Origin of the sequence: Streptomyces tremellae, assembly GCF_039540215.1 — a bacterium.
Lineage (GTDB): Bacteria > Actinomycetota > Actinomycetes > Streptomycetales > Streptomycetaceae > Streptomyces > Streptomyces tremellae.
This window is the reverse complement of sequence record NZ_BAABEP010000030.1, coordinates 1-56,071: the sequence shown is the minus strand read 5'-3', so window position 1 is coordinate 56,071 and position 56,071 is coordinate 1. Positions and strand designations below refer to the sequence as shown.

The following is a 56,071-nucleotide window of genomic DNA, read 5'->3' as shown; positions in this document are numbered from 1 at the left end:
GTCGTCGCGCACCAGCGTTCTCACCACGTAGTCCTGCACGCTCATCCCCCGTCTTGCCGCATGGCGCCTGATCCGGTCGAGCAGCTCACCGTCGATCCGCAGGCTGAGCACAGTCGATCCCATGCCCGCAAGCGTCCGGTCCCGGTACGGACCTTCGGGTCACTTTCCGGAGCAGACTCACCCTTACGAGTGAAATATGTGTGCGATGCCACCGGAGAGGCGCCGCACGGCGGGAGTATTTAGCCTGAGTAATGAGTTACGCTAAATACATGCCTGCCCTGTCCCACGGCGCCGAGGACGACGCCGCTGTGAACTCCCTGCGCTCCGCCGTCATGCGGCTGGGGCGGCGGCTCAAGCACCAGCGGGTGGACGAGTCGCTGAGCCCCACCGAGATGTCGGTGCTGGGCACGCTGCGCCGGTGCGGCCACGCCACGCCGGGCGAGCTGGCACGCAAGGAGCACGTGCAGCCGCCGTCGATGACCAGAATCGTGGCATTGCTGGAAGCCAAGGGGCTTGTCAGGCTTGAGCCGCATCCCGATGACCGTCGGCAGAAGGTGGTCAGCCAGACCGAACGCGCCGAGGCGATGCTCGAAGAGAGCCGCCGCAAGCGGAACGTCTGGCTGGCCTCGCTCACCGAGGGCCTGGACGAGGACGAGTGGGCGAAGCTGCGCGCGGCCGCCCCCGTGCTGGAGAAGCTGGCCGACCTGTGACGCCCGCGGACGGGTCCGTGGGGGCGGATCGACCCGGAGCCGCGCCGCGACGAGGGCCGCCGCACGCGGCCCTGACACGTGTGCCACCGCGTGCCGACCGAAGGCGCCGCCGCTGACGGCGCCACCGCACGACCGCACCACGCCCGAGGAGGCGAACGCACTTTGAGTACGGGATTCGGAGCAGACTCCGCCCCCGCACCGCACTCCGCCCACGACACCGAGAACCCCGCACCCCCCGCGGGGCCCGCCCCGTCCTCCGCCGCAGGCGAGGCGTCCGGGTCAGCCCCCGCTCCGGGCGAGGAGCCCGGATCCGCCTCCCCGGGGCCGCGCGCCGGCCGCGACGGTACGGACGCCGACTCCGTATCCGCCGCCGCGCGGGAGCCCGCCGTACGGGACACGTCCGTACGGAATGCCGCCGTACGGGAGCCCGCCGTACAGGAGGCCGCAGAGCCCGCCGTACGGGAGCCCGCCGTACAGGAGGCCGCAGAGCCCGCCGTACGGGAGCCCGCGGGCGAGGCCCTCGCCGCCGCGGACCCCGCGCCCGAGGCCCCGAAGGCCCCCGGCGCCCCGCGCACGCCGGCCGACGACGGCGCGCAGGCGCTGCCGGACGCCGCGCCCGGCGGCGGCATGTTCTCTTCGCTCAAGATCCGCAACTACCGGCTGTTCGCGTCGGGCGCCGTCGTCTCCAACATCGGTACGTGGATGTCCCGCGTCACCCAGGACTGGCTGGTCCTCAGCCTGACGCACTCCTCGGCCGCGGTCGGCATCACGACGGCGCTCCAGTTCCTGCCGATGCTGCTGTTCGGCCTGTACGGCGGCGTGCTCGTCGACCGCTACCCGAAGCACCGGCTGCTGATCGCCACGCAGGGCTCGATGGGCCTGTGCGGGCTGGTGCTCGCGGCCCTGACCCTCTCCGGGCACGTGCAGGTGTGGCACGTGTACCTGATCGCCTTCCTGGTCGGCGTCGTCACGGTCGTCGACAACCCGACGCGCCAGTCGTTCGTCTCCGAGATGGTCGGCCCCCACCAGGTGCGCAACGCCGTCAGCCTCAACTCGGCGAACTTCCAGACCGCCCGCCTGGTCGGCCCGGCCGTCGCCGGTGTGCTGATCACCTCGGTCGGCAGCGGCTACGCGTTCCTCTTCAACGGCCTGTCGTTCCTCGCGCCGCTCACCGGGCTGCTGCTGATGCGCCCGTCCGAGCTGCACAAGAACAAGCTCGTCAAGCGCGGCAAGGGCCAGCTGCGCGAGGGCCTGCGCTATGTGAAGGGCCGGCCCGAGCTGATCGCGCCGATCGTGCTCGTCGGCTTCGTCGGCACGTTCGGCTTCAACTTCCCGATCTGGCTGACGGCGTTCGCGAACGACATCTTCCACGGCGGTGCCGGGATGTACTCGTTCTTCAACATCCTGATGGCGGCGGGCTCCCTGATCGGCGCGCTGCTCGCGGCGCGCAGGCGCTCCACGCGGCTGCGGCTGCTGATCTTCGCCGCCGCGATGTTCGGACTCCTTGAGGTCGTGGTGTCGTTCTCGCCGTACGTCTGGCTGTTCAGCCTGATCCTGGTGCCGATCGGCATGATGGGCATGACGAACAACATCAGCGCGAACACGACGGTGCAGATGGCGGCCGAGCCCGCGATGCGGGGCCGGGTGATGAGCCTGTACATGATGGTCTTCGTCGGCGGCACCCCGATCGGCGGGCCGCTGCTCGGCTGGGTCACCGACACCTTCGGTGCCCGGGCGGGCTTCGCCGCGGGCGGCGCCGTCACGCTGGTCGCGGCGCTGGTCGTCGGCTTCGTTCTGGTCAGGGTCGTGGGCGTACGGCCGAGGATGGGCGTGCGGGGCGGGCTCCCGTACGTGGAGCTGGTGCCGCGCGAGGGCGCGCGCCGGGAGGCCGAGCTGGCGTCCGTGGCCTGAGTCATGGCCTGAGCCGGGGCCTGGACGGTGCGAGGGGCGGGCGGCGCGCGGCGCGCCGCCCGCCCCTCGTGCTGTCCGCGGCGGCGGCCGGGTCCGTGTCCGGCGCGCGGGGGCGTGCTTGGGTGGGCGGGTGAGAGTGTTCGCCGCCGTGCTGCCGCCCGACGACGCCGTGCGTCACCTGGAGTCCGCGCTCGTGCCGCTGCGTGCCCTGCCCGACGCCGGCCGGCTGCGCTGGACGGGCCGCGAGACCTGGCACTTCACCCTGGCGTTCCTCGGCGAGGCCGGCGAGGAGCTGCTGCCGGATCGGCGCGCGGCTGGGCCGCGCGGCGCGGCGCGGCGAGCCGTTCGCGCTGCGGATCGCGGGCGGCGGGCACTTCGACGGGCGAACCCTGTGGGCGGGGGCCGAGGGCGACCTGCCCGCGCTGCGGCGCCTCGCCGAGCGGGTACGGGCGGCGGCCGGGCGCGCGGGCGCCCCGGCGGCCGAGCACCACGCGTACCGCCCGCACCTGACGCTCGCCAGGGTGCGCGGCCCGCACGCCGTGGACCTGTGTCCTTACACCGCGGCGCTCGCCCCGCTCGGCGGGCCCGCGTGGCGGGTGGCCGAGCTGTGCCTCGTCCGCAGCCACCTGCCGGACGGCCGCGTGCCGGGGGCAGGGCCGCGCTACGAGGCCCTCGCCCGGTGGCCGCTCGGCCGGGGCCGTTAATCTCGGGGGGTGGACCCGAAGACCCGGAACCGGATCATGGCCGGTGTGCTGCTGCTCCTCTTCGTGATCGTCGCGGTGACCGCGGCGACGCACTGAGCGGCCGGTCCGCGGCGGCGGCCCGTACCGCGCGGTCGCGCGGCCCAGGGGCCGGACGCCCGCCCCTCCGCCGTACGAGCGGGGCGGCTACCAGGCGAACGCCTCAGGCGACGGGCCGGGCCCCGGGAAGATCTCGTCGAGGCCCGTCAGGACCTCGTCGGAGAGTTCGAGGTCCACGGCGCGCAGCCCGGACTCCAGCTGCTCCATCGTGCGCGGGCCGACGATCGGGCCCGTGACTCCCGGCCGGGTCAGCAGCCAGGCGAGGGCCGCCTCGCCCGGCGCGATGCCGTGCTTGTCGAGCAGGTCCTCGTACCGCTGCACCTGGTCGCGCAGGGCGGGGGAGTCCTTCAGGCGGGCCACGGAACGCCCCTCGGCGTCGCCGCCGCGCTCGCGCTCCTTGCGGATCACGCCGCCGAGGAGGCCGCTCTGCAGCGGCGACCAGGGGATCACACCGAGGCCGTACTCCACGGCCGCCGGGATGACCTCCATCTCGGCGCGGCGCTCCGCGAGGTTGTACAGGCACTGCTCGCTGACGAGGCCGACCCGCCCGCGGTGCCACGCGGCCTCGTTGGCCTGCGCGATCTTGTATCCGGGGAAGTTGGAGGAGCCCGCGTAGAGGATCTTGCCCTGCTGGATCAGGACCTCGATCGCCTGCCAGATCTCCTCGATCGGCGTGTTCCGGTCGACGTGGTGGAACTGGTAGATGTCGATGTGGTCGGTCTGGAGCCGCTTGAGGCTCGCGTCGACGGCCCTGCGGATGTTGACCGCCGAGAGCTTGTGGTGGTTGGGCCACGGCGGGTTGTCCGCCGCCATGTTCCCGTTGACCTTGGTGGCGAGGACGACCTTGTCCCTGCGGCCGCCGCCCTGCGCGAACCAGGTGCCGATGATCTCCTCGGTGCGGCCCTTGTTCTCGCCCCACCCGTAGACATTGGCGGTGTCGAAGTAGTTGACGCCCGCGTCGAGCGCGGCGTCCATGAGGGTGTGGCTGTCGGCCTCGTTGGTGAGCGGGCCGAAGTTCATGGTGCCGAGGACGATGCGGCTGACTTCGAGTCCCGTGCGTCCGAGCTGCGTGTACTTCATGCGTCCCAGCCAACGCGTTCGAGCGGGCTCGAAGCAAGGGGGCGCAGGCCGACCGGAGCACGTGCGCGACGGGCCCCGCGCGGGGCGGCGGCTCACCCCGAGACGGGTGTGCCCGGGGCCGCGGCCGGAGCCTGGAGCGGCGCGCTCGCGGCCGGACTCGGGGCGGGCGCACCCGCGGCGGGAGCCGTCCGCGCGGTGGGGGCCGCCTCCGTGGCCGGGTGGTCAGAGCACGGGGAAGCACACGGGTGGTACGAGGCGCCCGCGCCCCGCAGCGCGTGCAGCGCCCGCGCGAAGGCGGTGGCGAGCTTGCGCGCACCCGAGGGCGCGGGGTGCGTGCCGTCGTACGTGTCGCGGTGGATGTCGTACGCGACGGGGGGTGCGGTCGGCGTCGGCGCGAGCACCAACGGCGAGTGAGGGTCCGTGAGTTCGGAAAGGGCAGCCGCGAGGCGCCCGTTGAACCGCCCGACCTCGGCGGCGAACAGGGCGTCCGTGTCGGCCCGTACGTTGGGCACGACGGGCAGGACCACGGCGCTCGTGCCCGGCCCGGCGGCGCGCGCCTCGGCGACGAACCGCCGTACGTTCGCCTCCGTCTGCGCGCTGTCCGTGTAGAAGCCCAGGTCGATCAGGCCGAGCGAGACGAGCAGCACATCGGGGGCGTGCTCGGCGACCGCGGGCCCTATCCGGGACGCCATGTGCAGCCAGCCCTCGCCCCACGCGGCGAGGTGCGCGCCCCCGGCCGTGGTGCCGTCGTGGTCCTCCCCGTACTGGTGGGACCAGGGCCCGACCACCTCGGCAGGACCGGGGCCAGCGCAGGCGGCGCACCCCGCCAGATGCCGGGTCAGCTCGTGCCGCCAGGTCACCTCCCCGGCGCGGCCTATGGTCATGGAGTCGCCGACGAACAGGAAGCGCATCAGGTCATCATCCCCGGCCCTTACCCGGCCCTTCCTGCCGGGATGGCAGGCTGGGGGGATGCGCTCCCGCCGCCCGTCGCCGCCGCCGTGGCCCCGCCGCGCCGCGGCGGCCGTGCTCGCCGTCCTGGCCGTGCTCGCCGCCGCGGTCGTGCCGGGCGCGGCACCCGCGCTCGCGGCAGGCCGGGCCGACCAGAGCTTCACGATCAAGGACCCGCGGATCACCGAGTCGAGCGGCCTCACCGCGAGCCGGCTGCACCCGGGCGTCTACTGGACGCACAACGACAGCGGCGACGGCCCGTACGTCTACGCCGTCGACTCCAGGACCGGCGAGACCGTCGCCCGGGTCACCCTGCGCGGCGTCGGCGCGCCGCGCGACGTGGAGGCGATCTCCCTCGGCCCCGACGGCGACCTGTACGTCGGCGACATCGGCGACAACCTCGGCGGCTCCTGGGACCACGTCTGGATCTACCGCTTCCCCGAGCCGAAGCACCTGGGCGACCAGGCCGTCGACGCCACGCAGTTCACCGTGAAGTACGCGGACGGCCCGCGCAACGCCGAGTCCCTGATGGTCGACCCCGTCACCGGCCGCGTCTACATCGCCTCCAAGAACGAGGACGGCGGCGGCCTGTACGAGGCTCCCGCCCGCCTCATCCCGACCGGCACCAACGTCTTCCACCGCGTCGCTTCCGTCCCGTGGGTCACGGACGGCGCGTTCTCCCCCGACGGCAGCCAACTGGTGCTGCGCTCCTACTTCGGCGCGTACGGCTATGCCTGGCACGACGGCCGCCCCGGCAAGCAGTTCCCGGTGAGCGCGCCCTTCCTCCCGCAGGCCGAGTCCGTCACCTACACCAGGGACGGCAGGGCCCTGATGTTCGGCTCGGAGGGCAGGGACAGCCGTGTCGTCCGCGTGGACCTCGGCAGCGCCGCTCCCGCGACCTCCCCGGCGCCGACCCCGGGAACCCCCTCCGCCTCCTCCCGCCCCTCCTCCGGGTCCTCCTCCAAGGACGGCAGGACCACAGCGGGCATCGCCGCCGTAGCCCTCCTGGTCCTCCTGCTCCTCGGCACCCGCAAGCGCTCACACCGCAAGCCCTGACGCCCGTCCCGGAGCCCGGTTCCCCTGCGGGCGGCGGGCGCGAGCGGCTGGCCGGCGGCCACCGCCTGGGCGTGTGGCCGGGGATGGGTCAGAGGTGGGCGTGCAGGAAGGCGTCGATCCTGGTGACGGCGGGGGTGACGAACTCGGGCAGGTCGTAGAAGTCGAAGTGTGTCCCGTCCTCGACCAGGAAGAGTTCCTTCGGCTCCTGCGCCGCGTCATAGGCGGCCCGGCTCTGCTGGAGGGTCTCGGCCCTGGTGCCGGCGACGAGCAGCAGGGGGGTGGGCGCGAGGAGCCCGATGGTGTCCAGGGCCGAGAATTGGGCCATCTTGTCGTAGGACCACAGCAGCATCTTGTTGTTCCAGGCGGGGTCCTGGTTGCGGTCGGTGAGGTAGAACTTCTTGCCGTTGTTGACCCACTCGCCGCCGTCGCCGTCCGGCATGAAGGGCACGTACTGGGCCTCCGCGCCCTGTGCGTACGCCTCGCGCGCAGCGGCGGCGGCGGCCATCGTCCCGCGCCAGTCTCCTGCGTAGCCGCCGGTGACGGTGGCGCGCAGGTCGGGCAGGCCGCTGACCGTGGCGACCGCCTTGATCCGGCGGTCGGCGACGGCGGCGTAGGGGACGTAGCCGCCTCCACCGCACACGCCGACCGCCGCGATCCGCTCCCGGTCCACTTCCTCGCGGCCCACGAGGAAGGTCACCGCGTTCTTGATGTCCTCGGTCTTCGTGTACGGGTCCTCGTCGAAGCGGGGCACTCCCTCGCTGTCGCCGTAGCTGGTGTGGTCGAACGCCAGCGCCGCATAGCCGAGTTCGGCGAGCCGGGTGCCGTAGGCCGCCGGTGACTGCTCCTTGGTGCCGGAGGCGGCCCCGACCACGACCACTCCCGGGACCGCCCCGGTGCGGTTCTCGGGGAGGTAGAGGTGTCCGACGAGACGGTTTCCGTGGCTGTCGAAGGAGATGTCGAGACGCATGGCTGCTGCCTTTCGGGGGAAGTTCTCTCGGGCTCGACACTGAGTATTCGACGGCAGTCCCGCTCTGACCAGGGGAAAGAGTTTTCCTGGGAAGGGTTCTTCCTAGGAAGAACGGTGGCCTTCCCGTCCTCCCCTTCGTGGGAGAGCATGGAGGGCATGAGCCCGCACGCACACCGCCCGGGGGAACTCGCCGCGTTCCTCAAGGCACACCGCAGCCGCCTCGACCCGGCTGAGGCCGGCCTGTCCACGCCAGGACAGACCCGTCGCGTCCCGGGGTTGCGCCGGGAGGAAGTCGCCCAGCTGGCTTCGATCAGCACCGACTACTACACCCGCCTCGAACAGGGCCGCCTCTCCGGCGCCTCCTCGGCCGTCCTGGAGGCCCTGGCCGACGCCCTGCGGCTGGGCGAGGACGAACGCGAATACCTCTTCCAGCTCGCGGGCAGAACCGGCCGCCGCCCCCGCAGACGGGCAGGGTCCGAACGAGTCAGTCCCCAGCTCCAGCAGCTGCTGGACAACCTGCGCGACAGCCCCGCACTCGTCCTCGGCCGCTACCTCGACGTCCTGGCCTGGAATTCGCCGGCCACCGCCGTCTTCCGGGACTTCGCCCAGGTGCCCCACCGCGAACGCAACTTCCTGCGCATGCTTTTCCTCGACCCCCGAGTCCGCGGACGCTACACCGACTGGGCGCCCCTCGCCCGGATCTGCGTCGGCTTCGTCCGCGTCGCCACCGATGGACACAGTGAACCCGGGATCTCCTCCCTCATCGGTGAACTGTCCCTCGTGGACTCCGACTTCCGTACCTGGTGGGCCGAACAGCACACCAGCTACGAGACCGCGGGCACCAAGCACCTCACACACCCCGCCACCGGCGACTACTCCCTCGACTGGCAGGTCCTGCGCACCCTCGACGGACAGCAAATGCTGATGGCCATGACCGCGCCGCCCGAGAGCAACAGCCTGGGCGTGCTGCGCCGACTCGCCCGCGTCTCCCTCGCCGACTCCGACGCCTGAGGGCTCCGGTCCCGGTGACCGCTCCGGGGCCAAGGGGGTCTGTGCAGGCGGATGTTGCGGATGGTGGTCGGCGGGGCATGAAGCGGGCATGACACTGAGCCGTCGATCGTTTGTTGCTTCTGTCGCCGCTGCTTCGGCCGCCGCCCTCGTGGGAGGGGGCGGGGTGGCGCGGGCCGCCGCGGCGGGTACCGGCAGTGCGGTGCCCGCCGACTGGATGGGCGCGTTGCCCGATGGGCTGTCGCTGCTGCGGATGACCATCCCCGGTACTCATGACTCCTGCTGCACGGACCCGGCCGACGGGACCGAGTGGTCGCACACGCAGAACTGGGGGATCTCCGAGCAACTCCAGCGCGGGGTACGGTTTCTGGACCTGCGGGCCAATGGGCTCGAAGGGCATCCGGACGACGCGTTCGGGATGTACCACTCCGGGTGGTACCAGGGCATCACCTTCGACGACGTGCTGACGCAGTGCGGCGACTTCCTGGGGCAGCACCAGGGCGAGACGGTCGTGGTGCGGCTGAAGAAGGAGAACGGCACCAACAACGACGTGGGCACGCGCTTCAAGGACATCCTCGACGTCTACCTGGACGACAAGGGGTGGCGGTCCACGTTCCTGCTCACCGACCGGGTGCCCTCGCTGGGCGAGGCCCGGGGGCGGATCGTGCTGATCGCGCAGTTCGACAACGACTGGCCGGTGCTCCAGTGGCCGGGCGGTGACAACGATTTCCTGTCCAACCAGTGGTTCTCGCTCCAGGACGTCTACCAGGGGCTGTCCAGTCCCTCCGACAAGACCGGGAAGGTCACGCAGCAGTTCGACAACGCCGCCGCCGACCAGGACTCGGCGCTGATGTACATCAACTTCACCAGCTACGCGGGCGGCGGCTGGCCCAAGGCGAACGCGGACGCGATCATGCCGGGCGTGCAGAGCTATCTCGCCGCCCACCTGTCGGACCGTACGCACCTCGGGATCGTGCCCATGGACTTCCCAGACTTCCACTCGGAGACGCTGAGCACCCTGATCGACTGGAACTGGCACTGAGCCGGTCCCCTCGGGTGCGCGTGCGGGGTGACGGCACGCCGAAGGCCCCCTCGCCCCCCCGGCGGGTGTGCGCGTCGCGGGAGGGGAGGGGGCCTTCGGGGCGGCCCGGGTGGGGCAGGGGTGCGTCAGAGGTGGTCGATGACGTAGTCGACGCACGCGGTGAGCGCCTCCACGTCGGCCGGGTCGACCGCGGGGAACATCGCCACGCGCAGCTGGTTGCGGCCCAGCTTGCGGTACGGCTCGGTGTCCACGATGCCGTTGGCGCGCAGCGCCTTCGCGACGGCGGCGGCGTCGATGTCGTCGGAGAAGTCGACCGTGCCGACGACCGCGGAGCGCTTCGCCGGGTCCGTGACGAAGGGCGTGGCGTGCTTGGACGCCTCGGCCCAGCCGTAGAGCGCGCGCGCCGAGGCGGCCGAGCGGCCGGTGGAGAAGTCCAGGCCGCCCTGCGAGTTGATCCACTTCAGCTGCTCGTTGAGCAGGAACAGCGTGGTCAGCGCGGGGGTGTTGTACGTCTGGTTCTTCAGCGAGTTGTCGATCGCCGTGGGCAGCGAGAAGAACTCCGGTACGTGGCGCCCGGATCCGTGGACGCGCGCGGCGCGCTCCAGGGCCGCGGGGGAGAAGACCCCGATCCACAGTCCGCCGTCGGACGCGAACGCCTTCTGCGGCGCGAAGTAGTAGACGTCGGTCTGCGCGATGTCGACCGGCAGGCCCGCGGCCGCGGAGGTCGCGTCGACCAGTACGAGCGCGCCGTCGTCCGCGCCCGCGACCCGGGCGATCGGCGCGGCGACACCGGTCGAGGTCTCGTTGTGCGTCAGCGCGTAGACGTCCACGCCCTGCTCGCCCTTGGGCTCCGGGTGCGAGCCGGGGTCCGCGGAGATGACGGTGGGCTCGGCGAGCCACGGCGCGAGCTTGGCCGCCTTGGCGAACTTCGAGGAGAACTCGCCGAAGCTCAGGTGCTGGGACTTGTTCTCGATCAGCCCGTGGGTCGCGATGTCCCAGAAGGCGGTGGAGCCGCCGTTGCCGAGGATGACCTCGTAACCGTCCGGCAGCGAGAACAGTTCCCGTACGCCGTCGCGCACCTCGCCGACGAGGTTCTTGACGGGGGCCTGGCGGTGGGACGTGCCCAGGAGGGACGTGCCGGTCGCGGCCAGCGCGTCGACCGCTTCCGTCCGTACCTTGGAGGGGCCCGAGCCGAACCGGCCGTCGGCGGGCTTGATGTCAGCGGGAATCTGGATATCGGCCACGGTCGGAGCGTAGCCCTTCGGGCAAATCCCGCGGAACCGCGTCCGTCCGGTGAGACACGGCGGGAGCGCCGGCGCGCGGGGACACGGCCGCGTTCCGGCGGTGTTCGCACGGGTGTGTGAGGGGGCGTGGCCGCGCAGTACCTTGGACTTCTTGTCCAGTCTGCTGTACTGCGCGTGGTGGGAGGCCCCCTTGACTTCTGGTTCGACGTCGTCGCCTGTGACGGCGGGGGCCGCGGTCCCCGCCGTCACCCCGGGGGAGCCCGGCGCCCCGGGGCCCGCGGGCGGCGGGCCGTCCTCGCGGTCGTTCGGCGCGCTCGGCCTGGTGCTCTCGGGGTGTGTGTCCGTGCAGTTCGGCGGGGCCGTCGCGGTCTCCTTGATGCCGCGCGCGGGCGTGCTCGGCATCGTCGCGCTGCGGCTGGTGCTCGCCGCGGTCGTGCTGCTCGTCGCCTGCCGCCCCGCGTTGCGCGGCCACTCGCGGGCCGACTGGGGCACGGTCCTCGTCTTCGGCGCGGTGATGGCCGCGATGAACAGCCTGTTCTACGAGGCGGTCGACCGCATCCCGCTCGGCGCGGGCGTCACCCTTGAGGTCCTCGGCCCGCTCTCGCTCTCCGTGATCGCGTCCCGCAGGCTCCTCAACGTGCTGTGGGCGGGGTGCGCCCTCGCGGGTGTCTTCCTGCTGAGCGGGCTGCTCGGCGGGGGAGCCGGCAGGCTCGACCCGGTCGGCATCGCCTTCGGGCTCGGCGCCGCCGTCCTGTGGGCCACGTACATCCTCTTCAGTGCGCGCACCGGCCGCCGCTTCCCGCAGGCGGACGGGCTCGCGCTCGCGATGGGGTTCGGCGCGGTCCTCGTCCTGCCGCTCGGCATCGCGGAGAGCGGCGCGAAACTGCTGGTGCCCTCGACGGTCGGCCTCGCGTTCGGGGTGGCCGTGCTGTCGTCCGCGCTGCCGTACACGTTCGAACTGCTCGCGCTGCGGCGGCTGCCCGCCGCGACGTTCTCCGTGCTGATGAGCCTGGAGCCGGCGATCGCCGCGACGGCGGGGTTCCTCATCCTCGGGCAGGCGGTCACGGTCCTCGACGCGGTCGCGATCGCGCTGGTCATCGGGGCGAGTATCGGCGCCGTACTGACCCAGTTCAGAACGCTGGGCCGCGGCTAGGGCCCGTCTGACACATACCGTCGGCCGCCGGAAGGTTGGGGCTGACGGCGTCCGGTGCGTGCTGTCGCACGGCGGAGGACCGGCCGTGTGGCGGACGTACCAGGCCGGCTCCGACAACGCGGCGAGAGCGCGTGCCGGGCGCCGTCAGCCAGACGGTAGGTGTCAGACACGGTCTAGCGGCCGGACGGCGACCGCCCGCGCCCCCGCGGGCGCGGCCCCGGCGGCCGGACGGCGACCGCTCCCCGCGCAGGACCGGGCGTCCCCGGAGGGCAGCTCTTTCCGTGCGTGGTCGGGGCGGCGCTTAGGGTGACCCCCGGAACGTCCGGCGGTCGCGCCGCCGGACGCGGGGACACGGCCGCCGAGTACGGCGCGCGGAGACGGAGAGGGGAAGCGGTTGACGCTGCTGCCCGGGGCCGCATCGGGGGACGCCGGAGCGCGGCAGGACGGCGGGCCGCCGGGGCGCGTGTACGGGCGCGGCGGCACCGCGCACCGCGCGGCCGGCACGCTCCTCGCGCCCTCCCGCGCCCCGTACCTCCCCCGCGACCTGCCGCGCGCCGCCGCCGCCCCGCGCCCCGCGCGGGCGCTGCTCGGCGCGCTGGTGTGCTACGCGGGCGTGCGCGCCCTCGGCCTTGTCGTCCTCGCGGCCCGGTCGGCGGGGGAAGGACACAGCGCGCACACGCTGCTCGCCGCCCGCTGGGACGCGCTCTGGTACACGCGGGTCGTCGAGCAGGGCTACGACTTCACCCTGGTCGCGCCCGACGGCAGGACCCTCTCCGACATGGCGTTCTTCCCGCTGTTCCCCTGGCTCGAAGGGGGCGTGGCGGAGGCCTTCGGGCTGAGCGGAGCGGACGCGGGGCTGGTGGTCACCGCGGTCGCCTCGGTCGCGGCGGCGGCCGGCATCCACGCCACGGCGCACCGGCTCGCGGGCGCGCGGCCCGCGTTCCTGTGCGTGGTGCTGTGGGCGGCGCTGCCGGTGGGGATCGTGCAGTCGATGGCGTACACCGAGTCGCTGTTCACGGCGCTCGCCGCCTGGGCGCTGTACGCGACGCTCCGCGAGCGGTGGCTGCTCGCCGGGGTGCTCGCGTCGCTCGCGGGGCTCACCCGCCCCACGGGCCTCGCCGTCGCGTGCGCGGTGCTTGCGGGCGCGGTCGTGGCGGCGCGCCGCCAGGGGGTGCGCGCGGATGCCCTGGCCGGGGTGGTGCTCGCGCCGCTCGGCGCCTGCGCGTACGTGCTGTGGGTCGGCGCCCGCACGGGCGGTGTGTTCGGCTACCTCGCCGTGCAGCGCGGCTGGGGCAACGGCTTCGACGGCGGCCTCGCCTTCGCCCGCTTCACCGCCGCGCTGCTGCGCGGCCCCGGTGTGTTCGCGGGTGTCGGCCTGCTGGCCGGCGTCGGGCTGCTGCTGTACGCGTACGGGCTGGGCTTCCGCGCCCGCTATCCGGCCGCCGTGCAGACGTACACGGGCGTCGTGCTGCTCGTCGCGCTGGGCTCGTCCGGGTACTTCGGCTCCAAGCCCCGTCTGCTGATGCCCGCGTTCACCGTCCTCCTGCCGCTCGCGGGCGCGCTGGCCCGCCGCTGGCGGACCGCCGCCGCGGTGTGCGCGGCGGCGGCCGTGGGATCCGCGGTGTACGGCGCGCTCTGGCTGAACGGTTCAGGACCGCCGTAGCCGCGGCGCCGTGGTGCGCGTGGTCAGCCGGTGACGTCCGCCCACAGCGAGCAGTGGTGTTCCGCTCCGGTGTCCACCGGGGCGACGCCGCAGGGCGCGAGGGCGGGCGCCCTGCCGTGCGGGGCGAGCGCGGCGCTCCACGGGGTGCCCGGCGCGGCGGGCCTCCCGGTGCGGGCGCAGGACGTCCAGGAGGCGACCATCCTTTCGGGGAGCTGCCGTTGGGCGGCGGTGTGCAGCACCGTGCGGCCGTCCCACGGGGAGGTGACGTCGAACGTGTGGTCGCCGGTGGCCAGGCGGCGTCCGTCGAGACCGACGACCAGGCGAGGCCCGCGGAGCCGCCGAACCGCGAGAGCGGACAGGCCCGTTGGATCTCGGCCGCGTGCGGTCCGAACGCGGTGCGCAGCAGCGCGGGGATACGTCTTCGCCGTGACGGCGTTGGGCGCGGCCTTCGTCGCGCCGCCGATGAAGGAGCGTGCCTCGTCGCGGGTGCCGCCCGAGACGACCGGCACCTTCGCGAAGTCCCCGGCGCGCACGGCCTCGGCGGGGTCCTTCGGCAGCAGGGGCGTGCCGTACGCGAGGTGGTCGGAGAACTCCTCGTTCAGCGGCACGAGTTCGGCGGCGGACAGCTTGCGCAGGCAGTCCACCGCGCGGTCGCCGGCGCAGCCCAGGCGCTTGGCCGCGGCGGCGCCGTCGGCCCGGTCGGCGGCGAGCGGGGTGTACGGGGTCCGCGCGGGCGCGGCGGGCCCGTGGAGGTCTCCGCCGCGCCTCGCCACGGCTACCCCGGCAGGCGGGCGCGACCCCGGGGACCAACCCGCCCGGGGGACGGCGGCGGGCGGTGCGGCGCGGACACGGCGCGTGCCGCGACCCCTGCGGGGCAGGGGCAGACAGGGCATACATTGTCCGTCTCCGTCCGGCCCCACGACACGAAGGAGATGACGCGCATGACGGGACAGTCGGCGGCGCAGGGTGCGGGCGAGGGGTCGGCGGGCTCGGGGGCCGGCCTCGTACGGTCGGCGCACGAGCGGGGGATCACGACGCTGACCCTCGACTCGCCCGAGAACCGCAACGCCCTCTCGGCGCGCCTCGTCGGCGAGTTGGCCGACGCGCTGGCCCGGTGCGCGCAGGACCCGCGGGTGCGGGCGGTCGTGCTGACGCACAGCGGCACGACGTTCAGCGCGGGCGCCGACCTCAAGAGACCCGCGAACCCGTACACGTTCGTCGCGCTGATGCGGCAGATCGTCGAGCTGCCCAAGCCGGTCGTCGCGCGGGTCGCGGGCCGTGTCAGGGCGGGCGGTATCGGACTCGTCGGCGCGTGCGACATGGCGGTCGCCGACCGCGCGTCGGACTTCGCCTTCACGGAGGTGCGGATCGGGGTGGCGCCCGCCGTGATCTCGCTGACGGTGCTGCCGCGCCTCGACCCGAGGGCCGCGTCGCGCTACTACCTGACGGGCGAGGAGTTCGACGCGTCGGCGGCCCAGGCGGCCGGGCTGCTCACGGCGGTCGCCGAGGACGTGGACGAGGTGCTCGGCGGCCTCCTCGACGGGCTGCGCAGGGCCTCGCCGCACGGCCTCGCGGAGGCGAAGAAGCTGCTGACGGCGGACGTGCTCGAAGCGTTCGACCGGCACGCGGAGGACCTGGTGCAGCGGTCGGCCTCGTACTTCATCCGCCCGGAGGCGCGGGAGGGTGTCGCGGCCTTCCTCGAACACCGCGACCCGGCCTGGGTCCGCTAGGGTCCTCCGTCTGGATCAGGGCGGATCCGGGAGCGGGGTCCGGTGGATCAGGGCGGATCCGGGAGCGGGGTCCGGTGCCTTGGGGTGCCTCCGGGGCGTATCCGCCGGGCCGTGTTCCCCGGCCGGATCCGCGTGGGGGGTGACCCGTGGCCGGGTCCGCCGGGCCGGGGTCCCCGGGCTGTGGCGCCGGCCCTGGTCCCCGCCGGGCGGGGCCTGCGGCAGGATGGGGCCGTGACCCCTGAGAGTCCCGACCCCGCCGCCATGCGCGAGCAGTACAGGTCCGCGCCGCTGCTGGAGTCCGACGTCGCCGCCACGCCCATGGACCAGTTCGCCCGGTGGTTCAAGGCCACCGCGGAGTACGGGCTGCCCGAGCCCAACGCCATGGTGGTCTCGACCGCGGACCCGCGCGGCAGGCCCTCGTCCCGCACGGTGCTGCTCAAGCACTACGACGACCGCGGCTTCGTCTTCTACACCAACTACGGGTCCCGCAAGGGCACGGAGATCGCCGCCAACCCGTATGTCTCGCTGCTCTTTCCCTGGCACAGGATCGCCCGGCAGGTGGTCGTCACCGGCACCGCGGCCCGCGTCGGCAGGGACGAGACCACCGCGTACTTCCGTACCCGCCCGCACGGTTCGCAGCTCGGTGCCTGGGCCAGCGAGCAGTCCGCGCCCCTCGCCTCGCGGGACGAACTGCTCAGGCGGTACGAGGAACTCGCCGCGCGCCACCCCGAGGGCGAACAGGTACCGGTCCCGCCGCAGTGGGGCGGCTTCCTGGTGACGCCGGAGACCGTCGAGTTCTGGCAGGGCCACGAGAACCGCCTCCACGACCGCCTCCGCTACACCCGCACGGGCGAGACCTGGCACCTCGAACGGCTCTGCCCGTAGCGGCCCCCGGGAGCAACGGCCCGCGCCGGGGAGCGGCTACCGGGATGGAACACCGAGGAAGTCGCCGATCTCGTGGCCGACGACGCAGGCACGATCGATGCCCAGCGCGTCGAGAAGGCGCCCGAGGAGGTCCGCCTGGGCGACGCCGCCCGGACCACCGCTGAGCACCTGGCCTTCCTCCTGGAGGGCGCCATGGCGCGGGCGGGCCTGGAAGGCGGCGGCCGGCTGCGGCGTGCCCGCGCCCCGGCCGCGGGGCTGCTCGACCAGTTGCGACCGCCGGAAACCGGAAACGCAGAAAAGCACGGAGACGCCCCTCCCCGCCACTCTCAACGTATAGCGCGGAGGGGGGCTTGCGGCAAGGGCCCCGGGGCGGCGCACAATCGGCGGCCGGCGCTACTGCCTGGGGAAACGGGGGAGGCGATGCACGTGGGTGCGGTCGTGGGTGAGCGGTACGTGGTGGGGCTGCGCGATGCCGGGGAAGGGCGGGCCGCGGTGCTCGGGGGGAAGGGGGCACAACTGGCCGCGCTGTCGCGGATCGGAGGGGCCCGTGTGCCGGACGGGTTCTGTGTGACGACCGACGCCTACCTGCGGGCCGTGGCCGGGGCACCGTCGCTGCGCGGGCTGCTCGACCGGCTGGCGCGGACGGACGCGGACGACAGGGAGGCGGTCCGTGCGCTGAGTGCCCGGATCCGCCGGGTCGTCGAGGGGATCGCCGTCCCCGACGACATCGCGGCGGCGGTCGCCGACGCGCTCGCCGGGCTCGGCGAGGGGGCGGCCTGCGCCGTGCGGTCGAGCGCGACCGCCGAGGACCTGCCGACGGCCTCGTTCGCCGGCCAGCAGGACACGTACCTCAACGTCGTGGGGGCGGCGGAGGTGCTGCGGCACACCGGGCGGTGCTGGGCCTCGCTGTTCACCGAGCGGGCCGTGGCCTACCGCGCGCACCACGGCATCGACCACCGCGCGGTCCTGATGGCCGTGGTCGTGCAGCGGATGGTCGAACCGCGGGCGTCCGGCGTCCTGTTCACGGCCGACCCCGTCACGGGCAACCGCAGGACCGCGGTCGTGGAGGCGGTCCACGGGCTCGGCGAGGCCCTGGTCTCCGGCCTTGTGGACCCGGACGTCCTCACGGTGCGCGGCGGCGAGGTCGTCGCGAGGACGGTCGCCGTCAAGGAGCGCGCCGTACGGGCCGTGCCGGGCGGCGGCACGCGGGAGGCGGCCGTCGACGCGGAGTCGCGGGGGCGGCCCGCGCTGACGGACGCGGAGGCCGTGCGGCTCGTGGCCCTCGGGCGGCGGATCGAGGCACGCTTCGGGTGTCCGCAGGACATCGAGTGGTGCCTGGCCGACGACGGCTTCCGGATCGTCCAGAGCCGGCCGGTCACGACGCTGTTCCCCGTTCCCGGGGCGGCGGACGGCGGGAAGCGCGTGTACGTCTCCGTGGGCCACGCGCAGATGATGACCGACGCGATGAAGCCGCTCGGGCTCTCCCTGTGGCAGCTGACCGCCATGGTGCCGATGCACGCGGCGGGCGGGCGGCTGTTCGTGGACGTCACCGCGCGCCTCGCCTCACCCGCGGGCCGCGCCGGGCTCCTTGAGGCGATGGGCAGGGGCGACCCGCTGGTCAGGGACGCGCTGGAGACCGTACTCGACCGCGAGGGGTTCCTGCCGCCGCTCCCGGAGGCGGCGCAGGGCCGCGCGTCGGCTTCGGATGCGCCGGTTCCGGACACGCCGGTTCCGGACGCGGCGGTTCCGGATGCGCCGGCTCGGGACGCGGCGGGCACGGACGCGCCGGGCACGGAGCTGTCGGCCCCGGACGCCCCGGACGCCCCGGACGCCCCGGACGCGGCGGACACGGACGCGCCCGATCCGGCCGTCGTCGCCGAGCTGGTCGGGCGGAGCGAGGCGTCCCTCGCCGCGCTGGAGCGGGAGATCGGGGCGGTCTCGGGGCCCGCGCTCTTCGACTTCCTGCTCGGGGCGTTCGAGGAGCACAGGCGGCTGGTCGGCGACCCGCTCTCCCACCGGGCGCTCATGGCGGGCATGGACGCCACGTGGTGGCTGAACGAGCGGCTCCACGAGTGGCTCGGCGAGAGGAACGCGGCCGACACGCTCACGCTCTCCGCGCCCGGCAACGTCACCTCCGAGATGGGGCTCGCGCTGCTCGACGTCGCGGACGCGGTCCGCCCGCACCCGGAGGTGGTGGCGTATCTGGAGCGCGCGGGGGACGACGGCTTCCTCGACGGGCTCGCGGAGCTGCCCGGCGGGGCCGGGGCGCGTGCCGCCTTCGAGGCGTACCTCGACCGGTACGGCATGCGCTGCGCGGGCGAGATCGACATCACCAGGCCCAGGTGGCGCGAGCGCCCCGCGGCGCTCGTGCCCGCGCTCCTCGACAACGTCAGGAACTTCGGTCCCGGCGAGGCGGCGCGGCGCTTCGAGGAGGGCCGGCGGAGGGCGCGGCAGAAGGAGGAGGACGTGCTCGCGCGCCTGCGGGCCCTGCCGGACGGGGAGCGCAGGGCGGCCAGGACCCGGCGGATGATCGACCGGGTGCGGAGCTTCACCGGCTACCGCGAGTACCCGAAGTACGCCATCGTCAGCCGCTCCTTCGTCTACAAGCGTGCCCTGCTCGCGGAGGCCGGGCGCCTCGTCGGGGCGGGGGTGCTCCGCGAGGCGGAGGACGCCTTCCACCTCACGTTCCAGGAGTTCCGCGACGCCGTGCGCACGCGGCGGGTGGACGGCGCACTGCTCGCGCGGCGCAAGGAGGAGTTCCGCGCCTGGCAGGCGCTCACCCCGCCCCGGGTGCTCACCTCGGACGGTGACGCCCTCCTCGGCGCGTACCGGCGCGACGACGTGCCGGCGGGCGCGCTGGCGGGCGTGCCGGTCTCGGCGGGGACCGTCGAGGGCAGGGCGCGCGTCGTCACGGATCCGGCGCGTGCGGAGCTGGCGGCGGGCGACATCCTGGTCACGGTCTTCACCGACCCGAGCTGGTCGCCGCTGTTCGTGGGGGTCGCCGGCCTGGTGACGGAGGTGGGCGGCCGGATGACCCACGGCGCGGTGATCGCGAGGGAGTACGGCCTGCCCGCCGTCGTGGGCGTGGCGGGCGCGACCCGGCTGATCCGCGACGGGCAGCGCGTCCGCGTCCACGGGACGGACGGGTACGTGGAGGTGCTGTCCTCCTGAACGGCCGTGGCCGACCCGGGCACCTCGGACCCCGGCGGGCACGGGTCGCGGCGGCCGCGGGCCGCGGAACGCAGAAACCCGCGGGCTCGGGTTCCTCCGGAGAGGAAGCCGGCCGGACGTACCGGCGAGCCCGCGGGTCGGTGACTGCTTGGGATTGGCCGGCGGAGCCGGCACCGCACGGAGTGCGACGAGCGGGCCGCTAGCCCGCAGTCACCTCACGCGTCCGGTTGTCATACATCTGCCGAACCACCTCCCTTCTCGTGTAAGGACACGGTAGGAAATCCCGCACGGCCGAGACAAGCGAATTCGGGGGAATTTCACGCCGGGCCGCCGGGATCGGTGGGGCCGCCGGAGCCGCGCCCCTCGCGGGACGGCCCGGCCGTGGCCTGGTCAGCGCGGTCCGGGCGCGGGGCGCGATACGATTTTCCCGAACCAGGTGTGTGTCACGTCACGTTCAGTGGAATGATCGCAGTGATCGGACGTGTGCGGGACAGGCGCAGACGTCCCGCATGGGGGTGGCCAGGATGAGTGCTTCCCGGAGTGAGACCACCGATGCCGCGGGCCCCGGCGAGCCCGGCTCGGACCTGCTCGCGGCCCTGCTCGACGGCATGGACGCGGCCCTGTGCGCCTTCGACGCGGGCGGGGTGATCACCCACTGGAACCGCGAGGCCGAGCGGATACTCGGCTGGAGCGCCGCCGAGGCCGTGGGGCGGCACGGGTTCGCGGGCTGGGCAGCTCGCTCGGCCGACGCCGACGACGTGCTGGCCCGGCTGATGGCGACCATGGACGGCGAGGGCCGCCAGGTGCACGAGTTCGCGCTGCTGCGCAAGGACGGCGGCCGGGTGCTCGTGCGTACGCAGTCGGCGGGCGTGCGCGGCGCGGACGGCAAGCCCGCGGGGGTGTACTGCGCGTTCAGCGAGGTGCACGCGCAGATCGACCTGGAGCGCTCCATCGCGCTGAGCGAGGCGCTGTTCACGGAGGCGTCCTGGGGGGTCGTCCTGGTCGACGTGGATCTGCGGCCCACCGTGGTCAATGGGCACGCGGCCCGCGCGCTCGGCTCAGGCCGTACGACGGTGCTCGGGAGGCCGCTCGGCGAGCTGGTCGTGCAGGGCGTGGAGGAGCTGGAGGGCGCCCTGCACCACGTGCTCGCGGAGGGCGCGCCGACCGGGCTCGCCGACCTGTGGGTCACGGTCCGCACCCCGGAGGGCGAGCGGCGCCGCTGCTGGCGCAGCGGGTTCCTGCGGCTGGCTTCGCCGCTGGCCGAGGAGCCCGTGCCGCTCGGTGTGGGCTGGCTGTTCACGGATGTCACGGACACCAAGCTGGCGGCGCTCGAAGCGGACAGGCTGCGGTTCCGCTCCAACCAGCTGCACCGGGCGGCCCGCGCGGCGGCCGAGTGCGAGGACCCGATGGAGGCGGCCACCACCTATCTGGACTTCGCGCTCGCGGGCTTCGCCGACCACGCGCTGATCGACCTGGTGGCCGAGCCCGCGGCGCGGTCCGGCGCCCAGGCGCAGGACCCGGCGGGCCCGGACGCCCCGGTGCGGCTGGTGCGCGAGGCGGCGACGCCGAGCGGGGCGTCGGGTCCGGTGGCGCGGGCCTCGGGCGGCGGCATCCCGGTGCGCTACCTCGCCGGCCATCCGGCGCTGCGCGCCATGGAGCGCGCGGGCTCGGTCAGGTCGAGCGCGCCGGCGGCCGGGCAGGCGGCGCAGGACGGTGCCGTACGGGAGTCCCAGGCGCGGCACCCGTCGTCGGCGGCCCACCAGGGCGCGCAGGAGGGCCGGCCGCAGACGGCCGCGCCGACGTGGGCCACGGCCCGGCAGTGGCCGTCTGACAGTGCCCACGCGCTGTGCACGGTGCTGCGCAGCAGGGGCAGGTCGCTCGGCGTGGTGACGTTCCTGCGCACCGGCAGCAGGTCCGCGTTCGAGCGCTCGGACGCGCTGTACGCGGAGGACGTGACGGCCATGATCGCCGCCGCGCTCGACCTTGCGGGGGCGCTGCGCACGCCGCGCTGAGCCGCCGGGCGCTGTCCCGCGCGGCCCCTGCCCGGCGCGGGACGAGGGGGCAGCGCGTCGGCAGGCGAAGGCTCAGTGCCAGAAGATGCGGGCCGCGTTCTCCTCGATGACGCGGGCGTTCCACTCGGTGCCGCCGTCGACGTTGCCCGAGCGCAGCAGCGGCGGCTCGACGCCGCGGTCGGCGAGCGCGGTCGCCGCCGTCGCCATGACCGCCTGCATGAGGGCGCTGGTGACCACGGTGGACGCGGGAGCGAAGGGCGCGGCGACGCCCTCGGCGGTCAACTCGGCGTCGCCCACGGCGATCTTGTTGTCGAGGACGATGTCGCAGTGGTCCTTGAGGAAGGTGCCGGACGCGTTGCGCGGGGTGGTCTCGGCCGCGTAGGCGACGGAGGTCACGCCGATCACGGTCAGGCCGAGGCCACGGGCGTGCCCGGCCATCTCCACCGGCAGGGTGTTGCGGCCGGAGAGCGAGATGACGAAGAGGAGGTCGCCCGCGGCGGCGGGGGAGGCGTCGAGGACGGTGGCGGCGAGCCCCTCGACGCGTTCGAGCGCCGAGCCGAGCGTGGCGGGGCGCACGTCCACGCCGGTCAGGCCGGGCACGGTCAGCACGTTCATCACGGCGAGCCCGCCCGCCCGGTAGACGGTGTCCTGCGCGGGCAGCGAGGAGTGGCCCGCGCCGAAGGCGAAGAGGCGCCCGCCCGCGGCGACGGTGTCGGCGATCGCGCGCCCCGCGGCGGCGACGGCCGCGGCCTCCTCGTCGCGTACGCGCTCCAGCAGGGCGACGGCGGCGGTGAGATAGCGGTCTGCGGGGCTGCGGTCGTCCATGGGGCCCTCTCGGGGGTCGGCGCGGCGTGACGTGTCGCGGATCACCTTCGGGCGGTCCGCTCGCGGTGTCAACACGGGCCGGGCAGCACCGTGTTCACGGCGCGCCGCGGCCTGTCGCGGCGACGCCGGCGCCGCGGGCCGCGGGCCGCGCGCCGCGCGGGTCAGGGCGCGGTGGTGGAGACGGCGGCGATCTGGAGGTCGCCGCCGCAGACGCGGATGCCGGCGGTGGCGGTGGAGGTGAGCGCGGCGGTGTTGTCGGGCGGGTAGACCTTGATCTTCGCGGCCTTCGCGTCGCACGTGCCGTCGGTGACGCCGGAGTCGGGGGTCTTGACCTGGGCGTGCAGCACCTGGCCCGGCTTGAGGGTGATGGCCTGGTCCGTGCCGTCCTGGGAGTGGGTGGCGGGCTTGCCGATCTGGTGGCCCCGCGCGTCGAGCAGGGAGAAGCCGGGGAAGCCCGCTGTGCGGCAGGTCGCCTTGTTGCCGGTGAGCTGGAGGTCGTAGTAGCGGGAGTTCATCTCCTGGCCCTTGGCGACGAGCTTGACTCCGGTGAAGTCGCTGGTCGTGCAGTCGGAGCGGACCTCGCCGCCGCCGCTCGCGCTGTCCTTGGTGGTCAGCCCCGCGCCGCCGTCCTTGCCGCCGGTGGAGACGCCGCCCGCGGTGCCGCTTCCGGAGGCCCCGCTGTCCGAAGTGCCGCCGCCCGACGAGCCGTTGCCCGTGGTCCCGGTCTGCGCGGGCGCCGCGGGGGTGTCGGAGACGGGGCTCGCGGACGCGGTCTTACCGCTGCCGCCTCCGCAGGCCGTGAGCGAGAGCACCCCCGCGACGGCGGCGGCGAGCAGTGCGGTGCTGGTCCGGGTCTTCTTCGTCATGGTCATGCGTCTCGCCCCTCGTCGGTGGTTCATGCGGCTGTTTCCGCGACTTCTTGGTGTGATGCGCGGGGGACCGAGAAGGTTCACAGGTGGCCGCGCGAGGGGCGCCGCGCGAGGGGGCGCGGGGCCGCTGCGCCAGGACCGCTCGGTGGGGGCCGGGGCGGCGGGCGTTGGAGCGGTTCGGGAACCGCCGGGCCGCCACCACCCGCCATGGCAAGGGGCGTTGTGTTCCACCGCCACCGCCACCGCCACCGCTACCGCCACCGCTACCGCCACCGCTGCGGCGATCCCCTGACACCTCCGGCCGTGATCCGGCCGACGGCGCACCTCAGAGGTCGATGACGATCCTGCCCTGCACGTGCTGCCCCGCCTGGAGTTCGACCGCGCGGCGGATGTGCTCGACAGGGAAGCTCTCCGCGACTCGCCCGGGACATGGCCGTGGTGATCGAGACCGACCCCGACCTGCTCGGGCCGCTGTCCGCCGAGTACTCCGCGCGCTTCGCCGCGCTCGTCACCGGCGCGCTGACGGCGGCGGCCCCCGCGCGCCGCGCCGCCGTCGCCGCCGACATGGCCCGCACCCTGCTGAGCACCGCCGTCGGCATCAAGCAACAGGCCGACACCCGCGAGGAGTTCCGCACCCGCCTGGCCACCGCCATCACCCTCCTGCCGCCGGCCCTGGAGCGCGGCGCCTGAGCACGCCTCACCCCGGGCCGTGCGTCGTACGCCGCCCAGGTGAAGGCGGTGTCCCCGCCGTACTCGGCGAGGTGGGACGCGATGGCCGCGCCGATGCCCGCGGTCCGGCCGCCGCCGGAGGCGAGGGCCAGGGGGCAGCGGGGGAGCGGCGCGTCGGAGTGGGTCACGCCACGGGACGGTGGGGGTGCGGGGCGGGGGCCCGGCAACAGGGTTCCGGCGCAAGAGCGTAAGACCGTAAGGGGGGGATCGCGGCTCCCGGGGACGGAGAGGCCCATTTTTTTGTCGGCCGGGTCGTCCTAGCGTCCCTTTGTACGGGTGCGAAGGCGGGAGGAACCCGTCGTCACCCGGCACTTCGGAAAGGGATTGCCATGACCGCCATCACCGATGCCACCGATATCACCGGTGTCAAGGACAAGGCCGTGCTCGTCACCGGCGGTACGAAGGGGATCGGCCGTTCGGTCGCGCTCGCGTTCGCCGCTGCGGGCGCCTCGGTCGCCGTCTCGTACGCCGCGGACGAGGCCGCCGCCGCTCGACTCGGCGCGGAACTCGGCGCCTTCGGGGCCCGGCACCTCACTGTGCGCAGCGACTCGGCGCGGCCCGAGCGGATACGGGAGCTGTTCGCGCGGGTGAAGGCGGAGTTCGGCCGGATCGACGTGGTCGTCGCCAACGCCGGGATCGAGCTGATCGACACCCCGATGACCGAGGTGTCGGACGCGGACGTGGACCGGCTGCTCGACCTCAATGTCCGCGGCACGTTCTACACCCTGCGGGAGGCGGCGAGAGCGCTGGAGGACGACGGCCGGATCCTCGTCACGGGCTCGACCATCGCGCTGAACGCCCCGGCGGGCGCGTCGCTCTACGCCGCCACCAAGGGCGCCCTCAAGCCGATGGTGCAGGCGCTCGCCCGCGAGCTGGGCCCCCGGCGCATCACCGCGAACCTGATCAGTCCCGGTGTCGTGGAGGGCGCGGGGGTCATCCGCGACCTGCCGCGGGAGCGCATCGACGAGTTCGCCGCGCTCAACCCCCTCGGCCGCCAGGCGCGCCCCGACGACATCGGCCCGGTCGCGGTGTTCCTCGCGTCCCGGGGCGCCGCCTTCGTCAACGGGCAGGCGATCGCCGTCGACGGCGGGTCCTTCATGTGAGGCGCGCGGCCCGGCCCGGTCGCGCACTGCTGTCGGAGGCGTCACCGGGCAGCCGGCCCCGGGAGCCCGGTCCGTGGCCCCCTCGGCGCCGCGTGGCCGGGACGTGACGGCACTCCTGCGGGATCGGCGGGCCGGACGGCATCGTGGTCGGCGTGGTGGTGTTCCGGCCGGCCAGGAGGTTCAGGGCGTCGGCGCCGCGGCTGCCGGGGGCGGCGGCACAGACGATGAGGTACGGGCCGTCGTCGGCCCGGCCTGTTCCGGGGTGATCCGGGCGCGGCGGGTGGTCGGGAAGGCGCGGATCTCGCTGCGTCGGCCCAAGCTTCGACAGTGCGTCCGGCCACCACGGCGGACCTGGCTGTGGGGGCCCTCGTCAGGGTCCCCCTGACGGCCCTGGACGCGCCGTGGGCGGTGTTGGCCGGGCCGCGGGCGACATGAGGGTGCCCGCCCGGTACGCACCGTCCACCCCGCCCTGGAACTGGGCGTCACCCTCATCGACACCGCCGAGGTCTACGGCCCCTACACCAACGAGGAGCTCGTGGGCCGCGCGCTGAGGGGCCGCGGGGACCAGGTGGTGCTGGCCACCAAGTTCGGCCTGATCTCGTACTCCGGCCGCGAGAGCGGGCCGGACAGCAGCCCGGCGAGCGTACGCGCCGCCGTCGAGGGCTCCCTCAAGCGCCTGGGCACCGACCGCATCGACCTGTACTACCAGCACCGCGTCGACCCGGACACGCCCATCGAGGAGACCGTCGGCGCCCTGGCCGAGCTGGTCGCCGAGGGCAAGATCCGGCACATCGGCCTGTCCGAGGCCGGCCCCGAGACCATCCGCCGCGCCCACGCCGTGCACCCCGTCACCGCCGTGCAGTCCGAGTATGCGCTGTTCACCCGCGACCCCGAGGCCCGCGTCCTGCCGGTGCTGCGCGAGCTGAACATCGGCTTCGTGCCCTTCTCCCCGCTCGGCCGAAACTTCCTGACCGGCTCTCCCCGCTCGGCCGAGACTTCCTGACCGGCGCGATCCGTTCCACCGACCAGTTCGACCCCGGCGACTTCCGTGCCGACAACCCCCGCTTCGCCGGTGAGAACTTCGCGCACAACCTGAACCTCGCCGACCAGGTCGCCGCCGTCGCCGACGAGATCGGCGCCACCCCTGGACAGGTCGCCCTGGCCTGGCTGCTGGCGCAGGGCGAGGACATCGCGCCCATCCCCGGCACCCGCCGCGTCGCCCGGGTCGAGGAGAACACCGCTGCCGACGCCGTACGGCTCACCGACGAGCAACTCGCCCGGCTCAGTGCCCTGCCCCCGGCCGCCGGAGACACCCACAACCCCGCGCAGATGAAGCTGATGGAGCGCTGATGGCCGGGACCGTCCCTCGCGTCGCACCCGGCCCCGTCGCGGAGGAGCACCCTGTGCGGCACCTGATCCTGAACAACGGGGCGGCCACGCCCGCCGTGGGCTTCGGCGTCTTCCAGACACCCCCCGACGCCGCCGAGCGGGCCGTGGCCTGCGCGCTGGAGACCGGTTACCGGCTGCTCGACACCGCCGCCCACGGCAAGACCCCCGCCCAGATCGTGATCCGCCGGCACCTCCGGCAAGGCCGCTCAGCCATCCCCACGTCCGTGCGCCCGCAGTGCATCGCCGACACCTTCGACGTCTCCGACTTCCAGCTCACTCCCGCCGAACTCGAAGCGCTCGACCACCCCGACACCGGCACCCGCGGCGGCCCGGAACCCGGCGCCGTCACCCTGGAGGCCTTCGGCCGGGACATTCCCGAGGCCTGACAGCGGCGCGCGAGGACGCGGCGTCCCCCGCAGCCCGCGCCCCGGCGTGTCAGCCGCCGAGCGCGTACTCCGCCCACACCGTCTTGCCCGGCGCGTCCTGGCGCGGGTGCCAGCCCCACGCCCCGGCGAGGCACTCCACGATCAGCAGCCCCCGCCCCGACTCGGCGAGCGGGTCGGGGACCCGGTCCTCGGGCGCGGCGGGCACGCGTTCCGCGCGGGTGTCGGTGACCTCGATGCGTACGGTGTCGCCGGTCAGCCGCAGCAGGACGTGGAAGTCCCGGCCCAGCACGCGCCCGTGGCGCACCGCGTTGGCCGCGAGCTCCGCGACGATGGCGACGGCGGTGTCGTTCGCCGCGGAGTCGTACGGCAGGTCCCACGCGTTCAGCCGGTGCGCGGTCAGTCTGCGCGCCAGGCGTGCGCCCCGGGGCGTGGAGCTGAACCGCATGGCGAACTCGCGCGCCGTTTGCGACTCCTTGCGCTGTGTGGATTGTTTCGTCACGCTGACCAGCGTTCCGTCCGTGGCGTAGCGTGACCAGTGGTGATCGACGGACACAGTAGCTTTGTAGGAGCGTCCGCGGTACCGGTACGCAGCATGCCGAGGGAGCGAGGTGGGTTGCCGTGGAGACGGCAGAAGAGGACTTCACACCGGCCGACAACGAGGGCGGGGGCGGGGGCGGTTCGGGGGAGGGCGGCGGTGTGGTCGCCGCGTTCGGGAAGCAGTTGAAGCTGTTACGGCAGCGGGCGGGCCTGGAGCGCGAGGCGTTCGGCAGGCTCGTCGGCTACTCGCCCTCCAGCATCGCGTCCTTCGAGCAGGGCCGCCGCATTCCGTCGCCGCGGGCCATCGAGAAGGCCGACCGCGTGCTCGACGCGGGCGGCGTGCTCATCGCCCTCAAGGACGAGGTCGCTCGCGCTCAGTATCCGCCGTTCTTCCAGGACATGGCCCGCCTTGAGGCCAAGGCCGCCCACCTGTGTGAGTACTCGACTCTCATCGTGCCCGGCCTCGTACAGACACCGGAGTACGCGCTCGCCGTCTTCCAGCAGCAACGGCCCTTGCTGACCGAGGAAGTGATCGAGGAGCGGCTGGCTGGCCGCCTGGTGCGCCAGGAGATCCACTCCCGCCGCCCTGAGCCGCTGCTCAGCTTCATCCTGGAGGAGTCCGTCGTGCGCAGGCCGGTCGGCGGACGGGAGGTCCTGCGCGGGCAGTTGGAGCAGCTCCTGCTTTTCGGACACAAGCGCAACGTGGACATCCAGGTGATGCCGATCGACCGGGAGGACCATGCCGCGCTCGAAGGTCCGTTCACTACGATCGAGACGGTAAAGGGCCAGCGGTTCGCCTACACCGAAGTGCAAGGGTCCAGCCGCTTGTTCAGCGAGTACGTAAAGATTCAGGAGCTCAGCGCGTGCTATGGCATCCTGCGGTCACAGGCTCTCACCCCGCGTGAGTCGTTGGCGTTCCTCGAAAGACTTCTGGGAGAGACATGACCGAGCTGGCTTGGTTCAAGAGCAGCTACAGCGGCGGTTCCGGCGGCCAGTGCGTCGAGATCGCGTGGTCCAAGAGCAGTTACAGCGGCGGGTCCGGAGGCGAATGCGTCGAGGTGGCCGCATGCGACACCACCATCGGCGTGCACGTCCGTGACTCCAAGCGCACGAGCGGACCGGTGCTGACCGTCGCGCCCGGCGCGTGGGCGGACTTCGTCACGCTCGTACGCGGCTGACGGCGTCGCCGGGGGCCGTCGCACGGCGGCCCTCGGCGTCGAGCGCCCACAGGCGCGCGTACAGACCGCCCCCGGTGAGAAGCCGGCTGTGCGTGCCGGCCTCCGCGACGCGGCCCTTGTCGAGGACGAGGACCTGGTCGGCGTCGCGGGCGAGCAGCAGGTCGTGGGTGATGACCAGGGTCGTGCGGCCCGCCATCAGGCGGCGCAGCGGGGCGACGACGCGGTGGGCGGTGAGTGCGTCGAGGCCCGTGGTGGGCTCGTCGAGCACGAGGACGGGCGCGTCCCGCAGGATCGCGCGTGCGATGGCGATGCGCTGGAGCTGGCCGCCCGACAGGCGCGTGGTGTGCGGCGCGATGACCGTGTCGTAGCCCTCGGGCAGCGCCGAGACGAAGTCGTGGGCGTCCGCGGCCCGCGCGGCGGCGGCGACCTCCTCGTCCGTCGCGCCCGGCCGTCCGCACGCGATGTTCTCCCGCACGGTGTCGTGCAGGACCAGGGGCCGCTGCGACAGCAGCGCGACGTTCTCCCGCAGGTGGGCGAGCGGCAGCGCCGACAGGGGCGTGCCGTCGAGGCGCACCGCGCCCGCGTCGGGGTCGTAGAAGCGGGGCAGGAGCGCGGCCAGGGTGGACTTGCCCGCGCCGCTGGGACCCGTGATGACGACCAGTTCACCGGGGCGCGCCCCGAAGGAGACGCCGGACAGCGCGGGGGTCGGCGTGCCGGGGTAGGTGAAGGTGACGTTCTGCACATCAAGGCGGCCGTGCGCGCGGCGGGGCGCCGGGCCCGCGCAGGACGGGCCCGCGGGGTCGGTGACCGCGGGCGGGGCGTCGAGGACGTCGAGCAGGCGGTCGGCGCCCGCGGTGGCCGCGGACACCGTGAGGCCGAGCTGGCCCAGGGAGCGCACGGGCGGGTAGAGGTAACCGATGAAGGCGGCGAAGGAGAGCAGCTGACCCAGCGACATCCTGTCCGCTGAGATCTCCCAGGCGCCGAGGCCGATGACGGCCAGCACGCACAGGGTCTCGATGACCTCCACGAGCTGCTCGTACGCCTCGTTCATCCTGGCGCCGCCCACGGAGGCGCGCATCCAGGCGCGTGCCTCGCGGCGCAGGCGCTTCTCCTCGGCGCGCTGCCTGTTGTACGCCTGGGTGAGCGCGACATTCCCGAGCGCCTCCTCCACGACCGAGGTGATCGCGCCGTCCGCGACCCGCTCCTGGCGCGACACGGCGCGCAGCCGCCCGGAGAAGCGCCGGGCCGCCACCCAGAACAGCGGCGCGAGGAGAAAGGTCGCGAGCGCGAGATCCCACCGGAGCCAGAGCGCGGCAATTCCGTAGAACAGCACGCCGAATACCGCGGCGACGGCCTGGACCACGCCCGTCACCGCCATGTGCTCAATGGCCTCGACATCTCCTGTGAGACGTTCCACCAGATCGCCGTGGCGGTGCCGCTGGAAGAAATGCGGCGGCTGTTTCAGTACATGAGAGAAAACTCTCTCCCGCAAGCGCATCACAAACCGTTCCGCGAGCCACGCGGCGGTCGTGTTTCCGGCATAGCCGACGACGGCGCCGAGCACCGCCGCCGCGAGCCAGGCCGCGGCAGGACCCCAGAAGGCGCCGACGGATCCGGCGGCGAGCGCCGTGTCGGTGAGCCGTCCGAACAGCAGGATGCCCGCCGTCCCGGCCAGCGCCGCCAGCATCGCGCAGCCGCACACCAGGACGAGCAGCCCCCGGTCGCCCCTGGTCAGCGGCCAGAAGCGGCGGAAGGCCGCCGCCGGGGAGACCCGGGACGCCGTCCCTTCCCCGGGTGCTTCCTCCCGTGGGGCCGGGGGCGGGGTGCCCGCGCGGGGCGGCCTGGACGACAGGGCGCGCAACTGCACGGTCGGCTGGTCGTCCCGGGGATACGCGTTCGCCACGGCCCTCTCCTCACTCCCTCGGCGGGCGCAGCCGCCCGCCCCCGTACAGCGCCGGAGGCGGACCCGCGCTGAATTCGCGCGTGCCCGCCTCCGGATTCCGTGTCCTGCCGCGGGCCCTTACTTGCCGATCGGGCGGGGCCGCTTGGTGGGCTGCTTCGGCTTCTTGCCGAACGGCGGCTTCGGCTCGTGCTTGCCGGGCTTCCCGGGCTTGTTGTGCTTTCCGGGGAGAATGCTGCCGATGACGCTCATGCGAACTCCTTGCTCGTTCCTGTGTTTCTCGTCGTGTCGCTGCCGGCTTCGACACCAGGAACGCTACGGCATGAGCGGGCCGGAAAAAGCGAATAGCGGTGAGAGTTCGATTAATCGAGAATCATCGACAATTAATCGTGTGCGCGGAACCGTCTCGGGGCGGGAATACGTGATCGCACCGGGCGTGAATGGTGAAGGATTTGGGGGAGAACCGGGTGCGCCGTCACCGTCGGGTGGCCAGTGCCGCCCCGGATCGCGTGGCCGCCCAGGTGGCGAGGAGCCCGAGCCGGTCCTCGGACGCGGTGCCGGGCTCGGCCGTGTAGACGATCAGTTCGTGCACGGCCCGGTCCGACAGGGGGAGGTCGAGGGACTGGAAGGTCAGTTCCAGACGGCCGACGTCGGGGTGCTGGAGCCGTTTGACACCGGCGTGGCGCATCAGGACGTCGTGCGCGGCCCATTGGCCGCGGAACTCCGGGCTGCCGGCGGACAGTTCGCCGACGAGTTCGCGCAGTGCCCGGTCGCGGGGTTCGCGCCCGCCCTCGGCGCGCAGCAGGGCGGCGGTGGAGGCGCCGGCGGCGTCCCAGTCGACGAAGAATTCGCGTGCGCCGAGGTCGAGAAAGATATAGCGGGCGATATTGGGACGGCCGCGCTCGTCGACGGTGGCGCTGTCGAACATCGGGGCAAGCAGGGCGCGGGCCAGGGGGTTGCAGGCGACGATGTCCGTGCGGCCGTTGCGTACGAACGCCGAGGACGTCGTCATGGAGTCGAGCAGCCACTGGACCCGGGACGGGACCTCGACCTCCTCGCGGCGCGACGGCAGGCGCCTCGCGCGCCGCGACGACCGGGCCAGGTCGAACAGATAGGCGCGTTCGTCGTCATCCAGTCGCAGGGCACGGGCGACCGCGTCGAGGACGTCTTCGGACACGCCGCCGATGTGCCCCTTCTCCAGCCGCGTGTACCACTCCGTGCTCACGCCGGCGAGGACGGCGACCTCCTCGCGCCGCAGCCCCGCGACCCGGCGACGGGCGCCGGTCGGCAGTCCTACCTGCGCCGGGGTGATTCTGGCGCGTCGGCCGACGAGGAAGTCCCGGATCTCGCCGCGGCGGTTTCCGGGCTGTTGGTCCATGTCGCCGATGGTAGCCACCGGTCACGGCGCGAGGGGGGTCGAGGTTGTGCCCCCCACAGGCGCGACCTTCTCCGGTGCCGGCGGTCGAGGTCTCCTGGGGGCCGGGTGTTCCGACACGAACCCGGTAACAGGCGACGGAGGCAGGACATGACAAGCAGGGCAGTGACGGTGCCGGCGGTGGCGTTGGGCACATGGGCCTGGGGAGACAGCGGCGAGGCGGGCGACGGCTATTTCGGCAGCCGGCTGAGCGAGGCCGGCCTGCGGGAGGTGGTCGAGAAGGCGCAGTCGAACGGCTTCACCCTGTGGGACACCGCCGTCGTGTACGGCATGGGCCGCTCGGAGTCCGTCCTCGCGCGGGCGCTGGAGGGCTATGACCGCGGCGCGTACCAGCTGTCGACGAAATTCACCCCGCAGATCGCGGGCGACGGCGACGACCCGGTCGCGGACATGCTGGAGCAGAGCCTCGCCCGCTTGGAAACGGACTATGTGGATCTCTTCTGGATCCACAACCCCGCCGACGTGGCACGGTGGACGCCGCCACTGATCCCGCTGCTCAAGAGCGGCAGGATCAGGCATGTCGGCGTCTCGAACCACACCATGGAGGAGATCGCCCTCGCCGACCGGATCCTCGGCGAGGCCGGCTTCCGCGTGGAGGCGGTCCAGAACCACTACAGCCTCCTGTACCGGAGCTCCGAGCGCGCCGGCATCCTCGACCACTGCCGCGAGCACGACGTGCGGTTCTTCTCCTACATGGTCCTTGAGCAAGGAGCGCTGACCGGCAGGTACAGCCCGGCACGTCCGTTGCCGGAGGGCAGCACCAGGGCGGCCGTGTACAACGGCCTCCTGCCCCGGCTGCAGGCGCTGACGGACCGGATGGAGGCGATCGGCGAGGACCGGGGCGCGTCCGCCGCCGATGTCGCCACGGCCTGGGCCATCGCCAAGGGGACCACCCCGATCATCGGCGTCACGAAGGCGGGTCACGTCGACGGGCTGGTCCGAGCCCGCGGCATCGAGCTCGCCGACGAGGAGACGGCGGAACTGGAGGCGCTCGCGGATGCCGCCGACGTCGACACGCGGGGCTCGTGGGAGCACGAGATGTAGCAGTCGTCGGCCCGCAGCGCGGCGCGGACGCCGCCGTCGTACCGGGCATCGCGGAGGGGCGTCGTACGTTGACGCGTACGGCGGCCCTCCGCGTGCGTACGGCCGCGTACAGAGCACACCCCCCTGCGACAGGAGCCCGCGATGGATCTGCAGCTGACCGGACGACGTGCCCTCGTGACCGGCGGGAGCCGGGGCATCGGGTTCGCGGTCGGGCGGGCGCTGGCCCGCGAGGGCGCGGCGGTGGCGCTCGTGGCGCGGGACGCGGCCGTGGTGAAGGAGCGGGCCGCGGCCCTCGCGGAGGAGACCGGGGCCACGGTCGTCGGGATCGCGGCGGACACCGGCGACGACGCCTCCGTCGCCGCGATGGCGGACGAGGCGGCGCGGCTGCTCGGCGGCGTGGACATCCTGGTGAACAACGCGGCCAAGGCGAGCCCCGGCGCCTTCCCCGAGGACGCTCTTGAGGAGCAGATCAACGTCAAGGTGCGCGGCTACCTGCGCACCGTGCGGGCTCTCGCGCCCGGGATGGCGGAGCGCGGCTGGGGCCGCGTCGTCAACATCGCGGGGCTCGCGGCGCGCAGCAGCGGTTCCGTGGTGGGCTCCGTGCGTAACGCCGCCGTAGCGGCGATGAGCAAGAATCTGGCCGATGAACTCGGTCCGCAGGGGGTGAACGTCACGGTGGTGCATCCTGGTATGACCCGCACCGAGACGCAGATCGGCGTGATCGCCACGCGGGCCGCCGACCGGGGGGTCCCCGTCGAACAGGTGGAACGGGAGCTCGCGGCGTCCGTCTCCATCGGCAGGATCGTGGAACCCGACGAGGTGGCGGCCGTCGTCGCGTTCCTGGCGAGCCCGCTCAGCGTCGCGCTCAACGGCGACCCGATCGTCCCCTCCGGGGGCGCAAGGGGAGCCATCCACTACTGAAAGGGCGGCGCGCCGCGGTCCGCGCGCCGCGGGTTCCGCCGTGATCGTCCGCGGGCCGCGCGTTCGCCCAGTCGTCATGGGGCGGACGGGCGGGGCACGGTTGTCGGCGGGATGCGTCAGAATTGAAGCCAGGGCCGCAACGAATCCACAAGGGGCACGTATGTCCGGACTGATCGACACCACGGAGATGTATCTCCGCACCATCCTTGAGCTGGAGGAGGAAGGTGTGGTCCCCATGCGCGCCCGGATCGCCGAGCGTCTCGACCAGAGCGGCCCCACGGTCTCCCAGACCGTGGCGCGCATGGAGCGCGACGGCCTGCTCACGGTCGCGGGCGACCGGCACCTCGACCTGACGGACGAGGGCCGCATGCTCGCCACCCGCGTCATGCGCAAGCACCGCCTCGCGGAGTGCCTGCTCGTGGACGTGATCGGCCTGGAGTGGGAGCAGGTCCACGCGGAGGCGTGCCGCTGGGAGCACGTGATGAGCGAGGCGGTGGAGAAGCGGGTGCTCGATCTGCTGCGCCACCCCACGGAGTCGCCGTACGGGAACCCGATCCCGGGCCTCGCCGAGCTGGGCGAGGCCGGAGAGGCCGCCGACCCGTTCCTCGACGCGGGGCTCGTGAGCCTCGCCGACCTGGACGCGGGCGTGGACGGCAAGACGGTCGTCGTGCGGCGGATCGGCGAGCCCATCCAGACCGACGCGCAGCTGATGTACACGCTGCGGCGGGCGGGCGTGCAGCCGGGCTCGGTCGTCAGCGTGACGGAGTCGCCCGCCGGCGTCCTCGTCGGCAGCAGCGGTGAGGCGGCGGAGCTGGGCTCCGAGGTCGCGTCGCACGTGTTCGTCGCGAAGCGCTGAGACCCGCGCGGCGGCCCCCGGCATGGAGGGGGCCCCGGTGCCGAGCGGCACCGGGGCCCTTCCCTCCCCTGCACCGACCCGGAGCCCCGAGCTCCCAGGGTCGGCCCTTCGGACCGTCATCCCCGAGCGGTCCGCCCTCCCGGTGGAAGATCTCCCCAGGGGCCGGGCGGCCAATCATGGAAGATGGTCACTCGAATGAGCGATGTTGGGCTTCGGTGGCCCGTGTTCGAATCGCAGTTCGATAAGATCTCGCCAGATGCAACACGGGTTCGACGGCATGGAGACCGGCGCGGGGGGCGCGGACGGTCCGGGACGGAATCCTCCGTCCGCCGCAACCGTTCGAACGGTTCACCAAGCAGCACCGCATCCGTTCACGAGCAGCACGGAATCTGACGCGACCACTCAGAACCGAAGGGGGGCCAGGACACATGCAGGAGCACTACGCGAAGCACGGTGTGCGACGCACCGATGTGATCGGCGCCGATGGGATACGCCTCGCGACCTGGGAGTACGGGCGCGGGGGCGGGCCCGAGGGCCTGGCGCCCCCGGCGGGCGCCGCCACCGAGCCCGGGGTGCTGCTGCTCCACGGGCTGATGGGCCGCGCGTCCCACTGGGCCGGGACGGCGCAGTGGCTGGCGGAGCGGCACCGGGTCGTCGCCTACGACCAGCGGGGGCACGGGGAGAGCGAGCGGCCCGCGGACGGCCTGCTGACCCGCGAGGCGTATGTCGCCGACGCGGAGGCGGTCATAGAGGCGCTGGGGCTCGCGCCGGTCACGCTGGTCGGCCACGCCATGGGCGCGCTCACCGCCTGGCAGCTGGCCGCGCGCAGGCCCGACCTGGTGCGGGCGCTGGTGATCTTCGACATGCGGGCGTCGGCGCTGGGCGGGGCGTCGCAGCTCGCGTGGGAGGAGTGGTTCCGCACCTGGCCGGTCCCGTTCCCCTCGCTCGCCGCGGCGCGCCGCTGGTTCGCCGAGGAGGACCCGTGGCTCGCGGGTGCCCGCAGACCCGCCCGCGGCGACTTCCACGCCGACATGATGACCCTGCGCGAGGACGGCTGGCGCCCGGTCTTCTCCCGCTCCCAGATGCTGCGGACCCGCGAGACCTGGGTCTACGACGCGCACTGGGACGAGCTTGCGCAGGTCGAGTGCCCGACGCTGGTGGTGCGCGGCGTCGACGGCGAGCTGGGCCGCGCCGAGGCCATGGAGATGGTCCGGGTGCTGCCGCGCGGGGAGTACGCCGAGATACCGGACGCGGGACACCTGGTCCACTACGCCGACCCGGCGGCCTGGCGCACCGCCACCGAACCGTTCCTGAACGGGGTGCTCGCGGCGGGGGCGTAGGGCGGCGGAGGCGCCGGGGCGCGCGAGAGGGGGGCACATGCCCGTGGGCGCTCGTACGCGCTCGTACCGCTCGTACGCGGTTGTTCACGGAGGGCGCCCCGTGCGCGGCGCCTGCGGGGTGGGTACCCGGCGGCGCACCCCTGCGCGGCCGGAGGCGCCGGGCTCGTGCGCGGGCGTGCCCGTGAACCCGGCGGCTCGCGTGACGGTGCGCGGGGACGTTTCGTAGGCGGCGCGACCGTGCGGGGCGGGCGCGGGCGCGCGCGGCCCCCGGCACGCGGGCCGGGGGCCGCGCGGGCTCAGCCCTTGCTGACCGCGGTGAGGATCTCCGGCAGGCGGTCAAGCAGCGGGCGGGACGCGGCGCGGACGCCGAGCCAGGCGACCACGGCGCCGTAGACCGCGCCCACCGGCAGGACCAGCCAGGTCGCGCCGGTGTGGCCGGCGACGTGCAGCCAGATCGTCAGGCCCAGGATCGGAGAGGCCAGCAGCGGCGACGCCACCAGACCGCCCAGGACCGACCACATCGCCAGGCTCGTCTGGCCCGGCGCGACGTTCTTCCTGGTCTCCTGCGGGATCGAGTACGGCAGCAGCGCAGACGCCGTCGCGCCCAGTGCCACCAGCGCGCCGAGCAGCGCCCAGGACAGGCCCACCACCTCGGGCAGCGCCCGCCAGTCGTGCGTGAGCGCGGCCATGAGGAAGCTGACGACCAGCGAGTACGGCAGCGTCACGAGCAGCAGCGCGAGCGCGCGCGCCCGCAGCTCCAGATACGCGTCACGCTTCGACGCGATCGTCATCGCGACCATCCAGAACGCCGACGTGTCCTGGCCGAACTGGTTGAACATCTGCGTGCCGAGCACACCCGCCGCGAAGCAGCCGAAGTAGACCGTGCTCGCGCCCTGCACCGCGTTGAACACGGGCACGATCAGGCCCACCACCAGAGCGGACACCCACGCCGTCTTGGTCTTGGGGTCCCGTACGGCATAGCGCAGCGTGCGCAGCATCACCGTGCCCGTACGGCCCTCGGGCAGCAGCGAGGTTCCGCCCCCGCGGCGGCCCCGGCGCTTCGGCGCCGCTGCGGCGATCGTCGAGCTGTCCGGAGACGTCATCAGCCGCACCATCGTGCGCTGCCACACCACGAGGACCGCGGCGAGCAGCGCGAGCGCCAGGGCGAGCTGCCCCGCCATCCGCCCGTACGCGCCCTCGCTCGCCGACGCCACCGCGCCCAGCGCGGAAGCGGGCGGGATCCACCGCACCACCGAGGCCGTCGGGTCCAGGGACGACAGGCCCGAGGACGACTGGCCGATGCGCTGCACCCAGAAGTTGACCAGCTGGATGCCGACCGCGATCAGCAGACCGCTCAGCACCGCGAGGTCGCGGCCCCTGCGGGAGGTCAGCAGGCGGGTGTTGGCCGCGGCCACGGCCCGCGCGAGGCCCACGCAGGTCAGCAGCGTCACCACCACCGCGAACACGGCGACGACCACGGCCACGGCGCCGTGCGCCGTCGCGATCGCCGCGCCCACCAGCAGGCACAGCGAGAACAGCGGGCCCAGGCCCACCAGCGACGCCACGAGCAGCGCGCCCGTCAGGGGACGCGGACGCAGCGGCAGCATCGCCAGGCGCGTCGTGTCGAGGGTCTCGTCGCCGCTCGGGAAGAACAGCGGCATCACCGTCCACCCCAGTGCCAGCAGCAGCACCACCAGCACCACGGGCGCCACCGCGTCGTCCACGGCGCGCAGCACCGCGAGGCCCAGCAGGACACCCGCCGACAGCAGCACCACGATCACCAGCGACGTCACCCAGACCGCCGTCCTGCTGGACGACTGGCGCAGGCCGTTTCGGAGCAGGGACAGCTTCAGCCGGATGACGACGGGCGTCAGCCCGCCCGCCGCCGCCGTCACTTCGCACCCCCGCCGAGCCAGTCGAGGGAGCCGCCGGCCGCGCGGGCCTGCGCGCCGACCAGTTCGAGGAACGCGCTCTGGAGGGACGCCGCGTCACCCCGTACCTCGGCGAGCGTGCCCTGCGCGCGGATGCGGCCGGCGGCCATCACCGCGACCCAGTCGCACAGCGACTCCACCAGCTCCATCACATGGCTGGAGAAGACCACGGTCGCGCCCGAGCCCGTGTAGCGGACCAGCACATCGCGGATGGTCTGCGCGGAGACCGGGTCGACGCCCTCGAACGGCTCGTCCAGGAACAGGACTTCGGGATTGTGCAGCAGCGCGGCGGCCAGGCCGATCTTCTTCCGCATGCCCGTCGAGTAGTCCACCACCAGCTTGTCCCGCGAGCCCGCCAGGTCCAGCACGTCGAGCAGCTGGTCCGCGCGCTTGTCGACCTCCGCGCCCGGCAGGCCGCGCAGCCTGCCCGTGTACGCGAGCAGCTCGCGCCCCGAGAGCCGCTCGAACAGCCGCAGGCCCTCGGGCAGCACCCCGATCCTGGCTTTGACCTCGGCCGGATCGCGCCACACGTCGCGCCCCGCGACGGTGACCCGCCCCTGGTCGGGCCTGAGCAGCCCCGTGATCATGGAGAGCGTCGTCGTCTTGCCCGCGCCGTTCGGCCCGACGAGCCCGATGAACTGCCCCGCGGGCAGCGCGAGATCGATCCCGGCGACCGCGACCTGCTCCCCGAACCGCTTCCACAACCCCCCGACCCGGACGGCCACCTCCCGCGTGCCCTCTCGCGCCCCTCGCGCCCCCGCGTCCGCCCGCGCCGCCGCGTCCGCACCCGGTGCGCCACCCGCACCGGCCCGCGCCCCCGCGTCCGCCTCCGCCCCCGTGCCGTCGTGCCCCTGCCATGCCTGGTCCGGCATCTGCTGCACCTGCTCCCCGTATCTCTGTCTCCCCCATGGACGGCCCAGCGTAGGGGCACCCCGGCGGGCGGTCATCAGCCCGGAATAGGAGGGCGGCCCCCGCCTGCCGGCTCCCCGGCCGGGGCGGCTTCGGACGGCGCGGTGGCGGTGAGGTCTGTCAGGAAGATGGGTATTCACTATGTATTTAGCTGAAATATCCATCAGAGTAGGGTCGTTACGCGGCAACGCCCTCATCGTTACGGATGCGTGAAGAGTGCATGGGCCTTGCTCCGGCCCCCCAGGTCATTGACCCTCTGCCGCGGGGAGCAGCCGTGCGGGTGAGCGGACTGCGTCACGCCTACGGACGGCGGGAAGTGCTCAGCGGCATCGATCTGGACCTCGGAAGGGGCGTGCTGGCCGGCGTCGTCGGTGAGAACGGAGCCGGCAAGAGCACTCTGCTGAAGATCCTCTCCGGTGAGGTGCGCCCCGACAGCGGTACGGTGCACCACCGCGGGGCGTTCGGCTACTGCCCGCAGGAGGTCGTGCTCAACGACGCGCTCACGGTCCGGCAGCATCTGGAGTTCTTCCAGGCCGCCTTCGGCCTGGCCGACCTGCACCATGCCGAGGAGATCATGGATGTCCTGCGGTTCTCGGAGTATCACGGCGCGCGGGCCGGGGTGCTCAGCGGCGGCACCCGGCAGAAGCTGAACCTGACCCTGGCGCTCATGCACGACCCGCAGGTGCTGCTGCTCGACGAGCCCTACCAGGGGTTCGACTGGGACACCTACCAGCGCTTCTGGGACCTGGCCGGCCGGCTGCGGGACACCGGGAGGTCCGTGCTGCTCGTCTCCCACCTGGCCTACGACGCCGAGCGGCTCGACCAGTTGTGGCGTCTGGAGCACGGTGTCCTGCGGGCCGAGCCTGCGGCGGCGGCATGAGACGCCACGCGGACCTGCTCCTCACGGCCGTCCGCTACGACCTGACCGAGCATGCCCGCAACCGGTTCGCCACGGTGCTGGTGCTCTTCTACGTCCCCACCTGGATCACCCTGGCCCATCTGGCCGTCCCCCGACGATCTGTTCCCTTCGAACTCAAGGCCACCGGCGAGTCGCTGAGCACGGCAGGCAACGAACTCACCGGGATCAGCGGGGCCATCAACGCCGTCACGCTGATCACCGGGTTCATGATGTTCGCCGCCACTTTCGCCGGGGGCAGCTTCGACCGGCGTCTGGTCCTGGCGGGCTACCCGCGCACCCACCTCGTACTGGCCAAGACCACCTCACTGGCCCTGGCCTCCGCGCTCGTCTCCGCCTACGCGACGGCCTTCATCTGTCTGTTCTCGTCCCCGCGACAGCCTCTCCTGCTCGCCGCGGCCCTGTGCTGCGCCGGTCTGACCTACGGGGCCCTGGGCGTCGTCTTCGGCTCCCTGCTGCGCCGCGAAGTAGAGGGCATGTTCGCCATCGTCATGACCAGCGTGGTGGACAACGCCCTGCAGAACCCCATTCTCAGCTCCGGTGCCGACAGCCCGGTCATGCGGTTCCTGCCGTCCTACGGCGCTCTCCAGGCAGGTGCCGCCGCCGGCTTCTCCACCACCTCGGTGCCCGACTGCCTGGGCATCGAACTGCTGTGGTTCACCGCCGCGGCCCTCCTCGCCCTCTTCGTCTTCCACCACCGCACGCGCAGCAGGCTCTCCCGCGCGGTCCGCCGGCCGTCAGGACGCGGTCGTGCACGAGGTGCCGTCCCGCAGCCGGGCGGCACTGCGCGGAAGGCGCGGCGGATCACGAGCCGGTTGCGGCATCCGGTGCGTTCCCGCGTCTACCGGAAGGCGGGCATCACCGATCCCGACATCGTGGCCGGATACGAGACGTGCCGTCGGCTGGTGCACGCGTCCGGAGGCTTGGAGGCCTCCTTCCCGCAGCTCCTCCCGGCGCGTCTGCGACCCATGCTGTGGGCGGTCCATGCATACGCCCGCACCGTCGACGACCTGTCCGACGCGAAGGGCGCGCACCGGGACGCGCGAGCCGCGCGCGTGCGGGCGTTCGGCGAAGCGCTGGAGGCCGAGCTGCGCAGCGGCCACAGCGACGACCCGCTGCGCGCTGCTGTCGTGCACGCGGTGTGGGCTTGGGATCTGCCGGCGGAGAAGGTGTCCGCGGCCAACGCCCTCCACCGCCTGGAGGCCCAGGAGCACCACCGTTTCGCAACGTGGGAGGACTGGCACACCTACGGGGACACTCCTGCCTTCGCCTTCGGCCTCAAGCGGCTGATCGCACTGCTCGCGGGTCCCGGCCTCGCGGTCACCCCGTCCGACGCCGAGGCGCTGCGCTCCTGGAACCGCGCCTTCAACCTGCTCGCCTGCCTTCGCGACCTGCGCGAGGACGCGGAGAACGGCCTGGTCAAGCTGCCCGAGACCGTCCTCGACCGGTACGGGGTGACGTGCGGAGACCTGCGAACGGGGCAGGCAGGCGACCATGTCACCGCGATGGTCCGTGAGCTGACAGAACAGGTACGGCGGTGGCTCGACCAGGCCGGGCGTGTGGGGGCTCAGCACCCCCCGCTGGCTGAGGCATTCCAGACCCTCATCGCTCTGCAGCGCCTGGAACTGCGGCGGATGGAGGCCGGCCCGCGAGCACTTCCGCGTCACCGCCACCCGGTCACCACCCTCCGGTTCCGCGGCAGGCTTCTGTACGGCCGGCTGCGCGTCGCCCGAGCCTGGCGGCGCTGCCTCTGCGCCGGCCCGGCCACGCCGCCCACCGCCCTGCCCGGCCAACGACCGGAGCCCGGGGCGGAGGCTCCCACCAGCGGCGGACGCCTGCTCCCGCCGGTGCCCCACCGCGGTGGCGCCCGCCCGCCCTCGCCGGCCGGCCACAGCATGCCCCGGCACGTCGCCGTCATCATGGACGGCAACGGCCGATGGGCGACCGCCCGCGATCAGTCTCGCGGCGACGGGCACCACGCCGGCCGGCAGGCGGTGCGCGACGCCGTCTACGGCGCCCTTGAGATCGGCCTCGCGAACCTGAGCCTGTACGCCCTGTCCACTGAGAACTGGGTGCGCCCGGCGTCCGAGATCGAGACGATTCTGCGCATCGTCCGCGACGCCACTGACCTGGACACCGAGGAGATCTGGCAGCGCGATGTCCGACTGCTCTGGTCGGGACGGCCCGACGGCTTGTCGGCGGACTTTTCGGACAGCATCCGGCGAACCGTCGAAGCCACCCGCGGCCGTACCGGACTGACGGTCAACCTCTGTTTCAACTACGGGGGGCGCAGCGAGATCACCCAGGCCGCGCAGGCCCTCGCGCGCCAGGCCGTCCGGGGCGACCTCCACCCCGACCAGATCACCCAGCGGCACGTCGCCCGGCATCTCCACCAGCCCGACCTGCCCGACGTGGACCTGCTCATCCGCACGGCCGGCGAACAGCGCATCTCCAACTTCCTGCCCTGGCAGTCCACCTACGCCGAACTGATCTTCCTTCCCACCCTCTGGCCCGACTTCGACCGCACCCATCTGTGGCAGGCCATCGAGACCTACACCCGCCGCGAGCGCCGTTTCGGGGCCACCGGCCCGCGGGGCGCTCAAGTGCCGGGAGCCGGACGAACGTCGGGAAGCGACAGACTCGGCGAACCAGCGGAGGGGTGAGACCCGGCCGCCGGCAGGCCGGCGTGTCGTGCACGGTACGAACAACGCGCCCGGGGCGCCCGGCCCCGGCGGCCGGGCGGGGAGACGTGGACGTGGCCTCAGCGCCGCGCGGGCTCCTGGCCGCAGGCGTAGGCGAGGGGGCTCGCGACCTCCTCCGCGTCGGGCAGCCAGCGGTTGGTCCTGGTGGGGCGGCGCACCCACTGGACGGCGCCCGCGCCGCCCACGCGGGTCGGCGGGGCGGGGACCCAGCCGTTCTCGCCGTGCGCGGCGAGGCCGAGCGTGGCGGGCGACCAGCCGAGGGCGCGCACCAGCCCCGGCGCCTTCGCCGCGCCGCCCGGCAGGACGAAGAAGAACACCCTGCGGCCGGGCGTGCACGCCACCGGCCCGAGCGGGACCCCCATCCGCTCCATGCGGGCCAGCGCGAGGAAGCCGGCCGACTCCGGTACGTCGAGCACGTCGAACGAGCGGCCCGTGGGCAGCAGGACCGACGCCTTCGGGCGGCGCGTCCACAGCCTGCGCGCCCCGCCGCCGCTGCTCGTCGCCTCCGCGGCCCAGTCCTCGCGCGCCGGATGTGCGCCCGGCGCGCGGCAGCCGGACGCGCCGCAGGAACACCACTCCGTGCCCACCCCGGGCTCCAGCCAGGTCCCGGGGAACACCTCCCAGTGTCGTTCCTCCGCATACATCACCGCGCATTCCAGGGGCAGTTGGGCGCGCTGTCGGGGGATCCTGGCGGCGTCTTCGACACCGATGCTCTCTTCCACGCACAGCACAACTCCCGGTGCCACCGCGGGTTACGGCGTGCGCCCCGGCTCGCGAAAAGGCGAAAACCGGCATGTGGGGCGCACCGGTGCACTTCCGGGGGCGCGCGCGGACCGGGGCCCCGGAAGCGGGTAGCCCTCTTCGGGGCCTCTCGCCCGGCCCCGCCCGGCCGGGGGCTTCCGGCCGGGCCCCGCGCAGGACGGCGGCACGGGACGCCGCACGGCGGACCGGTCGACGCAGCATGGCAGGCGCCACCCGCGACACACCCGGTGAACGGCACGAACGTCATCAATAACGCTGAACTTTCGCATTCGAGGCACATCAGCAGGGCAGTGTGACGGAAATGATCACTGCGACCACAGGGGGTTTCCATTGGCAGCCAGACCTCTCGTCGCCCGCCAGCCGAACGAACGGCTCCAGGCGCTCATCCAGGAGGCCGCGTGTTCCAACGCGGGCCTCGCCCGGCGGGTCAACATGGTCGGCCACGAGCGCGGTCTCGACCTGCGGTACGACAAGACCTCCGTGGCGCGCTGGCTGCGCGGCCAGCAGCCGCGCGGTCGGGCCCCCGGCATCATCGCCGAGGCGCTCGGCCGCAAGCTGGGCCGTACGGTCACGATCGACGAGATCGGCATGGCCAACGGCAAGCACCTCGCGTCCGGCGTGGGCCTCCAGTTCGCGCCGACCGTCGTCGGAGCGATCGAGCAGGTCTGCGAGCTGTGGCGCAGCGACGTCGGCCGCCGCGACTTCCTGACCGGCTCGTCCGTGGCGTCCTCCGCGCTCGTGGAGCCCAGCAGGGACTGGCTGATCACCGGCGCCGACACGGCGATCGAGCGGTCGGCGGGCGCCCGCGTCGGCGGCGGCGACGTGGACGCGGTCGAGGCCATGACCACCGCGCTCACCGGGCTCGACCACCGGTTCGGCAGCGGGCACGTGCGGCCTGTCGTCGTCCACTACCTCAACAGCGTCGTGTCCGGACTACTGGCCGGCTCGTACAAGGAGGCCATCGGGCGACGGCTGTTCGCGGCCGTCGCGCGGCTGACCGAACTCGCCGGGTACATGGCCGTGGACACCGGGCAGCCGGCTCTCGCGCAGCGCTACTACATCCAGGCGTTGCGGCTCGCGCAGGCGGCGGGGGACCGCGGCTACGGCGGCTATGTGCTCGCCGCCTCGATGAGCCACCTCGCCGCGCAGCTCGGAAACCCGCGTGAGATCGCCCAGTTGGCGCGGGCGGCGCAGGAGGGCACGCGGGGGCAGGTGCCGGAGCGCGCCCTCGCGATGTTCTACGCGGCGGAGGCGAGGGGCCACGCCCTCATGGGCGACTCGCACGCGTGCCAGGAGGTCGCGAACAAGGCGCAGACCGCCCTCGACCGGGCCGGGGGACCCGAGGACGACCCGGACTGGATCGCCCACTTCGACCAGGCGTACCTCGCCGACGAACTCGCCCACTGCTACCGGGACCTCGGCCGCCCGGAGGCCGCCGCGCAGCACGCGCGCGACGCGCTCGACGGGCACCCGGAGACCCGCGCGCGGCGCCGTGCCATCGGCCTCGCGGTGCTTGCCGCCGCCCAGGTGCAGCAGCGCGAGGTGGAGGAGGCGTGCCGCACCGGCTCCGAGGCGGCCGACCTGCTCGGCTCGCTGCGTTCGAGCCGCGGCAAGGAATACCTGGACGATCTGCGGGTGCGGCTCGAACCGTACGGGAAGGAGGCGGCGGTACGGGAGTTCGGTGAGCGCCTGGACGGGCGGGTGATGTGGGAAGTGGCGTGACGGCAGCGGCGTGGGGCGCGGTCGCGGACCAGGGGCACGGCCACCCCGCGGGCGTCGCGGGACCCGCGTGACGGGGCGTTCGTCACGTACGGCGGCATGCGTGGCAGAGCGCTGGATTCACCCGGTAGCGTGAGCCGACGATGGCGAAGGTCCACACGTTCCACATGTAGGAGCACCTGGTGACGCAGCGCGGGCAAGGGAATGAGCGGGTCACGCCTGCCGACGGGCAGCCATGGGAGCAGCAGCCCTGGCGCCCGGCGGGCGACGGCCCGAACGACCCCGGGGGCCTGCCGCTGCCCGAGTACTCCCCTTACTCCGAGTACGGAGAGTACGGCGAGTACGGGGAGCGCGACGACCGGGGCCACGGACCGCGCCACGGGCGCCAGGACGGGTCAGGCTACGGGCCGGGCGCCGGACAGCCCGGCTACGGCGGGGAGTACGGCGGCTACGGCGGCGGCTCCCCGGACGGCGGGTCCTACGGCGGCGCCCACCGCGCCTCCTACGGCGCCCCCGGGGAGGGGGCGCACGCCGACGGGCAGCCGTACGCGCCCGAGCCGTACGGCGGCGGGCACGGCTACGGCTACCCCCGCGGCGGCGCGCAGCCGCTGCCCGCGGAGTCGCCCGCGCCCGGCGCGGCGGACGCGACGCAGTACCTGCCGCCGGTGGCAGGCGGGGGCCAGGGCCAGGACCCCGACGCACAGGCCACCCAGTACATACCGCCCTTCCCGCAGCAGAACGGACACGTCGGGGAGCGAGGCCAGAACCCGGACGCGCAGGCCACACAGTTCCTCTCGCCCGTGCCGCCGCCGCAGCCGGACGGCCCGCACACCCCGCCGTACACCCCGCCCCGGAGCGCGGACGGCGAGGACGCGCCCCGGCAGCCGCCCGCGGAGTTCGACAACCTCTTCCGCAGTGACGACGGCACGCCCGCGCGCGGCGGCCGGATGAACCAGACGCGAGGCGTCAGCCTCAACCCGCCGCTGAGTCAGGGCCAGTTCGCCGACCCCACCCAGCAACTGCCCCTGCGCGCACCCGGGTACGGCTACCCGCCGCCCGCAGGACCCGGTCCTGCCCAGCCAGGCGGCTACGGCTATCCGCCGCCCGCCCAGCCGAGCGGCGGATACGGGACGCCGCCGCCCGCCCGCCCCGACGACTACCGGGCGGACGGCTCAAGACCCGGCAGGAAGAAGTCCCCGGCGATCCTCATCGCGGCGGTCGCGGGCGTCGCGGCGGTCGGCCTCGGCGTCGGCGCGCTGCTCAGCACCGGCGGCGGGGGCGGCGACGGGGACAAGGACCAGAGCACGGTCGCCGCGCAGTCGCCCGCGGCCTCGGCGAGCGGCGGCGCGACCGCGGGCTCCGACGCCGCGGCGGGCCAGGCCAAGGCCCTCGACGCGCTCCTCGCCGACAGCAACAGCAGCCGCGAGGCCGTGATCGGCGCGGTCGGCTCCATCAAGTCCTGCAAGAACCTCGACGGCGCGGCCGACGACCTGCACGGCGCGGCCTCCCAGCGGCAGGGCCTCGTCGACCGGCTCGGCAAGATCACCATCGACAAGCTCCCCGACCACGCGGCGCTCGCCGCCGCCCTCACCGAGGGCTGGAAGGCGTCCGCCTCCGCCGACAACCACTACGCCCAGTGGGCAACCCAGGCCAAGAGCCGCAAGGTCTGCAAGCACGGCAGCGCCCGCCGCACCAGCGCCACGGGCCAGGGCGACCGGGCGAGCGGCGAGGCCACCACCGCCAAGACCCGCGCGGCGAAGCTCTGGAACTCCATCGCAGGCCAGTACGGCCTCCAGCAGCGCACGGCCTCGGACCTGTAGCGGGCCCGTCCACGGCCGGGTCGGCCGCGTGCCGGCGCGCGGCGGGCTACTCCGCCGGTGCCTGGGTGCCCGAGGCGAGGAGGGTGGATGCCAGGTCGACGAAGCCCTTCCTCTGGGCCACCAGACGGCCGCCGCTGACCATGAGGTACGTCACGTCGGGGTCGACGATGCGGGGGAAGCCCGGCGCGCCCAGCATGTCCTGGTAGCGCCAGCGCAGGGGCGGGGTCAGGCCGCCCGTGCGGACCGTGGTGCCGCTGTCGAGCGCGTCGACGATCCGGCCCGCGTCGACCTCGTCGCCCTTGACGGCCGCGACGACCTGCGCGAGCGCGGTGTAGGCGATCCAGGTGGTCTGCACGCCCGCGTCGTCGGCATCGACCGTGGTGTCCTCGAACGCCTCCGTGGAGATGACCTTCTTCATCGCGTCCCACGCCGGGTCGGACGAGGCTGGGTACCAGCCGGTCACGAGGGCCTTCTCGAAAAGCCCCTCCGCGCCGCCCGACGCGTCGATCAGCGGCTGGCCCACGCTGCCCACGACCGAGGAGACCCGCACGTCGAGCCCGTCGTCCGACAGGCGCCTGAACGAGTCGAAGAACGTCGACGTGTGGTCGCCGAGCTGGGCGGTCACGCAGCCGCCCGCGCCCGCCGCGTCCCGCGCGCGCTCCGCCTGCTGCTGGTAGCCCGTGGCGTCCTCGGGTGCCCGCACGTCCGTGGCCCGGCCGCCGCGGTGGGTGGCGAGGCCCGCGTCGAGCAGCCGCGCCAGGGTGTCGCCCGCGCTGGTGTCGGGCCGTACGAGCGCGGTGTCCGCGCAGTCGGAGTCCGCGAGCTGCCGGCCGTTGCCCGCGAGGAGCGTCGCCTGGCCGCCGTTGACCGGGTAGGAGAGGTAGCTCGTGAACTCCTGGCTGCTCAGACCGAACCCGCCGATGTAGGGGATCGACGCGGCCTCCAGGGGCGCCATGAACTGCTGCCCCCACTGGCTGTACGAGCCGACGACCGCGTCGACCTTCCTCGCCACCGCCTCCCGCGCGCAGGCCGCCGCACCGGCGGGGGTGTTGCGCTCGTTGCAGGTCAGGACGGTCAGCTTGTGCCCGGACAGCCCGCCGTGCGCGTCGGCCCAGCGGGCGTACGCCTTCGCCATGCCGGGCATCCCCGGCATGTTCGTGGCGTTCGTGCCGACGGGCGCCCAGGTCATGACCGTGATGTCGTCCTTGCCGCCGCTGCCGCCCGGCAGCGCCCCGCATCCGGCGAGCAGGCAGGCGCCGACCACGGTGGCGCACAGCGCCCGCAGCCGCGCGGCGCGGGGCGGGCGGAGACGGGCGGGGAGGGCAGGACGCGACCGGGCGCTCATTCCCCGCAGGCTTCCGGCCAGCGGGGAACGCGCCCCCAGCCGCGGTTGCACCCCGGGTGTCCGCGAGGTGAACAGCGGGCGGGGACGTGCGGAGGAGTCGTGTCCGCGCCTGCGCGCCCCGGGCGCGGGCGGGGACGTGCGCCGCAGGCCGGGCGGGTTCCGCGGGCCCGCGGCCGTCCCCGTACGATCGATCACCGTGCAGCAAGGTGCAGAGAACTCTTCCCGTCGGGCCCGTCGCTCCTCCACCATGGGCGGCATGCCCTTGAACGACATGCCGTGGTGGCGCTGGCGCAGCAACGTGCGCTCCGCGCTGCACATGCTTTCGGACCCGGTCTTCCACCAGGAGTGCTGGCTCGCGGGCCGCGAGGGGTACGGCGACGTCACCGACGCCGTGTACCGCCTGGTCGAGGACACCTGGCTGGACAGCTGGTCGGCGGAGAAGTACGTCGGCACGATCTTCCGCGACTCCGCCGAGGCCGCCCTCGTCGACGTCGCCGTGCTGCGCGTCCTGCGGATCATGCACCAGGTGGGCCCCGACGCCCTGGTCTCCGCCTACCTGGAGCACCACGGCTGGCCGGAGGCCGTACGCGCAGCCCGCGAGGCGCACGTACTCCTCGCGACGAACGACGGCGACGACCCGGACGCCTCGCCGCAGTCCCTGGACGTGCTGCGGATCATGAACCGGGCGGTATGAGCGGCCCGCGGGCCGCTACCGGGGGCCCGCGGGCCGGTGGCCCGCAGGGCCCCGCCGCCCGGCCTGTGGACGGTGCGGGCCGCGGCGGGCCGCCGTATGGAATCCTCCGGGGTATGACCGAGCCGACCGCAGCCGCGGGGACCGCGAGCGCCCCGCGCGAGCAGTACGTCCTGACGCTGGCCTGCCCCGACAAGCAGGGCATCGTGCACGCCGTGTCCAGCTACCTCTTCATGACCGGCTGCAACATCGAGGACAGCCGCCAGTTCGGCGACCGCGACACCGGCCTGTTCTTCATGCGCGTGCACTTCTCCGCCGAGGCCGCGCCCGCGAAGGACGCGGGGGCCGGGGGCGAGGCCGTGTCCGTCGAGAAGCTGCGGGCCAGCTTCGCGGCGATCGGCGACGCCTTCCGGATGGACTGGCAGATCCACCGCGCCGACGCGCGCATGCGGATCGTGCTCATGGTCAGCAAGTTCGGCCACTGCCTCAACGACCTGCTGTTCCGGGCGAGCATCGGCGCCCTGCCGGTCGACATCGCCGCCGTCGTCTCCAACCACCGCGACTTCGAGCAGCTCGCCGGCTCGTACGGCATCCCCTTCCACCACATCCCCGTCACCCGGGACACCAAGGCGGAGGCCGAACAGCGGCTGCTCGCCCTCGTCCGCGAGGAAAACGTCGAACTCGTCGTGCTCGCGCGGTACATGCAGGTCATCTCCGACGACCTGTGCAAGCAGCTCAACGGGCGGATCATCAACATCCACCACTCGTTCCTGCCGAGCTTCAAGGGCGCGCGCCCCTACCACCAGGCGCACGCGCGCGGCGTGAAACTGATCGGCGCGACCGCCCACTACGTCACCGCCGAACTCGACGAGGGCCCCATCATCGAGCAGGAGGTGGAGCGCGTCGGCCACGAGGTCACCCCCGGGCAACTGGTGGCGACCGGCCGGGACGTGGAGTGCCGGGCGCTGGCCCGCGCGGTCCTGTGGCACGCGGAGCACCGGATCCTGCTGAACGGCGCGCGCACGGTCGTCTTCGCCTGAGGCCAGTCCGCGCCCGACGTCGTCTTCGTCCGTCGACCGTCCTCGCCCGACGGCCGCTCCGGGCGGGCGCGCCGGCTACATCCGGCTGAGGCCCGCCGCCGCGTACAGCACGTCCCGCGCCGCCGCACGGTCGCCGCGGCGGCCGGCGGCTGCCTCGTCAGGCTCCACGCGGCCCGCCACCAGCTGGCAGAACTCGACGTCCTCCAGCGCCAGTTGCGCCACCACCCGGTCCGCGGAGCCGACCGCTGCCGGGGAGTCGAGCGGGATGAACCAGTCGCCGCCGCCCGCGCCCTCCACCTCCAGGTGCAGCGACCTGCCGGGCGCGCCGGCGGCCACCAGCTCGTCCGGCGGGCCCGCGAGCCCGTGCCGCCTGCGCAGCGCCAGGGCGCCCGGCAGCCGCCGCGCGGTGAGGTCGATCATCTCCCGCCGGTACGTGCCGCCCGGCGCCGCGTACGGATAGGCGACCGCCTCCGCGATGTCCGTCCCGTGTATCCAGCACTCGAAGGCCCGGTCCACCATCGCGTCGCGCAGCGGCAGTTCGAAGTCCCCGTACGACACGGGCACGCCGTCCACGCCGTCCGACGCGAACGACACCCGCCGTATCAGCGAGTGGTGCTGCTCCCGCCACGGCGCGTGCACGCCCCGCGTGGGCGGCGCGGACGCCGCGCCCCAGAACCGCTCGGTGCGCTGCTCTGGCCGGAGCGGCGCGGCGGGGGAGAGCGGGTCGTCGAGGCCGAGCGCCACCCCGACCAGGCCGTCCACCACCATCAGGTGGCCGATCACACCCGCGACCGTGGTGCGGCGCGCCACCGGCCGCTCCTCCTCGAACCAGCGCAGCCGCACCGGCGCGTGCCACTCGCCGTCCCCGATGTCGCGCACCAGGGCGTCGAGCCGGGCCGCCTCCGCGTCGTACGCGCGCGCCCAGTCGGGCACCGGCGTTCGGGCCGGCCTGCGGGCCAGGCAGTCCGCGAGCACCCGGGAGCGCAGCTGCGGATCGAGGTCGAGCGAGTGCTCCGTGTGCAGCAGCCCCACCGCGTCGCGCAGCCGCAGCGCCTCCTCGGCGCAGGCGTCGCACTCGGTCAGGTGCGCCTCCACATAGGTGGTCTCCTCGGGCGAGCACGCCGAGAGCGCCCAGGCGCCGAGCAGCGACCTGAGCACGCTGTGCGAGGGACCCGCGGGCACGGTCCGGTACGAGCTGGTCACGGGGCGGTCCCCGGGCCGCCGCCCGCGGACGACAGCAACTGGAGGCCGAGGCGCAGCCGCCTGCGCGCCTCGTCCTCGGTGACGTTGAGGTCGCGCGCGGTCTGCCGGTAGGTGCGCCGCTGGTGGTACGCGCTGTCCAGCGCGGCCCGCAGCGGCACCGGCATCGACGTCACGATGAAGTCGGCGCGCGCCGCGGTGGCCGCCCTGCGGACGCGTCCCTCGGAGGCGGCGCCGCCCTCCCGCAGCCGCCGCACGGCGCAGTCGCTCGCGAGCGCCGCGAGCAGGCTGCGCAGCGTGCCCCGTCCCGGGCCGAACTCCTCGGGGTGCTGCCAGACATGGGCGAAGACCTCGCGGGTGACCTCGTCGGCTGCGCCCTCGTCCTCAAGGACCCGGTGCGCGAGGCTGTGCACCGTCGACGCCAGCCGGTCGTACAGCTCGCCGAGCGCGGCCTCCTCGCCGTGCGCGAGCCGCTGCCGCATCCTCCGGTCCCACCGGGGCGATGTCTCCGCCGCCATGTGCTCCCCCAGACTTCCTCCGGCCTTCCGGGCCGCCCCCGTCCCGTCCCGCCTCGTCAGAATGTAGTCGTCGGCGCCCACGGCGCACGCCCCTTTATCGCAAGTGCGCCCCTGCGCCGGTCGTGCCGCGGAAACGATGTTTCGAGCGGGGACAACGGGGCAGACCCCGGGGACACGGGGGCCCGGCGTACGGGTCCGGCACGGAGTGGGGGACGAGGAGGTTCTGGGCGCGTGACACTCGACGTGGCAGAGGCGGCACAGGGCCGGTGGACCGTGCTCCACATCACAGGTGAGCTGGATCTCATGACCTCGCCCGAAGTCCGCCGCCGGGTGCACGACGCCGTCGCCGAGGGCCACAGAGCGCTCGTGGTCGACCTCTCCGACGTGTACTTCTGCGATTCGAGCGGGGTCGGTGTGCTGGTCGCCACCCGCCGCCTCCTCCGCTCCTGCCAGGGGTCGCTGCGGGTCGTGCTGCCCGCCGGGGGTATGACGGACGGCTCGCACGTCAACCGCGTCCTGACCGCGCTCGGCGTGCGGCGCCTCTTCGAGATATACCCGGACTCCGACGCCGCCGTCGACGACGAGGCGGAGCCGCTCTCTGCCTGAGCGGCCCCGGCTTCGCGGCACCCGCTCACGGGCACGCCGCGCGCCGGCGAGATGACCGCGCTCGGCGCGCGGCTCGACCGGCTCGCCCTGCCCCAAGGTGATCCTCCTCGGGCACTCGCACGGCGGCTTCGTCGCCCAGTACGTCGCGCTGCGCCACCCGGAGCGGCTGCCCGGCCTCGTGCTGTACGAGAGCGCCCCGGTGACCGGCCCCGAGCACATGGCCGAGGCGGCTGCCGGGGTCGGCGACTTCGTCCGCCGCAACGAGGGCAACCCCGAGCTTCCCGCCGTGCTCGCCGGGCTCCAGGCCGCGGGCGCCGCCAGGGACGACGAGGGGATCACCGCGGCGCTGCGCGACCTGCTGCCCGCCTACGTCGCCCACTACTGGGAGCGCGAGGACGAGTTCAAGGAGCTGCGCACGACCCTGACCTGCACGTACATCTCGTCCGCCGACGCCGACGGCACCCCCGACACCATCGACGACCGGGCGGCGCTCCCCGCGCTCACCGTGCCCGCCCTGGTCCTGGTCGGCCACTACGACATCCCCTGCGGCCCCCGCTGGGCCGGCGAACTGCACGCGCTGATCCCCGGCTCGCGCCTGGTCGAACTGGCCGACAGCGGCCACCTCGGCCACATCGAGGAACCCGCCGCCTTCGCCGCCGCAGTACGGGACTTCACCACGTCCCTGCCGGCGTAGGTCGTGTCTGCCACCTACCGCCTGGCTGACGGTGCCTGGCGCACTCTCGCCGCGTTGTCGGGGTCGGCCTGGTACGTCCGGCACACGGCCGGTCCTCCGCCGTGCGGCAGCACGCGCCGGACGCCGTCAGTCCCGCCCTTCGGGCGGCCGACGGCATGTGTCGGACGCTCCCTGGCGCACACACGCCTCCGCCCCCTGTCCGGTACGGGCAGGGGGCGGAGGCGCGGCGGCGGTCCCGGTCAGAAGCCGGGAAAGAGGGCGGCCGGGTCCGCCCGGCCGCCCGCCCCGGTGACCTCAAGGGCGTCGGCGGGGCGGGACCGCCCGTAGACCAGGCGCAGCAGGGCGTCCGTGGTGCCCGTGACGGTGGTCGCGGGGTCGGCGGCGGGCCCCGCGACGAGGTGGAGCCCGGCGCCGACGTCGAGGTGGTCCGCCCTGCCCCCCGTGGCGCAGGGCGATCCGCCGCGGCGCGCGCCTCGGCCGCGTGGAAGCGGGACGCGACGGGGTCGAGCCGCTCCCACACCGGGTCGGCGTGTGCGACCACCGCTGCCGGGTCGAAGGCGGCCTCGACGTCCCAGCCGTGCAGGGCCTGCTCGGAGAGCCGGTGGCCGAGGTACGTCGCCAGGTCCGTCGGGCCCGCGAAGTAGGGGATGCCCAGGTCCGCCTCCCGGGCCGCAGTGACGGAGTCCAGCAGCCCGAGGTGGGCGGCGTCCGCGTCCAGCCAGCTCCGGCGCTGCCCGGCCGGGTCCAGCGCGTTCCGCCTGTCCCAGACGGGAGTCGACTCCTCGCGCCGCGGGCCGCGTTCGTCGCCCGCGAGGCCGCGCCGCACGAGGCCCGCGCAGATCTCGGCGGCGCTGCCGAGGTGGGAGAGGACCTGGGCGACCGTCCAGCCGGACGCGAAGGAGGGGCGGGTCAGGTCGTCGGCGGAGAGGGGGGTGGCCAGGGCGCGCAGGCGCGCCGAGGTGTCGTGGAGCGCGTCGAGCCACCGGGCCGAGGGGCGGGCCGCGTCCTGTCCGGGCGGAGTGCCGGCGGGGGCGGTGCCGTGGTCCTGGGCCCGGGGGTGCCGGGTGCGGGGAGGTGCATGGTCGTTCCTGGTCCTGGGGTGGGTCGGGGAGCCGGGCGAGGTGCCGCGCCCGGCCCGGGGGCGGGGGCGGCACCGGGTGCGGTGCCCTGGGTCAGGCCTGGGGCTGGTAGGCGAGGTCGGCGGCGGTCAGGCCCTCCAGGGCCATGCCGAACGGGACGTCCTGGACGATGCGCTTGCGGAGGTTCCTGTTGAGGGTCTGCTTCTGCAGGCTGCGGTAGAGCGCCGGCTTGGCCGCGAGGCCCCTGGCGATCTCCAGGCCGCGTTCGACGGCGCGCTCGTGGGCGACGACCTCGCTGACGACGCCCCAGTCGAGGGCGGTCCGCGCGTCGATCGGCTCGCCCGTCCACAGCAGCCACTTGGCGCGTGCGGTGCCCGCGGCCTCCTCCCAGACGACCTGTACGCCGTCGCCGCCCGTGATCCCGAACGAGGGGTGCGGGACGTCGGCGTAGGTCGCGCGCTCGGAGGCGATGTGGATGTCGGAGAGCAGGAGGTACTCGGAGTGGATGACGGCCGGGCCGTTCGCCACGCCGACCACCGGCAGCGGCAGCTCGACCAGGCGCTGGAGCACCTTGGCGCCCTCGACGCGGGTCTTCTCCCAGGCCGCGGGCTTGAAGATCTCACCCAGGCTCGGGCCGTCGATCTGGTCCATGAAGGAGTCGCCCGTACCCGTCAGCACCATCGCCCTGTTGTCGCGGTCCAGGGCGATCCGCTCCAGGGCCTCGGGGAAGTCCTCGTGCGTCTGCCCGGTGAAGGTGACCGGTCCGCCCTTGGTGTGGAAGCGGACGAGCAGCACGCCGTCCTCGTCGCGGGACATGGCGAGGTTCTCGTACTGGGTGAAGTAGTCCGGCGTGGTCATGGTCGTCCCTCTCGCTGGAATGCGTCTCAAAACTGAACAGGTCTGTTCAGCGAGTTCGAGTGAACAGGGCTGTTCAGTTTTTGTCAAGCGTTAACCGAACAGGTCTGTTCGACCCCCTGGTAGCCTGGTGGTGTGACCACGCCGAAGCCCCGCCGCCGCCCCGGTCTCGAACGCGTCCTCGCCACCGCGGACCGGCTGTTCTACGAGAAGGGCCTGCACGCCACGGGTGTCGACCTCATCGCGGCCGAGGCCGGCGTCTCGAAGGCCACGATGTACACGTACTTCCGCACCAAGGACGACCTGGTCGCCCAGTACCTGCGCGGGCGCAGCGAGGCATGGCAGGCGCACGTCACCGAGCAGCTGCGCGCCCGGGGCGGCTCCCCGGAGGAGCGCATCCTGCGCGTCTTCGACCTGCTCGGGGAGTGGTTCGAGACCGACGACTTCCGTGGCTGCCCGTTCATCAACGCCGAGGCCGAGTCGGACCGGGGGGCGCCGGGCCACCAGGTGAACCTCGGCCACCGCGCCTGGGTCAGGACGCTCTTTGCCGGGCTGCTGCGCGAGGCGGGCGCCCCGGGGCCGGCGGACGGCGCCGATCCGTTGGCGCGGCAGCTCGCCATGCTCTACGACGGCGCCATGACCAGCGCCTATGCCGAGCCGGGCGGCGGCTGGGCCGAGGCGGCGCGGGAGGCGGCGCGGGTACTGGTCGGGCGGGCGCTCCAGGGGTGAGGCGCGGCCCACCCCCGATGTCTTTGTGATCGTACGATAGGGAAAGTCGGTCCAGCAGCGTCGCCCGGACCGGAGCGCCACGCGCGCACCCGAGGGCGGCGGCCGCCGCTTCGGCACCATGCGACACCCACGGAGAAGCCCGTCATGAGCACGGCCACCGACAGCGCACAGCAGGCAGCGGACCCGGCTTTCGGGGCCCTGGTCCCCGTCGAGGTCCACTTCGACGACCTGGACTCGTTCGGCATGCTGCACAACGCCCGCTACGGGGTGCTCACGGAGCGCGCGTGGATCTCCTACTGGCAGGGGCACGGGATCGCCTTTGACGCCGACTGGGGCCAGATGGAGGACGGCTTCAACGTCGTCAAGGAGGTCAGGATCACCTTCGACCGGCCCATCACGCGGCCCGGCCGCTACGCGGTGCGCCTGAGGGTCGAGCACCTCGGCACCACCAGCCTCACGTACGGGTTCGACGTGTGCGACCCGCAGGCCGGTGTGTCGTACGCGCGGGGCAGCAGGACCGTCGTGCGGCTCGACCCGGGGACCCGGCGGCCCGCGCCCTGGAGCGACCGGGCCCGCGCCCTCGCCGAGCGGCTGCGCGAACTGGCCGCGTAGCGCCCGCGGGCCGGGCTCCGGCGCCCGCGGGCGGGGCGCGCCCCCAAGTCG

Annotated in this window: 51 protein-coding genes and 3 pseudogenes (1 of these 54 cut by a window edge); 32 read left to right on the top strand and 22 right to left on the bottom strand. The window is 73.8% G+C overall.

The window, feature by feature from the left end; translation table 11 throughout:
* Positions 1-123: the 5' portion of a ribbon-helix-helix protein, CopG family gene (locus ABEA77_RS20445; protein WP_345649462.1), read on the bottom strand. It extends 60 nt beyond the left edge of the window; 123 of the gene's 183 nt are visible here — the first part of the coding sequence; its start codon is at positions 121-123; its stop codon lies off the left edge, out of view.
* A 146-nt stretch (positions 124-269) separates the two neighbouring features.
* Between ABEA77_RS20445 and ABEA77_RS20440 the strand changes: the two genes are divergently transcribed.
* From ABEA77_RS20440 to thpR, 3 genes and pseudogenes are all read left to right on the top strand, one after another.
* Positions 270-710 carry a MarR family winged helix-turn-helix transcriptional regulator gene (locus ABEA77_RS20440; protein ID WP_345649460.1) on the top strand — a complete coding sequence of 147 codons (441 nt, stop codon included), beginning with the start codon at positions 270-272 and terminating at the stop codon, positions 708-710.
* 627 nt (positions 711-1,337) lie between these two features.
* Positions 1,338-2,621: an MFS transporter gene (locus tag ABEA77_RS20435; RefSeq protein ID WP_345649549.1), complete on the top strand. Its 1,284-nt coding sequence runs from the start codon at positions 1,338-1,340 to the stop codon at positions 2,619-2,621.
* Between the two features lie 130 nt (positions 2,622-2,751).
* Positions 2,752-3,325, top strand: a pseudogene (gene thpR / locus ABEA77_RS20430) (RNA 2',3'-cyclic phosphodiesterase).
* A 183-nt stretch (positions 3,326-3,508) separates the two neighbouring features.
* Here thpR and ABEA77_RS20425 read toward each other — a convergent pair.
* Both ABEA77_RS20425 and ABEA77_RS20420 read right to left on the bottom strand, forming a co-directional pair.
* Positions 3,509-4,501, bottom strand: coding sequence for an aldo/keto reductase (locus ABEA77_RS20425; RefSeq protein WP_345649458.1), 993 nt, complete (start codon positions 4,499-4,501; stop codon positions 3,509-3,511).
* 92 nt (positions 4,502-4,593) lie between these two features.
* Positions 4,594-5,412, bottom strand: a complete 819-nt coding sequence (locus ABEA77_RS20420) for a GDSL-type esterase/lipase family protein (RefSeq protein WP_345649456.1) — start codon at positions 5,410-5,412, stop codon at positions 4,594-4,596.
* Positions 5,413-5,470: 58 nt separating this feature from the next.
* On the opposite strand from ABEA77_RS20420, the gene ABEA77_RS20415 reads away from it, so the two are divergent.
* Positions 5,471-6,505 (top strand): WD40 repeat domain-containing protein, encoded by a 1,035-nt coding sequence (locus tag ABEA77_RS20415; RefSeq protein WP_345649453.1) that lies wholly within the window; start codon positions 5,471-5,473, stop codon positions 6,503-6,505.
* Positions 6,506-6,593: 88 nt separating this feature from the next.
* On the opposite strand, the gene ABEA77_RS20410 is transcribed toward ABEA77_RS20415, so the two are convergent.
* The gene (locus ABEA77_RS20410; protein WP_345649450.1) at positions 6,594-7,472 is read right to left on the bottom strand and encodes an alpha/beta hydrolase; all 879 of its coding nucleotides are present in this window, start codon (positions 7,470-7,472) and stop codon (positions 6,594-6,596) included.
* A 156-nt stretch (positions 7,473-7,628) separates the two neighbouring features.
* Here ABEA77_RS20410 and ABEA77_RS20405 point away from each other — a divergent pair, with 156 nt between their 5' ends.
* Positions 7,629-8,483 carry a helix-turn-helix transcriptional regulator gene (locus ABEA77_RS20405; protein WP_345649447.1) on the top strand — a complete coding sequence of 285 codons (855 nt, stop codon included), beginning with the start codon at positions 7,629-7,631 and terminating at the stop codon, positions 8,481-8,483.
* A gap of 199 nt (positions 8,484-8,682) precedes the next feature.
* On the top strand, positions 8,683-9,522 hold the full coding sequence (locus ABEA77_RS20400; RefSeq protein WP_345649444.1) for a phosphatidylinositol-specific phospholipase C: 840 nt from the start codon (positions 8,683-8,685) through the stop codon (positions 9,520-9,522).
* A 125-nt stretch (positions 9,523-9,647) separates the two neighbouring features.
* Here ABEA77_RS20400 and serC read toward each other — a convergent pair whose 3' ends face one another.
* Positions 9,648-10,766 carry a phosphoserine transaminase gene (serC, locus tag ABEA77_RS20395; RefSeq protein WP_345649441.1) on the bottom strand — a complete coding sequence of 373 codons (1,119 nt, stop codon included), beginning with the start codon at positions 10,764-10,766 and terminating at the stop codon, positions 9,648-9,650.
* Positions 10,767-10,917: 151 nt separating this feature from the next.
* Between serC and ABEA77_RS20390 the strand changes: the two genes are divergently transcribed.
* Both ABEA77_RS20390 and ABEA77_RS20385 read left to right on the top strand, forming a co-directional pair.
* Positions 10,918-11,919 carry an EamA family transporter gene (locus tag ABEA77_RS20390; protein WP_425588333.1) on the top strand — a complete coding sequence of 334 codons (1,002 nt, stop codon included), beginning with the start codon at positions 10,918-10,920 and terminating at the stop codon, positions 11,917-11,919.
* A 544-nt stretch (positions 11,920-12,463) separates the two neighbouring features.
* Positions 12,464-13,582 (top strand): glycosyltransferase family 39 protein, encoded by a 1,119-nt coding sequence (locus ABEA77_RS20385; RefSeq protein ID WP_345649543.1) that lies wholly within the window; start codon positions 12,464-12,466, stop codon positions 13,580-13,582.
* Between the two features lie 23 nt (positions 13,583-13,605).
* On the opposite strand, the gene ABEA77_RS20380 is transcribed toward ABEA77_RS20385, so the two are convergent.
* Positions 13,606-14,355, bottom strand: coding sequence for a carboxylesterase/lipase family protein (locus tag ABEA77_RS20380; protein ID WP_345649438.1), 750 nt, complete (start codon positions 14,353-14,355; stop codon positions 13,606-13,608).
* A 168-nt stretch (positions 14,356-14,523) separates the two neighbouring features.
* On the opposite strand from ABEA77_RS20380, the gene ABEA77_RS20375 reads away from it, so the two are divergent.
* Together ABEA77_RS20375 and pdxH are read left to right on the top strand one after the other, a co-directional pair.
* Complete coding sequence (locus tag ABEA77_RS20375; RefSeq protein WP_345649436.1) at positions 14,524-15,312, top strand: enoyl-CoA hydratase family protein; 789 nt, start codon at positions 14,524-14,526, stop codon at positions 15,310-15,312.
* A gap of 261 nt (positions 15,313-15,573) precedes the next feature.
* Positions 15,574-16,197, top strand: coding sequence for a pyridoxamine 5'-phosphate oxidase (gene pdxH / locus ABEA77_RS20370; RefSeq protein ID WP_345649540.1), 624 nt, complete (start codon positions 15,574-15,576; stop codon positions 16,195-16,197).
* A 36-nt stretch (positions 16,198-16,233) separates the two neighbouring features.
* On the opposite strand, the gene ABEA77_RS20365 is transcribed toward pdxH, so the two are convergent.
* Complete coding sequence (locus tag ABEA77_RS20365; RefSeq protein ID WP_345649434.1) at positions 16,234-16,500, bottom strand: hypothetical protein; 267 nt, start codon at positions 16,498-16,500, stop codon at positions 16,234-16,236.
* Between the two features lie 135 nt (positions 16,501-16,635).
* Between ABEA77_RS20365 and ABEA77_RS20360 the strand changes: the two genes are divergently transcribed.
* Both ABEA77_RS20360 and ABEA77_RS20355 read left to right on the top strand, forming a co-directional pair.
* Positions 16,636-19,368 (top strand): phosphoenolpyruvate synthase, encoded by a 2,733-nt coding sequence (locus ABEA77_RS20360; protein ID WP_345649537.1) that lies wholly within the window; start codon positions 16,636-16,638, stop codon positions 19,366-19,368.
* 524 nt (positions 19,369-19,892) lie between these two features.
* Positions 19,893-21,380 (top strand): PAS domain-containing protein, encoded by a 1,488-nt coding sequence (locus ABEA77_RS20355; protein ID WP_345649432.1) that lies wholly within the window; start codon positions 19,893-19,895, stop codon positions 21,378-21,380.
* A 72-nt stretch (positions 21,381-21,452) separates the two neighbouring features.
* Here the strand turns inward: ABEA77_RS20355 and ABEA77_RS20350 are convergent, their stop codons facing one another.
* The gene (locus ABEA77_RS20350; protein ID WP_345649430.1) at positions 21,453-22,205 is read right to left on the bottom strand and encodes an SIS domain-containing protein; all 753 of its coding nucleotides are present in this window, start codon (positions 22,203-22,205) and stop codon (positions 21,453-21,455) included.
* Between the two features lie 161 nt (positions 22,206-22,366).
* Positions 22,367-23,077: a DUF4232 domain-containing protein gene (locus ABEA77_RS20345; RefSeq protein ID WP_345649428.1), complete on the bottom strand. Its 711-nt coding sequence runs from the start codon at positions 23,075-23,077 to the stop codon at positions 22,367-22,369.
* A gap of 432 nt (positions 23,078-23,509) precedes the next feature.
* Here ABEA77_RS20345 and ABEA77_RS20340 point away from each other — a divergent pair, with 432 nt between their 5' ends.
* From ABEA77_RS20340 to ABEA77_RS20325, 4 genes and pseudogenes are all read left to right on the top strand, one after another.
* Positions 23,510-23,764, top strand: coding sequence for a hypothetical protein (locus ABEA77_RS20340; RefSeq protein WP_345649425.1), 255 nt, complete (start codon positions 23,510-23,512; stop codon positions 23,762-23,764).
* 368 nt (positions 23,765-24,132) lie between these two features.
* Complete coding sequence (locus ABEA77_RS20335; RefSeq protein WP_345649422.1) at positions 24,133-24,906, top strand: SDR family NAD(P)-dependent oxidoreductase; 774 nt, start codon at positions 24,133-24,135, stop codon at positions 24,904-24,906.
* Between the two features lie 433 nt (positions 24,907-25,339).
* Positions 25,340-26,256: pseudogene (locus ABEA77_RS20330) on the top strand (aldo/keto reductase); the annotation flags it as partial.
* 53 nt (positions 26,257-26,309) lie between these two features.
* A complete protein-coding gene (locus ABEA77_RS20325; RefSeq protein ID WP_345649419.1) occupies positions 26,310-26,681 on the top strand; it encodes a hypothetical protein in 372 nt (123 codons plus the stop codon).
* Between the two features lie 49 nt (positions 26,682-26,730).
* Here ABEA77_RS20325 and ABEA77_RS20320 read toward each other — a convergent pair whose 3' ends face one another.
* Positions 26,731-27,180: an ATP-binding protein gene (locus ABEA77_RS20320; RefSeq protein WP_345649416.1), complete on the bottom strand. Its 450-nt coding sequence runs from the start codon at positions 27,178-27,180 to the stop codon at positions 26,731-26,733.
* A 119-nt stretch (positions 27,181-27,299) separates the two neighbouring features.
* Here ABEA77_RS20320 and ABEA77_RS20315 point away from each other — a divergent pair, with 119 nt between their 5' ends.
* Together ABEA77_RS20315 and ABEA77_RS20310 are read left to right on the top strand one after the other, a co-directional pair.
* Positions 27,300-28,163 (top strand): helix-turn-helix domain-containing protein, encoded by an 864-nt coding sequence (locus ABEA77_RS20315; RefSeq protein WP_425588332.1) that lies wholly within the window; start codon positions 27,300-27,302, stop codon positions 28,161-28,163.
* Positions 28,160-28,396, top strand: a complete 237-nt coding sequence (locus ABEA77_RS20310) for a DUF397 domain-containing protein (RefSeq protein ID WP_345649414.1) — start codon at positions 28,160-28,162, stop codon at positions 28,394-28,396. The genes ABEA77_RS20315 and ABEA77_RS20310 overlap by 4 nt, the downstream gene beginning before the upstream one ends.
* Here the strand turns inward: ABEA77_RS20310 and ABEA77_RS20305 are convergent.
* From ABEA77_RS20305 to ABEA77_RS20295, 3 genes are all read right to left on the bottom strand, one after another.
* A complete protein-coding gene (locus ABEA77_RS20305; RefSeq protein ID WP_425588331.1) occupies positions 28,377-30,299 on the bottom strand; it encodes an ABC transporter ATP-binding protein in 1,923 nt (640 codons plus the stop codon). The two genes, ABEA77_RS20310 and ABEA77_RS20305, sit on opposite strands and share 20 nt — an antisense overlap.
* Before the next feature lie 117 nt (positions 30,300-30,416).
* Positions 30,417-30,548: a hypothetical protein gene (locus ABEA77_RS20300; protein ID WP_345649411.1), complete on the bottom strand. Its 132-nt coding sequence runs from the start codon at positions 30,546-30,548 to the stop codon at positions 30,417-30,419.
* A gap of 223 nt (positions 30,549-30,771) precedes the next feature.
* Positions 30,772-31,674: a helix-turn-helix transcriptional regulator gene (locus tag ABEA77_RS20295; RefSeq protein ID WP_345649409.1), complete on the bottom strand. Its 903-nt coding sequence runs from the start codon at positions 31,672-31,674 to the stop codon at positions 30,772-30,774.
* Between the two features lie 147 nt (positions 31,675-31,821).
* Between ABEA77_RS20295 and ABEA77_RS20290 the strand changes: the two genes are divergently transcribed.
* The 4 genes from ABEA77_RS20290 (at position 31,822) to ABEA77_RS20275 (ending at position 35,892) form a co-directional block, all read left to right on the top strand.
* A complete protein-coding gene (locus ABEA77_RS20290) occupies positions 31,822-32,775 on the top strand; it encodes an aldo/keto reductase (RefSeq protein ID WP_345649407.1) in 954 nt (317 codons plus the stop codon).
* A gap of 141 nt (positions 32,776-32,916) precedes the next feature.
* A complete protein-coding gene (locus tag ABEA77_RS20285) occupies positions 32,917-33,696 on the top strand; it encodes an SDR family NAD(P)-dependent oxidoreductase (RefSeq protein WP_345649404.1) in 780 nt (259 codons plus the stop codon).
* Positions 33,697-33,856: 160 nt separating this feature from the next.
* Entirely contained in the window at positions 33,857-34,552 is a 696-nt protein-coding gene (locus ABEA77_RS20280) for an iron-dependent transcriptional repressor DtxR (RefSeq protein WP_345649401.1), read from the top strand.
* Positions 34,553-34,980: 428 nt separating this feature from the next.
* Positions 34,981-35,892 carry an alpha/beta fold hydrolase gene (locus tag ABEA77_RS20275; RefSeq protein ID WP_345649398.1) on the top strand — a complete coding sequence of 304 codons (912 nt, stop codon included), beginning with the start codon at positions 34,981-34,983 and terminating at the stop codon, positions 35,890-35,892.
* A gap of 296 nt (positions 35,893-36,188) precedes the next feature.
* Here ABEA77_RS20275 and ABEA77_RS20270 read toward each other — a convergent pair whose 3' ends face one another.
* Together ABEA77_RS20270 and ABEA77_RS20265 are read right to left on the bottom strand one after the other, a co-directional pair.
* Positions 36,189-37,787 carry a transporter gene (locus ABEA77_RS20270; protein WP_345649396.1) on the bottom strand — a complete coding sequence of 533 codons (1,599 nt, stop codon included), beginning with the start codon at positions 37,785-37,787 and terminating at the stop codon, positions 36,189-36,191.
* Positions 37,784-38,695, bottom strand: coding sequence for an ABC transporter ATP-binding protein (locus ABEA77_RS20265; RefSeq protein ID WP_345649394.1), 912 nt, complete (start codon positions 38,693-38,695; stop codon positions 37,784-37,786). Before ABEA77_RS20265 ends, ABEA77_RS20270 begins: the two co-directional genes overlap by 4 nt.
* Positions 38,696-39,021: 326 nt before the next feature.
* On the opposite strand from ABEA77_RS20265, the gene ABEA77_RS20260 reads away from it, so the two are divergent.
* Positions 39,022-39,612 (top strand): ATP-binding cassette domain-containing protein, encoded by a 591-nt coding sequence (locus ABEA77_RS20260; protein ID WP_425588337.1) that lies wholly within the window; start codon positions 39,022-39,024, stop codon positions 39,610-39,612.
* Entirely contained in the window at positions 39,609-42,311 is a 2,703-nt protein-coding gene (uppS, locus tag ABEA77_RS20255) for a polyprenyl diphosphate synthase (protein WP_345649390.1), read from the top strand. Before ABEA77_RS20260 ends, uppS begins: the two co-directional genes overlap by 4 nt.
* A gap of 98 nt (positions 42,312-42,409) precedes the next feature.
* On the opposite strand, the gene ABEA77_RS20250 is transcribed toward uppS, so the two are convergent.
* Complete coding sequence (locus ABEA77_RS20250; RefSeq protein ID WP_345649528.1) at positions 42,410-43,081, bottom strand: bifunctional DNA primase/polymerase; 672 nt, start codon at positions 43,079-43,081, stop codon at positions 42,410-42,412.
* A gap of 361 nt (positions 43,082-43,442) precedes the next feature.
* On the opposite strand from ABEA77_RS20250, the gene ABEA77_RS20245 reads away from it, so the two are divergent.
* On the top strand, positions 43,443-44,834 hold the full coding sequence (locus ABEA77_RS20245) for an NsdA family TPR-like regulatory protein (RefSeq protein ID WP_345649388.1): 1,392 nt from the start codon (positions 43,443-43,445) through the stop codon (positions 44,832-44,834).
* A gap of 179 nt (positions 44,835-45,013) precedes the next feature.
* Positions 45,014-46,651 carry a hypothetical protein gene (locus ABEA77_RS20240; RefSeq protein ID WP_345649386.1) on the top strand — a complete coding sequence of 546 codons (1,638 nt, stop codon included), beginning with the start codon at positions 45,014-45,016 and terminating at the stop codon, positions 46,649-46,651.
* 46 nt (positions 46,652-46,697) lie between these two features.
* On the opposite strand, the gene ABEA77_RS20235 is transcribed toward ABEA77_RS20240, so the two are convergent.
* Complete coding sequence (locus ABEA77_RS20235) at positions 46,698-47,996, bottom strand: ABC transporter substrate-binding protein (protein ID WP_345649384.1); 1,299 nt, start codon at positions 47,994-47,996, stop codon at positions 46,698-46,700.
* Between the two features lie 247 nt (positions 47,997-48,243).
* Between ABEA77_RS20235 and ABEA77_RS20230 the strand changes: the two genes are divergently transcribed.
* Entirely contained in the window at positions 48,244-48,690 is a 447-nt protein-coding gene (locus ABEA77_RS20230; protein ID WP_345649525.1) for an SCO4402 family protein, read from the top strand.
* A 113-nt stretch (positions 48,691-48,803) separates the two neighbouring features.
* Entirely contained in the window at positions 48,804-49,727 is a 924-nt protein-coding gene (gene purU, locus ABEA77_RS20225; RefSeq protein WP_345649382.1) for a formyltetrahydrofolate deformylase, read from the top strand.
* A gap of 75 nt (positions 49,728-49,802) precedes the next feature.
* Here the strand turns inward: purU and ABEA77_RS20220 are convergent, their stop codons facing one another.
* Both ABEA77_RS20220 and ABEA77_RS20215 read right to left on the bottom strand, forming a co-directional pair.
* A complete protein-coding gene (locus tag ABEA77_RS20220; protein WP_345649380.1) occupies positions 49,803-50,930 on the bottom strand; it encodes a maleylpyruvate isomerase N-terminal domain-containing protein in 1,128 nt (375 codons plus the stop codon).
* Positions 50,927-51,445, bottom strand: a complete 519-nt coding sequence (locus ABEA77_RS20215; protein ID WP_345649378.1) for a sigma factor — start codon at positions 51,443-51,445, stop codon at positions 50,927-50,929. Before ABEA77_RS20215 ends, ABEA77_RS20220 begins: the two co-directional genes overlap by 4 nt.
* A 231-nt stretch (positions 51,446-51,676) precedes the next feature.
* Here ABEA77_RS20215 and ABEA77_RS20210 point away from each other — a divergent pair, with 231 nt between their 5' ends.
* Positions 51,677-52,051, top strand: a complete 375-nt coding sequence (locus ABEA77_RS20210; protein ID WP_345649376.1) for an STAS domain-containing protein — start codon at positions 51,677-51,679, stop codon at positions 52,049-52,051.
* Positions 52,052-52,148: 97 nt separating this feature from the next.
* Positions 52,149-52,745 (top strand): alpha/beta fold hydrolase, encoded by a 597-nt coding sequence (locus tag ABEA77_RS20205; RefSeq protein ID WP_345649374.1) that lies wholly within the window; start codon positions 52,149-52,151, stop codon positions 52,743-52,745.
* A 239-nt stretch (positions 52,746-52,984) separates the two neighbouring features.
* On the opposite strand, the gene ABEA77_RS20200 is transcribed toward ABEA77_RS20205, so the two are convergent.
* The 3 genes and pseudogenes from ABEA77_RS20200 to ABEA77_RS20195 form a co-directional block, all read right to left on the bottom strand.
* Positions 52,985-53,263 (bottom strand): hypothetical protein, encoded by a 279-nt coding sequence (locus ABEA77_RS20200; protein ID WP_345649372.1) that lies wholly within the window; start codon positions 53,261-53,263, stop codon positions 52,985-52,987.
* A 56-nt stretch (positions 53,264-53,319) separates the two neighbouring features.
* A pseudogene (locus tag ABEA77_RS34015) lies at positions 53,320-53,703 on the bottom strand (maleylpyruvate isomerase N-terminal domain-containing protein); the annotation flags it as partial.
* Positions 53,704-53,917: 214 nt separating this feature from the next.
* Positions 53,918-54,682, bottom strand: a complete 765-nt coding sequence (locus tag ABEA77_RS20195; RefSeq protein ID WP_345649370.1) for an enoyl-CoA hydratase/isomerase family protein — start codon at positions 54,680-54,682, stop codon at positions 53,918-53,920.
* A gap of 132 nt (positions 54,683-54,814) precedes the next feature.
* Between ABEA77_RS20195 and ABEA77_RS20190 the strand changes: the two genes are divergently transcribed.
* Complete coding sequence (locus tag ABEA77_RS20190; protein WP_345649367.1) at positions 54,815-55,408, top strand: TetR/AcrR family transcriptional regulator; 594 nt, start codon at positions 54,815-54,817, stop codon at positions 55,406-55,408.
* Between the two features lie 144 nt (positions 55,409-55,552).
* Positions 55,553-56,020, top strand: coding sequence for an acyl-CoA thioesterase (locus ABEA77_RS20185; protein ID WP_345649364.1), 468 nt, complete (start codon positions 55,553-55,555; stop codon positions 56,018-56,020).
* The last annotated feature ends 51 nt before the right edge of the window (positions 56,021-56,071 follow it).

Bases quoted from the DNA above. Each gene is read 5' to 3' on its own strand.
- ABEA77_RS20265 (WP_345649394.1), bottom strand. From the start codon at position 38,695: ATGCCGGACCAGGCATGGCAGGGGCACGACGGCACGGGGGCGGAGGCG.
- pdxH (WP_345649540.1), top strand. From the start codon at position 15,574: ATGCGCGAGCAGTACAGGTCCGCGCCGCTGCTGGAGTCCGACGTCGCC.
- purU (WP_345649382.1), top strand. From the start codon at position 48,804: ATGACCGAGCCGACCGCAGCCGCGGGGACCGCGAGCGCCCCGCGCGAG.
- ABEA77_RS20235 (WP_345649384.1), bottom strand. From the start codon at position 47,996: ATGAGCGCCCGGTCGCGTCCTGCCCTCCCCGCCCGTCTCCGCCCGCCC.
- ABEA77_RS20215 (WP_345649378.1), bottom strand. From the start codon at position 51,445: ATGGCGGCGGAGACATCGCCCCGGTGGGACCGGAGGATGCGGCAGCGG.
- ABEA77_RS20185 (WP_345649364.1), top strand. From the start codon at position 55,553: ATGAGCACGGCCACCGACAGCGCACAGCAGGCAGCGGACCCGGCTTTC.
- ABEA77_RS20355 (WP_345649432.1), top strand. From the start codon at position 19,893: ATGAGTGCTTCCCGGAGTGAGACCACCGATGCCGCGGGCCCCGGCGAG.
- ABEA77_RS20295 (WP_345649409.1), bottom strand. From the start codon at position 31,674: ATGGACCAACAGCCCGGAAACCGCCGCGGCGAGATCCGGGACTTCCTC.
- ABEA77_RS20440 (WP_345649460.1), top strand. From the start codon at position 270: ATGCCTGCCCTGTCCCACGGCGCCGAGGACGACGCCGCTGTGAACTCC.
- ABEA77_RS20350 (WP_345649430.1), bottom strand. From the start codon at position 22,205: ATGGACGACCGCAGCCCCGCAGACCGCTATCTCACCGCCGCCGTCGCC.
- uppS (WP_345649390.1), top strand. From the start codon at position 39,609: ATGAGACGCCACGCGGACCTGCTCCTCACGGCCGTCCGCTACGACCTG.
- ABEA77_RS20405 (WP_345649447.1), top strand. From the start codon at position 7,629: ATGAGCCCGCACGCACACCGCCCGGGGGAACTCGCCGCGTTCCTCAAG.
- ABEA77_RS20230 (WP_345649525.1), top strand. From the start codon at position 48,244: ATGGGCGGCATGCCCTTGAACGACATGCCGTGGTGGCGCTGGCGCAGC.
- ABEA77_RS20285 (WP_345649404.1), top strand. From the start codon at position 32,917: ATGGATCTGCAGCTGACCGGACGACGTGCCCTCGTGACCGGCGGGAGC.
- ABEA77_RS20335 (WP_345649422.1), top strand. From the start codon at position 24,133: ATGACCGCCATCACCGATGCCACCGATATCACCGGTGTCAAGGACAAG.
- ABEA77_RS20345 (WP_345649428.1), bottom strand. From the start codon at position 23,077: ATGACCATGACGAAGAAGACCCGGACCAGCACCGCACTGCTCGCCGCC.
- ABEA77_RS20310 (WP_345649414.1), top strand. From the start codon at position 28,160: ATGACCGAGCTGGCTTGGTTCAAGAGCAGCTACAGCGGCGGTTCCGGC.
- ABEA77_RS20415 (WP_345649453.1), top strand. From the start codon at position 5,471: ATGCGCTCCCGCCGCCCGTCGCCGCCGCCGTGGCCCCGCCGCGCCGCG.
- ABEA77_RS20410 (WP_345649450.1), bottom strand. From the start codon at position 7,472: ATGCGTCTCGACATCTCCTTCGACAGCCACGGAAACCGTCTCGTCGGA.
- ABEA77_RS20275 (WP_345649398.1), top strand. From the start codon at position 34,981: ATGCAGGAGCACTACGCGAAGCACGGTGTGCGACGCACCGATGTGATC.
- ABEA77_RS20435 (WP_345649549.1), top strand. From the start codon at position 1,338: ATGTTCTCTTCGCTCAAGATCCGCAACTACCGGCTGTTCGCGTCGGGC.
- ABEA77_RS20420 (WP_345649456.1), bottom strand. From the start codon at position 5,412: ATGCGCTTCCTGTTCGTCGGCGACTCCATGACCATAGGCCGCGCCGGG.
- ABEA77_RS20290 (WP_345649407.1), top strand. From the start codon at position 31,822: ATGACAAGCAGGGCAGTGACGGTGCCGGCGGTGGCGTTGGGCACATGG.
- ABEA77_RS20300 (WP_345649411.1), bottom strand. From the start codon at position 30,548: ATGAGCGTCATCGGCAGCATTCTCCCCGGAAAGCACAACAAGCCCGGG.
- ABEA77_RS20425 (WP_345649458.1), bottom strand. From the start codon at position 4,501: ATGAAGTACACGCAGCTCGGACGCACGGGACTCGAAGTCAGCCGCATC.
- ABEA77_RS20195 (WP_345649370.1), bottom strand. From the start codon at position 54,682: ATGACCACGCCGGACTACTTCACCCAGTACGAGAACCTCGCCATGTCC.
- ABEA77_RS20280 (WP_345649401.1), top strand. From the start codon at position 33,857: ATGTCCGGACTGATCGACACCACGGAGATGTATCTCCGCACCATCCTT.
- ABEA77_RS20375 (WP_345649436.1), top strand. From the start codon at position 14,524: ATGACGGGACAGTCGGCGGCGCAGGGTGCGGGCGAGGGGTCGGCGGGC.